At 59.8% G+C, this 56821-nt stretch carries 51 protein-coding genes, 2 tRNA genes and 2 riboswitches (1 of these 55 cut by a window edge); of the genes, 20 read left to right on the top strand and 33 right to left on the bottom strand.

Annotated features, from left to right (window positions below; genetic code table 11):
- The first annotated feature begins 308 nt into the window (after nt 1–308).
- Nucleotides 309–3080 carry a Helicase associated domain protein gene (locus tag J3351_RS04820; RefSeq protein WP_163397092.1) on the top strand — a complete coding sequence of 924 codons (2772 nt, stop codon included), beginning with the start codon at nt 309–311 and terminating at the stop codon, nt 3078–3080.
- 45 nt (nt 3081–3125) lie between these two features.
- On the opposite strand, the gene J3351_RS04825 is transcribed toward J3351_RS04820, so the two are convergent.
- On the bottom strand, nt 3126–4277 hold the full coding sequence (locus J3351_RS04825; RefSeq protein ID WP_207697222.1) for an aldo/keto reductase: 1152 nt from the start codon (nt 4275–4277) through the stop codon (nt 3126–3128).
- A 181-nt stretch (nt 4278–4458) separates the two neighbouring features.
- Between J3351_RS04825 and dusB the strand changes: the two genes are divergently transcribed.
- The 3 genes from dusB to J3351_RS04840 all read left to right on the top strand — a co-directional run bounded on the left by dusB (nt 4459) and on the right by J3351_RS04840 (nt 8140).
- A complete protein-coding gene (dusB, locus tag J3351_RS04830; protein WP_207697223.1) occupies nt 4459–5490 on the top strand; it encodes a tRNA dihydrouridine synthase DusB in 1032 nt (343 codons plus the stop codon).
- Between the two features lie 36 nt (nt 5491–5526).
- A complete protein-coding gene (locus tag J3351_RS04835) occupies nt 5527–7905 on the top strand; it encodes a YfhO family protein (protein WP_242699309.1) in 2379 nt (792 codons plus the stop codon).
- Between the two features lie 61 nt (nt 7906–7966).
- Nucleotides 7967–8140 carry a chorismate--pyruvate lyase gene (locus tag J3351_RS04840; RefSeq protein ID WP_097770869.1) on the top strand — a complete coding sequence of 58 codons (174 nt, stop codon included), beginning with the start codon at nt 7967–7969 and terminating at the stop codon, nt 8138–8140.
- 37 nt (nt 8141–8177) lie between these two features.
- Here the strand turns inward: J3351_RS04840 and J3351_RS04845 are convergent, their stop codons facing one another.
- Together J3351_RS04845 and J3351_RS04850 are read right to left on the bottom strand one after the other, a co-directional pair.
- Nucleotides 8178–9497: an MATE family efflux transporter gene (locus J3351_RS04845; protein ID WP_143405742.1), complete on the bottom strand. Its 1320-nt coding sequence runs from the start codon at nt 9495–9497 to the stop codon at nt 8178–8180.
- Between the two features lie 76 nt (nt 9498–9573).
- A tRNA-Gln gene (locus J3351_RS04850) sits at nt 9574–9644 on the bottom strand.
- Nucleotides 9645–10242: 598 nt separating this feature from the next.
- Here J3351_RS04850 and J3351_RS04855 point away from each other — a divergent pair.
- From J3351_RS04855 to J3351_RS04875, 5 genes are read left to right on the top strand one after another with little or no spacing between them, the layout of a single operon-like run.
- Nucleotides 10243–11709: an aminotransferase class I/II-fold pyridoxal phosphate-dependent enzyme gene (locus J3351_RS04855; RefSeq protein ID WP_005932972.1), complete on the top strand. Its 1467-nt coding sequence runs from the start codon at nt 10243–10245 to the stop codon at nt 11707–11709.
- Between the two features lie 13 nt (nt 11710–11722).
- Entirely contained in the window at nt 11723–12580 is an 858-nt protein-coding gene (speE, locus tag J3351_RS04860; RefSeq protein ID WP_117476268.1) for a polyamine aminopropyltransferase, read from the top strand.
- Nucleotides 12580–13458 (top strand): agmatinase, encoded by an 879-nt coding sequence (gene speB / locus J3351_RS04865; RefSeq protein WP_005932969.1) that lies wholly within the window; start codon nt 12580–12582, stop codon nt 13456–13458. The genes speE and speB overlap by 1 nt, the downstream gene beginning before the upstream one ends.
- A 46-nt stretch (nt 13459–13504) precedes the next feature.
- Entirely contained in the window at nt 13505–14764 is a 1260-nt protein-coding gene (locus J3351_RS04870; RefSeq protein ID WP_207697224.1) for a saccharopine dehydrogenase family protein, read from the top strand.
- Complete coding sequence (locus J3351_RS04875; RefSeq protein ID WP_117534983.1) at nt 14764–15978, top strand: carboxynorspermidine decarboxylase; 1215 nt, start codon at nt 14764–14766, stop codon at nt 15976–15978. Before J3351_RS04870 ends, J3351_RS04875 begins: the two co-directional genes overlap by 1 nt.
- A gap of 75 nt (nt 15979–16053) precedes the next feature.
- Here the strand turns inward: J3351_RS04875 and gnpA are convergent, their stop codons facing one another.
- The 6 genes from gnpA to J3351_RS04905 all read right to left on the bottom strand — a co-directional run bounded on the left by gnpA (nt 16054) and on the right by J3351_RS04905 (nt 21922).
- Nucleotides 16054–18213 (bottom strand): 1,3-beta-galactosyl-N-acetylhexosamine phosphorylase, encoded by a 2160-nt coding sequence (gene gnpA / locus J3351_RS04880; RefSeq protein WP_207697225.1) that lies wholly within the window; start codon nt 18211–18213, stop codon nt 16054–16056.
- Nucleotides 18214–18240: 27 nt separating this feature from the next.
- Nucleotides 18241–18432: a hypothetical protein gene (locus J3351_RS04885; protein ID WP_117505757.1), complete on the bottom strand. Its 192-nt coding sequence runs from the start codon at nt 18430–18432 to the stop codon at nt 18241–18243.
- An 11-nt stretch (nt 18433–18443) separates the two neighbouring features.
- Nucleotides 18444–19340, bottom strand: a complete 897-nt coding sequence (locus J3351_RS04890; protein WP_005932964.1) for a carbohydrate ABC transporter permease — start codon at nt 19338–19340, stop codon at nt 18444–18446.
- Nucleotides 19341–19352: 12 nt separating this feature from the next.
- Nucleotides 19353–20237: a carbohydrate ABC transporter permease gene (locus tag J3351_RS04895; RefSeq protein WP_156066010.1), complete on the bottom strand. Its 885-nt coding sequence runs from the start codon at nt 20235–20237 to the stop codon at nt 19353–19355.
- Between the two features lie 83 nt (nt 20238–20320).
- Nucleotides 20321–21691 (bottom strand): carbohydrate ABC transporter substrate-binding protein, encoded by a 1371-nt coding sequence (locus tag J3351_RS04900; protein ID WP_156066012.1) that lies wholly within the window; start codon nt 21689–21691, stop codon nt 20321–20323.
- A 27-nt stretch (nt 21692–21718) separates the two neighbouring features.
- The gene (locus J3351_RS04905; RefSeq protein WP_207697226.1) at nt 21719–21922 is read right to left on the bottom strand and encodes a hypothetical protein; all 204 of its coding nucleotides are present in this window, start codon (nt 21920–21922) and stop codon (nt 21719–21721) included.
- 182 nt (nt 21923–22104) lie between these two features.
- On the opposite strand from J3351_RS04905, the gene J3351_RS04910 reads away from it, so the two are divergent.
- The gene (locus J3351_RS04910) at nt 22105–22971 is read left to right on the top strand and encodes an AraC family transcriptional regulator (protein WP_097770858.1); all 867 of its coding nucleotides are present in this window, start codon (nt 22105–22107) and stop codon (nt 22969–22971) included.
- A gap of 17 nt (nt 22972–22988) precedes the next feature.
- Nucleotides 22989–24086, top strand: a complete 1098-nt coding sequence (locus tag J3351_RS04915; protein ID WP_156066014.1) for a phosphotransferase enzyme family protein — start codon at nt 22989–22991, stop codon at nt 24084–24086.
- A 160-nt stretch (nt 24087–24246) separates the two neighbouring features.
- On the opposite strand, the gene J3351_RS04920 is transcribed toward J3351_RS04915, so the two are convergent.
- From J3351_RS04920 to J3351_RS04960, 9 genes are all read right to left on the bottom strand, one after another.
- A tRNA-Ala gene (locus tag J3351_RS04920) sits at nt 24247–24322 on the bottom strand.
- Between the two features lie 192 nt (nt 24323–24514).
- Nucleotides 24515–25174 carry a glycerol-3-phosphate 1-O-acyltransferase PlsY gene (gene plsY / locus J3351_RS04925; protein ID WP_097772644.1) on the bottom strand — a complete coding sequence of 220 codons (660 nt, stop codon included), beginning with the start codon at nt 25172–25174 and terminating at the stop codon, nt 24515–24517.
- Nucleotides 25175–25192: 18 nt separating this feature from the next.
- Entirely contained in the window at nt 25193–26536 is a 1344-nt protein-coding gene (gene der / locus J3351_RS04930) for a ribosome biogenesis GTPase Der (RefSeq protein WP_117476275.1), read from the bottom strand.
- A gap of 18 nt (nt 26537–26554) precedes the next feature.
- Nucleotides 26555–27886 carry a DUF512 domain-containing protein gene (locus J3351_RS04935; protein ID WP_097772645.1) on the bottom strand — a complete coding sequence of 444 codons (1332 nt, stop codon included), beginning with the start codon at nt 27884–27886 and terminating at the stop codon, nt 26555–26557.
- A gap of 91 nt (nt 27887–27977) precedes the next feature.
- On the bottom strand, nt 27978–28157 hold the full coding sequence (gene rpmF / locus J3351_RS04940; protein ID WP_005920250.1) for a 50S ribosomal protein L32: 180 nt from the start codon (nt 28155–28157) through the stop codon (nt 27978–27980).
- Between the two features lie 26 nt (nt 28158–28183).
- A complete protein-coding gene (locus J3351_RS04945; protein WP_097770854.1) occupies nt 28184–28684 on the bottom strand; it encodes a DUF177 domain-containing protein in 501 nt (166 codons plus the stop codon).
- Between the two features lie 134 nt (nt 28685–28818).
- Nucleotides 28819–29223, bottom strand: coding sequence for a hypothetical protein (locus tag J3351_RS04950; protein WP_035394124.1), 405 nt, complete (start codon nt 29221–29223; stop codon nt 28819–28821).
- 59 nt (nt 29224–29282) lie between these two features.
- The gene (locus J3351_RS04955; protein WP_154276542.1) at nt 29283–30614 is read right to left on the bottom strand and encodes a glucose-6-phosphate isomerase; all 1332 of its coding nucleotides are present in this window, start codon (nt 30612–30614) and stop codon (nt 29283–29285) included.
- Between the two features lie 220 nt (nt 30615–30834).
- Nucleotides 30835–32073, bottom strand: coding sequence for a D-alanyl-D-alanine carboxypeptidase family protein (locus J3351_RS04960; protein WP_207697227.1), 1239 nt, complete (start codon nt 32071–32073; stop codon nt 30835–30837).
- A 280-nt stretch (nt 32074–32353) separates the two neighbouring features.
- On the opposite strand from J3351_RS04960, the gene mtaB reads away from it, so the two are divergent.
- From mtaB to J3351_RS04975, 3 genes are all read left to right on the top strand, one after another.
- Complete coding sequence (mtaB, locus tag J3351_RS04965; RefSeq protein ID WP_207697228.1) at nt 32354–33649, top strand: tRNA (N(6)-L-threonylcarbamoyladenosine(37)-C(2))-methylthiotransferase MtaB; 1296 nt, start codon at nt 32354–32356, stop codon at nt 33647–33649.
- A gap of 229 nt (nt 33650–33878) precedes the next feature.
- A complete protein-coding gene (locus J3351_RS04970) occupies nt 33879–35432 on the top strand; it encodes a 4Fe-4S dicluster domain-containing protein (protein WP_207697229.1) in 1554 nt (517 codons plus the stop codon).
- Between the two features lie 266 nt (nt 35433–35698).
- Complete coding sequence (locus J3351_RS04975) at nt 35699–36175, top strand: pilin (protein WP_117505748.1); 477 nt, start codon at nt 35699–35701, stop codon at nt 36173–36175.
- A gap of 49 nt (nt 36176–36224) precedes the next feature.
- On the opposite strand, the gene J3351_RS04980 is transcribed toward J3351_RS04975, so the two are convergent.
- Nucleotides 36225–36437 (bottom strand): hypothetical protein, encoded by a 213-nt coding sequence (locus J3351_RS04980; RefSeq protein ID WP_207697230.1) that lies wholly within the window; start codon nt 36435–36437, stop codon nt 36225–36227.
- A 165-nt stretch (nt 36438–36602) separates the two neighbouring features.
- Between J3351_RS04980 and J3351_RS04985 the strand changes: the two genes are divergently transcribed.
- The 4 genes from J3351_RS04985 to J3351_RS05000 all read left to right on the top strand — a co-directional run bounded on the left by J3351_RS04985 (nt 36603) and on the right by J3351_RS05000 (nt 39584).
- On the top strand, nt 36603–37439 hold the full coding sequence (locus tag J3351_RS04985; RefSeq protein WP_227611539.1) for a bifunctional hydroxymethylpyrimidine kinase/phosphomethylpyrimidine kinase: 837 nt from the start codon (nt 36603–36605) through the stop codon (nt 37437–37439).
- Between the two features lie 10 nt (nt 37440–37449).
- A complete protein-coding gene (locus tag J3351_RS04990; RefSeq protein WP_035394116.1) occupies nt 37450–37956 on the top strand; it encodes a tRNA (cytidine(34)-2'-O)-methyltransferase in 507 nt (168 codons plus the stop codon).
- Nucleotides 37947–38834 carry a DegV family protein gene (locus J3351_RS04995; RefSeq protein WP_097772649.1) on the top strand — a complete coding sequence of 296 codons (888 nt, stop codon included), beginning with the start codon at nt 37947–37949 and terminating at the stop codon, nt 38832–38834. Before J3351_RS04990 ends, J3351_RS04995 begins: the two co-directional genes overlap by 10 nt.
- 114 nt (nt 38835–38948) lie before the next feature.
- A riboswitch (PreQ1-III riboswitch) is annotated at nt 38949–39049 on the top strand.
- A 7-nt stretch (nt 39050–39056) separates the two neighbouring features.
- Complete coding sequence (locus J3351_RS05000) at nt 39057–39584, top strand: QueT transporter family protein (RefSeq protein WP_207697231.1); 528 nt, start codon at nt 39057–39059, stop codon at nt 39582–39584.
- A 122-nt stretch (nt 39585–39706) separates the two neighbouring features.
- Here the strand turns inward: J3351_RS05000 and J3351_RS05005 are convergent, their stop codons facing one another.
- From J3351_RS05005 to J3351_RS05040, 8 genes are all read right to left on the bottom strand, one after another.
- Complete coding sequence (locus tag J3351_RS05005; RefSeq protein ID WP_207697232.1) at nt 39707–40927, bottom strand: M20 family metallopeptidase; 1221 nt, start codon at nt 40925–40927, stop codon at nt 39707–39709.
- A gap of 28 nt (nt 40928–40955) precedes the next feature.
- Nucleotides 40956–41294, bottom strand: a complete 339-nt coding sequence (locus J3351_RS05010) for a type II toxin-antitoxin system HicB family antitoxin (protein WP_207697233.1) — start codon at nt 41292–41294, stop codon at nt 40956–40958.
- On the bottom strand, nt 41291–41545 hold the full coding sequence (locus J3351_RS05015) for a type II toxin-antitoxin system HicA family toxin (protein ID WP_097770846.1): 255 nt from the start codon (nt 41543–41545) through the stop codon (nt 41291–41293). The genes J3351_RS05010 and J3351_RS05015 overlap by 4 nt, the downstream gene beginning before the upstream one ends.
- A gap of 63 nt (nt 41546–41608) precedes the next feature.
- A complete protein-coding gene (secA, locus tag J3351_RS05020; RefSeq protein ID WP_207697234.1) occupies nt 41609–44449 on the bottom strand; it encodes a preprotein translocase subunit SecA in 2841 nt (946 codons plus the stop codon).
- Nucleotides 44450–44650: 201 nt separating this feature from the next.
- A complete protein-coding gene (locus J3351_RS05025; RefSeq protein WP_207697235.1) occupies nt 44651–45544 on the bottom strand; it encodes a CinA family protein in 894 nt (297 codons plus the stop codon).
- A 19-nt stretch (nt 45545–45563) separates the two neighbouring features.
- Entirely contained in the window at nt 45564–46883 is a 1320-nt protein-coding gene (locus J3351_RS05030; RefSeq protein ID WP_207697236.1) for a competence/damage-inducible protein A, read from the bottom strand.
- A gap of 5 nt (nt 46884–46888) precedes the next feature.
- Complete coding sequence (gene thiI, locus J3351_RS05035) at nt 46889–48088, bottom strand: tRNA uracil 4-sulfurtransferase ThiI (protein ID WP_005932913.1); 1200 nt, start codon at nt 48086–48088, stop codon at nt 46889–46891.
- Nucleotides 48089–48263: 175 nt separating this feature from the next.
- Nucleotides 48264–49415, bottom strand: coding sequence for a cysteine desulfurase family protein (locus J3351_RS05040; RefSeq protein WP_156064986.1), 1152 nt, complete (start codon nt 49413–49415; stop codon nt 48264–48266).
- 182 nt (nt 49416–49597) lie between these two features.
- Here J3351_RS05040 and J3351_RS05045 point away from each other — a divergent pair, with 182 nt between their 5' ends.
- A complete protein-coding gene (locus tag J3351_RS05045; protein ID WP_156068723.1) occupies nt 49598–50500 on the top strand; it encodes a GDSL-type esterase/lipase family protein in 903 nt (300 codons plus the stop codon).
- Between the two features lie 479 nt (nt 50501–50979).
- Here J3351_RS05045 and J3351_RS05050 read toward each other — a convergent pair whose 3' ends face one another.
- Both J3351_RS05050 and J3351_RS05055 read right to left on the bottom strand, forming a co-directional pair.
- The gene (locus J3351_RS05050; RefSeq protein WP_035394109.1) at nt 50980–51564 is read right to left on the bottom strand and encodes a hypothetical protein; all 585 of its coding nucleotides are present in this window, start codon (nt 51562–51564) and stop codon (nt 50980–50982) included.
- A 90-nt stretch (nt 51565–51654) separates the two neighbouring features.
- On the bottom strand, nt 51655–53316 hold the full coding sequence (locus J3351_RS05055; RefSeq protein ID WP_197036298.1) for a formate--tetrahydrofolate ligase: 1662 nt from the start codon (nt 53314–53316) through the stop codon (nt 51655–51657).
- Between the two features lie 51 nt (nt 53317–53367).
- Nucleotides 53368–53455: riboswitch (ZMP/ZTP riboswitch) on the bottom strand.
- Nucleotides 53456–53605: 150 nt separating this feature from the next.
- Between J3351_RS05055 and J3351_RS05060 the strand changes: the two genes are divergently transcribed.
- Nucleotides 53606–53893, top strand: a complete 288-nt coding sequence (locus tag J3351_RS05060) for a hypothetical protein (protein ID WP_005932907.1) — start codon at nt 53606–53608, stop codon at nt 53891–53893.
- A 54-nt stretch (nt 53894–53947) separates the two neighbouring features.
- Here the strand turns inward: J3351_RS05060 and J3351_RS05065 are convergent, their stop codons facing one another.
- The 4 genes from J3351_RS05065 to J3351_RS05080 all read right to left on the bottom strand — a co-directional run.
- The gene (locus J3351_RS05065) at nt 53948–54520 is read right to left on the bottom strand and encodes a CD1247 N-terminal domain-containing protein (protein ID WP_207697237.1); all 573 of its coding nucleotides are present in this window, start codon (nt 54518–54520) and stop codon (nt 53948–53950) included.
- Between the two features lie 162 nt (nt 54521–54682).
- Nucleotides 54683–55240, bottom strand: coding sequence for an elongation factor P (gene efp, locus J3351_RS05070; protein WP_005932902.1), 558 nt, complete (start codon nt 55238–55240; stop codon nt 54683–54685).
- A 207-nt stretch (nt 55241–55447) separates the two neighbouring features.
- The gene (locus tag J3351_RS05075; RefSeq protein WP_156069165.1) at nt 55448–56368 is read right to left on the bottom strand and encodes a TIM barrel protein; all 921 of its coding nucleotides are present in this window, start codon (nt 56366–56368) and stop codon (nt 55448–55450) included.
- Nucleotides 56365–56821, bottom strand: the 3' portion of a protein-coding gene (locus J3351_RS05080) for a YqeG family HAD IIIA-type phosphatase (protein WP_156061865.1). 47 nt of this gene lie beyond the right edge of the window; only the last 457 of its 504 coding nucleotides appear in the window; its start codon lies off the right edge, out of view — the gene reads right to left on this strand; it ends in the stop codon at nt 56365–56367. Before J3351_RS05080 ends, J3351_RS05075 begins: the two co-directional genes overlap by 4 nt.

Raw genomic sequence — 56821 nt, forward strand, 5'->3', positions numbered from 1 at the left:
CTTCTTGGATGCCCCGCAGCAGCCCTCCCGCCCAAATCTCCCCGGTGCGGCCCGGGCAGCTCTGCCGGGGCAAAAGAAGCCTTCTTCCTGCCATAGGTCATACTTTCTCTCCGCTCCGGGACGCATTTCCACTTTCAGTATCCCCGTTGCTGCGCACAAAGTTCGCAGTTTCTGCCACAGATTCCACACTATTTTTATTCTTTTCCCAAGTTTTGCTCTAAATTCTCTTCAAAGGGCTTGACAGAAAAATGTTTTTTGCGATAAACTAATTCTATGAAATATTTTCGTTGTATCCAACGATGTCAAACATGCAACTCGGAGAGGACACTACCACCATGTCGATGACCCTGAATCCCGTCAACAAAGCCGCTTTTCAGAAAGCTGTACAGTCTCTGGAGACCCTGAACCGGGCCGCCGTGTTCCACCCCACCGGCACCGGCAAAAGCTGTATTGCCTGGAAGGTGGTGGAGGCTCACCCCCAGACCACCTTTTTCTGGCTGGTGGCCGGTGCACAGCGTCTGGCCCTGCGGCAGGCAGAACTGACACGCTACAACGGCGGTACCCTGCCCGGCAATGTCCGCTTCTGTGATTGCGAAAAACTGGCCGCCGCCACCCCGGAGCAGTGGGTGCGGCTGGGGGAGCAGAAACCCGGCTGCATCGTGCTGGACTGTTACCATGAGCTGAGCGCCGTGTGTTGGGCACAGTCGGTGCAGAAGCTGCTGCGGATGTGCCCCCAGGCAAAGGTGCTGGGGCTGGGTGTGCCCAACGGTGCCCCCGTCTGCGCCGCCGCGCAGGAGCTGTTTGCCGACTGCATCGTCTCCCACATGACTGTGGCCGAGGCCATGGCCGCCGGGACCATGCCGGTGCCCTCAGCCTATGCAGCCCTGCTCTGGCCTCAGGAGGAGGAGCTGGCCACCCTGCGCGCCCGGATCAAAAATCTGTGTATGCCCAAGGGCGACACCTCCCTGCGCGTTCAATATGAAGAGCTGAGCTGGTCTCTGCGTCAGGTGGAAAACCTGACCGTTCTGCTGCCCCGCCTGCTCAGCGATACCAGCGGCCATTATCTGGTCCTGTTTGAATCCGCCGCCTATCAGGAAAAGCTGGGCGCGGAGCTGGAACAGCTGCTGCGCGCTGTGGACCCTGCCGTCCGCTTTTACGCTGCAGATCACGCCTGCTTTGCGGATTCTGCTGCTGTGGAGACTTTCCTCTCCGATACAGCCCCCGGCCCCAAGGTCCTGCTCTGCGTCAACGCGCCGGGAGTCCAGCAGCCGCTGGAGGGGCTGGCCGGGGTCATTCTGGTGCGCCAGTCCAGCCTGATGTCCACCTTCAAGCAGATGCTCTGCCGCGCTTTGGTGGCTGCAGGCAGCCGCAGCGTGCCGGTGTTCGACCTTGTGGCGCAGTTCGAGGGGCTGGGCAACGGCCGTACCCTGCAGCGTGACTGCACCGAGGCCATGACCAGGGCCGGCAGCAAAACGCCGGGCTTCCGGCAGGAGCGCCCCATGCAGCAGACCTACCGCCTGTACGGCAAGCTGCGCCGGGAGATGGAAGCCCGCTGGGAGGTGCTGTGCCAGGCCGCCGCCGATGCCGCCGCCAAAGAGGGCACCTTGGAGCTGCCCCGGAGCTATACCATCCACAGCGGCGTGCCCGTGGGCAAGTGGCTCGAGCTCCAGCGGCAGGTACAGGCCGGGCAGCGCCCGGGCCGCCTGACGGCTGAACAGGCCGCCAAGCTGGAAAAACTGGGCATCCGCTGGAACCACCGGCTGGAAGCTGCCTGGGAAAAGGGCTTTGCCTCCGCGCAGAAATACCGCACCGAGCACGGCGACCTGCTGGTGCCGGTGCGCTACCGCGATAAAAATGATTTTGCACTGGGCGAATGGATCGTCTACAACCGCCAGCGCTATCTGGGCGGCAACCTGACCCAGAACCGCATCGAGCGGCTGGAAGCCATCGGCATGGTGTGGAGCACCTCCAACGACCTGTGGGAGCAGAACTATGCCGCCGCCACCCAGTATTATCTGGAGCACGGTGATCTGGAAGTGCCCATCAAGTACGAAACGCCCTCCGGCTTCGGTCTGGGGGTCTGGCTGGGGGCCCAGCGCGCCGCTCACAAGGCAGGCGAGCTGCCTCAGGAACAGGTGGAGCGGCTGGACGCTCTGGGCATGGACTGGACCAACCGCAACGACCGCAAGTGGATGTCCCTGTATGATGTTGCCGCCGCCTACTACCATGAGCACGGCAACCTGAACGTTCCCTCGGAGTATGTCACGCCGGACGGAGTGCTGCTGGGCAAGTGGGTGGCACGCCAGCGCTATGCCTACCTGAACCCGGACCGCTCCAGCGCCCGGGTCACCCCTGAGCGCAAGGCCCTGCTGGACAAGCTGGGCATGGTGTGGGAAAAGTATGATCCCTGGCAGGAGCGCTATGATCTGGCTCTGGCCTACAAGACAGAGCACGGTGATCTGGAGATCCCCTCTGTCTACAAGACCGCCGACGGCGTTTGGCTGGGCAGCTGGGTCAGCCGCCAGCGGCAGGCCCTGAACTCCGGCAGCAGCGCCCTGAGCAGTGAGCGCCGCAAGCTGCTGCGCATCCTGTTCAAGGGCGAGCGCCGCCCCAGTGATCCCGCCGCTGACCACGGCACCGTGCGCGAGGCCAACTGGGAGCGGAACTTCCGCAGTGCCGCCCGCTACGCCCGCAAATACAAACACCTGCTGGTCCCCGCCAGCTATGTGGACAGCGATGGTGTCCGGCTGGGCGTGTGGATCTCCAACCTGCGTGCAGCCCGCAAGAACCGCCCGGATTCCTATCAGGTCACGCCCGCCCACATCAAAAAGCTGAACAGCATCGGCATGGTGTGGGATGCCCGGGATGCCAAGTGGGGAACCGCCTATCAGCAGGCCAAAGCCTACTACAAGGCCCACGGCAACCTCCACGCCGCCGCCAACTACAAATCCGACGAAACCGGCTTCTGCCTGGGCGACTGGCTCCGCCGGATGCGGGAGTGGGATACCGCCCACGACCCCAAGCTCACCCCTGAGCGCCGCGCAATGCTGGATAAAATCGGGATGGAGTGGAGCGAATAAGAGAAAAGAGCCACCGGTTTTTGCCGGTGGCTTTTCTGATGCAGATTACAGCTGATCCAGCTCCTGCTGCAGCTGGGCCAGCGCATTGCGGATGGGCAGATGCTGGGGGCAGGCCGCCTCGCACTTGCCGCAGCGGACGCAATGGCTGGCCTTTTCGGCATCGGGGAAGTGGGCTTCCCACTGGTGCTTGATGGCCTCGGGCTGGCCGAACATCCCCAGCTTGTTCCAGATGCTGAAGTTGTCCGGGATGTCCACCCCCATGGGGCAGGGCATACAGTACCGGCAGCCGGTGCAGCCGATCTTGATGCGGCTGTGCAGGAAGGCGGCGGTCTGCTCCACCGCGGCGGTCTCTGCAGCGGTCAGCGGCTCAAAGCGGGCAAAGGTGGCCAGGTTATCCGTGAGCTGATCCTCGGCACTCATGCCCGAGAGGATGACATGGACGTTCCGGTGGCTGCCCACCCAGCGCAGGGCCCAGGAGGCATCCGTGGCTTCGGGCCGCAGGGCCTTGAGGGGCGCTTCGGCCTCCGGGGGCAGGTTGGCCAGTGTGCCGCCCTTGATGGGCTCCATAATGATGAGGGGGATGTTCAGCTCCTCGGTCAACTGATAGCCGCGGTCACCCGAGATCTCCTCGGCACGGTCATCGGTATCCAGATAGTTATACTGCAGCTGGCAGAAATCCCAGGGCTGATCCCGCAGGATGTGCTCAAGACCCGCCGCGTTGTCGTGGCAGGAGAAGCCGAAGCTGCGGATGCGGCCCAGCTTTTTCTGCTCCCACAGCCAGTCCACGATGCCCATTTCCTTGGCCCGGTCGTATCGGGCGGCGTACAGGGAGTGCAGCAGGTAGAAGTCGATGTACTCCACGCCCAGCCGCCGGAGCTGCTCTTCAAAGATATGCTGGGCCTCCTCCAGGCTCCCGCACTGCCACAGCGGCATCTTGGTGGCCAGATAAAAGCTCTCCCGGGGCCACTTTGCAATGACCTTGCCCACAAAGGGCTCGCTCTGGCCGCCGTGGTAGGGGTAAGCGGTGTCAAAATAGTTCACGCCTGCATCCCGCGCGGCGTTCAGCAGCGCTTCGGCCCGGGGCTCGTCAATGGCTCCCTCCGGTGTGGTGGGGAACCGCATACAGCCGTAGCCCAGCAGGGAGGTGCGGATGCTCTCCCCTGCGCCGTTCTGCTTTTTCCATGCTCTGTATTCCATCTCTTTTGTGCAGCTGGCTGCCGTGTTCCAGCCGCTCCTCCTTTTGTCCCCAGTATACCGGAAAAATCCCGCGCTGACAAGAAAGATGTTCCGCTTCTTGTTCTGCCGCCGGAAATATGGTATACTTATAATCCAAATTTTATCATGTTATCAACTAAATCAGATAGCGCTAAGGAGTATCATGGAACCTTTCAACACCCCTTTGAAGATCAGGGAGATCTCCCTGCCCCACCGGGCAGTGTTCGGCCCCATGGCGGGCTTTACCGATGCCCCGGCCCGGCGGCTGATGGCCCAGCACGGAGCCGGTTTTACCGTCAGTGAGATGGTGTCCAGCCGGGCGCTGGTATACGGCGACCACAAAACCGTCAGCCTGCTCAAGGCCGAGCCCAACGGTGCCCCCTACGGCGTGCAGATCTTTGGCGAAGTGCCCGAGATCATGGGGCAGGCCGCTGCCGCCGTGGAGCAGTACGCGTTCGATTTTCTGGACATCAACATGGGCTGCCCGGCCCCCAAGATCGTCTCGGGCGGGGCAGGCAGCAAGCTGATGCTTGACCCCGACCGCTGCGGCCGCATTGTGGAGGAAGTGTTCAGAAACACCTCCCGCCCCGTCACCGTGAAGATGCGCAAGGGCTGGGACGCGGAGCACGTCACGGCCGTAGAATGCGCCAAGGCCTGTGAGCAGGCGGGCGCGGTGCTCATCGCCGTCCACGCCCGCACCCGGGAACAGATGTACACCCCGGGCATCGACCCGTCCATCATCGCGGCAGTGAAGGATGCTGTCCACGTTCCCGTGCTGGGCAATGGCGATATCCGCACCGCCGAGGATGCTGTGCGGATGGTGGAGGAAACCGGCTGCGACGGCGTGATGATCGCCCGGGCCGCTCTGGGCGACCCCTGGCTCTTTGAGCGGGTGAACGCCGCGCTGGAGGGCCTGCCCGCCCCCAAGGAGCCGAACCTGCAGGCCCGGATGAACGCCCTGCGCCGGCAGGTGGAGGAGATGGTGGAGCAGAAGGGCGAGTTCGTTGCCATGCCCCAGGCCCGGGCCCAGACCATGCACTACATGAAGGGCCTGAAGGGAGCCGCCAGCCTGCGGCGCTACTGCTGTGAGCTGAGCCGCCTTTCTGACCTCGACACCCTCATCGACGCGGTGTTCGAGCAGCAGCGCAGGGCCGCGCAGGACCCCGATGACACCCGCGAGGTGCCGTTCCCGTAAGCGGGAAATTTCCGATACTGAAAAGAGGACTGACGCATGACTGCATTTCATTCTTCGCCCCGGATGCTGGGGCAGAAGCAGGACAAGTTCTGGCTCACCGTGGGGCTCTGCGCCCTGACAGCCGCCCTCATCTTCCTGCCGTTCTATCTGCTGGACGGCGGCTTTTTCCACTATGCAGGCGATTTCAACAGCCAGCAGATCAGCTTTTACCGCTACATGAACGGCTTTCTCAAGGGGGCAGGCTACCCCGCCGGATACGGAGGCGTGAAGAACACCTTTTCCTGGGCAACTGACCTGGGCAGCGGAGCCATGAACGCCTATTCGTTCTACCTGTACGGCTCCCCTTTCTTCTGGTTTTCCCTGCTCTTCCCGCAGAACTGGCTTCCCTACCTCATGGTGCCGCTGCTGGTGCTCAAGTTCGCGGTGGCGGGCGGCGGCGCGTATCTGTACCTGCGCCGCTACGTCAAAGACCCGAACTATGCGGTGCTGGGCGCGGCCCTCTACGCCTTTTCGGGCTGGGGGCTGTACAACATCTTCTTCAACCACTTCATTGATGTGCTGGCCCTCTTCCCCTGGATGCTCTGGGCACTGGATGAGACCATTTACGAGCACCGCCACGGTTGGTTTGCCTTCTGGGTGGCGGTGAACCTGCTCAACAACTACTTCTTCTTTGTGGGGCAGGTGCTCTTCCTTGTCATCTACTTCGTCTGCAAGCTCTCCGCCGGGGAGTTTCGGCTCACGCCCCGCCTCTTCGGTCAGCTGGCCTTTGAGAGCCTGCTGGGCGTGGCACTGGGCTTTGTGGTGCTCTGGCCCACTGTCCTCAGCGTGCTGCAGAACCCGCGCACCATCGATCTTTCCTCCGGCTGGGGTTTTCTGACCTATTCCAAACCCCAGCAGTATCTGGCCATCCTGCTGAGCTGGGTGCTGCCCCCGGATTCCCCCTATATGACCTCCATCTGGTCTGAGGGTATCATCAAATGGACCAGCATGACAGCCTATCTGCCCCTGTGCAGTCTGGCCGGTGTGGTGGCCTACTGGCGTGCCCGGCAGGGCGACAGCAAAAAGCGGATCATTGCCGTCTGCACGGTATTTGCGCTGGTGCCCATCCTGAACAGCGCGTTCTATGCCCTCAATTCCAGCTACTATGCCCGGTGGTTCTATATGCCGGTGCTCATCCTTGCGGCCATGACGGTGAGCGCATGGGAGGACCCCAGCCTCGACCTCGCCCGCCCCGCCCGGAGCATTGCCTTTGTGATGATCGCCACGCTGGCCTTTGCACTGGTGCCCGTGCAGGATGCCTCCACCAAGGAGTGGAGCCTGGGCGTGCTGCAGAATCCGGGCCAGTACTGCGCCGTGCTTGCCTTTGGTCTGGGCGGGCTGGCCGTCTACCATTGCATCTGCAGGCGCTGGCAGCAGCGCAGGGTCTTTGCCCGCCGCCTGCTGGCCGGTGTGCTGGCGTTCAGCTGCCTGTTCGGCATCGTCCACATCGGCATTGGCAAGTTCGGCCAGTGGAACACCGACAGTGACCTTGTGGAGCAGTATATCAACGCGCTGGCCCTGAAAGAAGATCTGCCCGAGGGGGACTGGCGCATTGACACCTACAAGACCCACGACAATCTGGGCCTGTGGCTGGACAAGAGCTGCCTGCAGTATTTCGGCAGCACCGCTGCCCCCAGCATCCTCAGCTTCTATCCGGCACTGGGGGTCAAGCGGGATGTGCGCAGTCAGCCCGAGCTCTCCAACTACGCCCTGCGCGGCCTGCTCAGCGTCAGATACCTGCTGACCACGCTCGCGCATCAGGAGCAGTTCCGCGCCGAGGCCGATGAGGGCTGGACGTATTACGACACCCTGGACGGCTATGTTCTCTACGAGAACCAGAACTACGTTCCCATGGGCTTCACCTACGATTACTACCTCACCGAGGCCCAGTACGAGGATACCGTGACTCCCACCCGCTCCAACCTGCTCATGCGGGCACTGGTGCTCACTGAGGAGGATGCGGTGGCCTACGGGCAGTACCTCACGCCCCTGCCCACGGCAGAGCTCAACGACCTGACCTACACCCGCTACACCCAGGATTGTGCCGACCGCCGGGCCTCTGCCTGCACCGCCTTTGAGATGACCAGCGCAGGCTTCCACGCTGAAGCCACGCTGGACAGGGCCAACCTGATGTTCTTCTCCGTGCCCTACGATGACGGCTTTACGGCCTATGTGGACGGGCAGGAGACCGAGATCCTGCGGGTGGACGAGGGCCTGATGGCCGTCCTCTGCCCCGCCGGAACAGTCACCATCGACTTTGTCTATCAGCCGGACGGCATCCGCCTGAGCCGGACTGTCACCCTTGCCGCCCTGCCCGTGTTCCTGCTCTACGCCGGGCACTTTGCCTGGGACGAAAAGAAAAAACGGAAGCATTAAAAAAGCCGCCGCTCCAGGAAGCGACAGCTCAAAGAAAAGCTCAAATGAAAGAAGGTATCCTATGGGCCCCTGGTATTACGAGGTCGTCAGCTTTGACGGCGATTATGTCAACCTGCGCCGCACCGACATTGAGAGCGACGAGCTGAATCCCGTTGCGCTGGCCCTGCTGCCGCCCGAGATCGAGGTGGGCAGCAAGGTCAAGTGCGAGTATTTTCAGTATGAGGTGATCGGCTGAGCCTCTCCGTCATCCCTGCGGGATGCCACCTCTTCTATTAGGGAAGCTGGTGCGAAGCACCTGAGAGGTTCGCCAGCACCGCTGCCAGCAGCATTCCGATGGGTGCGCTGATCCAGCTGGACATCCAGAAGCCTGCAAAACCAATGCGGGGTACAAGGATCACACAGGCCAGCAGGTTCAGGGCGATCTGCCCCAGGTTGGAGGCCAGATACAGTCCCATCTTCTGGGCACCGCGCAGACGGGCCTCGAACAGATGCTTCTGTGCCACAAACAGGCAGGTCACCGATTCAAAAGCCAGCATGGTGCAGCCATAGCTGGCTGCTGCCGGGTCGGTGGTAAAGAGCCGGAGCAGCGGCCCCCGCAGACCGATGCAGACCGCCACCACTCCAAGCGAATACACCAACAAGATCCGCCGCCCTTCCCGCAGGCCCTCTTTTACACGGCCCGGCTGGAGGGCGGCTGTGTTTTGCGCAATAAAGAACACTGTGGACTGCACAAAGCCGAACACCGGCATCATCAACAGGCTGGACAGCTTGCCTGCGCAGGAGAAACCTGCAATGGCTTCCACACCCAGACCGCCCAGCAGCCCCTGCTTGACCGTGGTGATGATGGTGCCGCTGGCCTGCTGAATACTGTTGGGGGCCGACAGCCGGAAAATATCCCTGGCATAGCGCGCCTTGAGCATCCGGAACGAGAAAGCCGCGTCCATCTGGGTGCGACGCAGAAACGCTACCATGTAGACCGCGCCCGCCACCTGCGCCGCCGCTGTGGCAGCCGCTGCACCGGCTACCCCGAAGGGCCCCACCAGAACAAGGTCAAGCACAATGTTCATCGCACTGGTAGCCACAATGACCTTGAGCGGCGTTTTGGAATCGCCGCAGCCCATGACACACTCCTTGCTCAGATCGTAGGGCATCAGAAATGGCAGCCCCATCAGATAGATGCGCCCGTAGAGCACAGCAGTATCCAGGATCTCCGCAGGCGTATTGATCAGCCGTAGCAGAGCCGGCAGGGTCACAAAGCCCACTGCCGTGGTCAACAGGGCGATGACCTCATCCACGAACAGCAGGTTGTACAGCAGCTCTGTCATCTCACGCTTTGTGGCAGTGGGCTTGCCTGCCGCCACCAGCAGACCACCGCCCAGCTCCATGCCGCCGGAGATAAACAGAAAGATCATCAGCACCGTGGAAGCGTTGGACACTGCCGCCAGCGCATCGGCATCCAGCCGCAGGCCGATGATCATGGTATCGGCCACGGCGTAAAACTGTGTTGCCACCATGCTCAGGATAATGGGCAGCGCGTACCGCAGCAGCGCAGGCCGCACCGCCCCGGTCAATAGAGAATTCTCTTCGTTCACACAAACAACCTCCTTTTCACAAAAAGAAAACCCGCAGGGAACCTGTCGCCCAGGCCCCCTGCGGGTTCTTTTTCAGTTGCGCCAGCAGGAGTCGAACCTACGATGGGGGAGTCAAAGTCCCCTGCCTTACCGCTTGGCGATGGCGCACCGGTAAGAATCAGTATAGTAGAATTTCTTTCATTTGTCAAGCAAAAGCGTTTTGCCGTGTCTGTGCAAAGTGTTTTGCCACACTTTTACCATGTCTTTACAGTGTCCTTGTCATCATGCGATTCGCTTGCTCATTTTCCGCTTTATTTTCCCAAAAAGTATTGACACCACCCTCATAGCATGATAAGATATCATCGATTTTGAGAGACAAAGCGTGTCAGAGTCTTTTCAAAGCAAATTACCTGGGACCGCCCATCGGGGCTAAGGCCATACGGACAGCCGGGTCCACTGCCGACCGGCGGCGCAAGCTGCCATTATTGATTGAGTTGAAAGCTCAAATTTTATAAGTTGGTTCCTTTACAGCCATGAAATTGCGCAGAACGTGCGCAGACTTGTGAAACGGTCAATAAGAGTAGTAAAAGTGTAATTGCTATATAGACTCTCGTCATCCCGTCTTTTTGAACCATGCGGAGGTTTTCCCCAGTGTCACCGGGGGCTTTGTCTGCATGTTCAGAACGCTTTTTCAAGCGCAGGTCTGCACCAGTGTGGTGGGCCTGCGCTTTTTTGCTGCGCCGGAACCAGGGACGGAGGAGAAAAGATGAGTGAGAACCGTACACGGTTCCGGCTGGATCAGCGCCGCGCGCCCATTTATGAGGCGCTGGAGCAGTTCCGGCAGATGCGTGTGGTACCTTTTGATGTGCCCGGCCACAAGCGGGGCCGCGGCAACCCGGAGCTGACGGCCTTTCTGGGCCAGCAGTGCGTGGGTGTGGACGTGAACAGCATGAAGCCGCTGGATAATCTCTGCCACCCGGTATCGGTCATCCGGGAAGCCGAGGAGCTGGCCGCCGATGCCTTTGGCGCGGCCCATGCCTTTTTAATGGTGGGCGGCACCACCAGCTCTGTGCAGAGCATGGTGCTGACAGCCTGCAAGCGGGGCGATGAGATCATCCTGCCCCGCAATGTGCACCGCAGTGTGCTGAACGCGCTGGTGCTCTGCGGCGCGGTCCCGGTCTATGTGAATCCCGAGGTAGACAAGCGGCTGGGCATCTCGCTGGGCATGAAGCGGGAGCAGGTGGCCAAGGCCATCAAGGAGCACCCCAACGCCGTGGCCGTTCTGGTGAACAACCCCACCTACTACGGCATCTGTTCCGACCTGCGCGCCATCGTGAAGATGGCCCACGAGGCCGGGATGCTCTGCCTGGCCGACGAGGCCCACGGCACTCACTTTTACTTTGGCAACGGCCTGCCCGTTTCCGCTATGGCAGCGGGGGCCGATATGGCCTCGGTCTCCATGCACAAGAGCGGCGGCAGCCTGACCCAAAGCAGTCTGCTGCTCATCGGGCCCAATGTGCATCAGGGCTATGTGCGGCAGATCATCAACCTGACCCAGACCACCTCCGGCAGCTATCTGCTCATGTCCAGTCTGGACATCTCCCGCCGCAACCTTGCCCTGCGGGGGCGGCAGGTGTTCCATCAGGTGGCGGATATGGCCGAGTACGCCCGGGAAGAGATCAACGCCGTGGGCGGCTACTACGCCTTTGGCAAGGAACTGTGCAACGGCAACTCTGTCTTTGACTTTGACACCACCAAGCTCAGCGTCCACACGCTGGACATCGGCCTTGCCGGCATCGAGGTCTACGACATCCTGCGGGACGAGTACGACATCCAGATCGAGTTCGGCGATATCGGCAACATCCTGGCCTACCTCTCCATCGGCGACCGCCCCCAGGAGATCGAGCGGCTGGTCAGCGCTCTGGCCGAGATCAAGCGCCGCTACCACACCGACGGCACCGGCCTGCTGAGCCAGGAATACATCGACCCCGTGGTGGCTGCCAGCCCGCAGGAGGCCTTCTATGCCCCCAAAAAGAGCCTGCCCCTGCGGGAGACCGAGGGCATGGTCTGCAGCGAGTTCGTCATGTGCTACCCGCCGGGCATCCCCATTCTGGCCCCCGGCGAGCGCATCACCAAAGAGATCCTGAACTATATCGAGTACGCCAAGGCCAAGGGCTGCAGCATGACCGGCCCCGAGGACCCTGATATTTTGCACCTGAACGTTCTGGCATAAGGAGGGAAAACAGATGGAGTTTTGGTTTTCGGAATTTCACACCCCCGATGTGAAGCACAGCATCCGGGTGAACAAGCAGCTCTACTCCAAGCAGAGCGATTACCAGCGCATTGATATTTTTGAAACGCCCGAGTTTGGCCGGGTGCTCACACTGGACGGCAATGTGATGCTGACCGAGCGGGACGAGTTCATCTACGACGAGATGATCGTCCATGTGCCCATGGCCGTGCACCGGGAGGCAAAGGATATCCTTGTCATCGGCGCAGGCGACGGCGGCGTGGTGCGGGAGCTGACCCGCTACGACCGGGTGGAGCGCATCGACCTGGTGGAGATGGACCCTCAGGTGGTGGAGGCCTGCCGCGCCTACCTGCCCGGCAACGCCTGCCGGATGGATGACCGCCGGGTGCACATCTATTTTGAGAACGCCCTCAAGTTCATCCGCCAGTGCGAGGAGGAATACGACCTCATCATCGTGGACTCCTCCGATCCCTTCGGCCCCAGCGAGGGCCTGTTCACCCGTGAGTTCTACGGCAGCTGCTTCAACGCCCTGAAAGAGGACGGCATCATGGTCAACCAGCAGGGCAGCCCCTTCTACGCCGAGGATGCCAGCGCCATGCAGCGCAGCCACAAGCGCATCGCTTCCACCTTCCCCATCAGCCGGGTGTATCAGGCCCACATCCCCACCTTTGCGGCGGGCTACTGGCTGTTCGGCTTTGCCAGCAAGAAGTACCACCCCATCGATGATCTGGACGCAACTGCCTGGAAGGCCCTGAACATGCGCACCCGGTACTACACCACCAAACTGCATATCGGAGCATTCTACCTGCCAGCTTTTCTGGAGGAGATGCTGCGGGAAGTGGAGGAACACTGATGCTTTACCCCAACGTTGAGACCTTTATCGGCTGCGACAGCAGCTACCGTGCCGCCAGCATCGTGCTGTACGGTGCCCCTTACGATTCCACCACCAGCTACCGCCCGGGGGCCCGGTTCGGCCCGGCAGCCATCCGGCACGAGAGCTACGGTCTGGAGACCTACAGCCCCTACCAGAACGCCGACCTGACCGATTTTGACATCTTCGACAGCGGCGACCTGGAGCTCTGCTTCGGCTCCAGCGAGAGCGCACTGGCCGACATCCAGAGCCGCGCGGCAGAGATCCTGCACGACGGCAAGTTCCCGCTCCTGCTGGGCGGCGAGCATCTGGTCACGCTGGGTGCCGTGCGGGCCATGGTGGAAAAGTACCCTGACCTCCACATCGTCCACTTTGATGCCCACGCCGACCTGCGGGACGACTATCTGGGTGCAAAGCTCAGCCACGCCTGTGTCCTGCGCCGCTGCCATGACCTCATCGGTGACGGGCGCATCCACCAGTTCTGCATCCGCAGCGGTGACCGCACCGAATTCGAGTTCGCGGCTGCCCACACCGAGATGCACAAGTTCGATTTCACGGGCCTTGCCCAGCTCACCGAGCAGCTCTGTGCCAGCAAGGTGCCCGTTTACCTGACCATTGACCTCGACTGCCTGGACCCCTCCTGCTTCCCCGGCACCGGCACCCCGGAGGCCGGCGGCGTGAGCTTTTTGCAGCTGCTGGAAGCCATCCGCACCGTGACCAAGGCCAACATCGTGGGTGCGGACCTCAACGAACTGGCCCCCACGCTGGATACCACCGGCGTTTCCACGGCCACAGCCTGCAAGGTCCTGCGGGAGCTGCTGATTGCGCTGGACAAGGGCTGGCCGGGCTTTCAGGTATAAGGACAGACCGTAAAAAGACAACTTTACAGATAAAGGAGTAACCGATATGAGCAAAGTTCTGATCATCGGCTGCGGCGGCGTGGCCTCCGTTGCCATCCACAAGTGCTGCCAGGTCCCCGAGGTGTTCACCGAGATCTGCATCGCCAGCCGCACCAAGGCAAAGTGCGACAAACTGGCCGCCGAGCTGGCCCCCAAGACCACCACCAAGATCACCACCGCACAGGTGGATGCCGACCATGTGGAGGAGGTCATCGCCCTCATCAAGAGCTACCAGCCCGATCTGGTGATGAACATCGCCCTGCCCTATCAGGATCTGACCATCATGGATGCCTGCCTGGCCTGCGGCGTGAACTACATGGACACCGCCAACTACGAGCCGGAGAACACCGATGACCCGGAGTGGCGTGCCATCTACGAGAAGCGCTGCAAGGAGGCCGGTTTCTCCGCCTACTTTGATTACAGCTGGCAGTGGGCCTACGCCAAGAAGTTTGAGGAGGCCGGCCTGACTGCCCTGCTGGGCAGCGGCTTTGACCCGGGCGTGACCCAGGCTTACTGCGCCTACGCCAAGAAGCACGAGTTCGACACCATCGACACCATCGACATTCTGGACTGCAACGGCGGCGACCACGGCTATGCCTTTGCCACCAACTTCAACCCTGAGATCAACCTGCGCGAGGTCTCTGCCCCCGGCAGCTACTGGGAGAACGGCCACTGGGTCGAGATCCCGGCCATGAGCATCAAGCGGGAGTACAACTTTGATCAGGTGGGCCAGAAGGATATGTACCTGCTCCACCACGAGGAGATCGAGTCTCTGGCCAAGAACATCCCCGAGGCAAAGCGCATCCGCTTCTTTATGACCTTTGGCCAGAGCTACCTCGACCACATGCGCTGTCTGGAGGACGTGGGGATGCTGTCCACCACCCCGGTCAACTTCAACGGTCAGGAGATCGTGCCCATCCAGTTCCTTAAGGCCCTGTTGCCCGACCCCGCCAGCCTCGGCCCCCGCACCAAGGGCAAGACCAACATCGGCTGCATCTTCACCGGCAAGAAGGACGGCAAGGAAAAGACCTACTACATCTACAACGTCTGCGACCATCAGGAGTGCTACAAGGAGGTCGGCTCTCAGGCCATCAGCTACACCACCGGTGTGCCTGCCATGTGCGGCGCACTGATGCTGCTGACCGGTAAGTGGACCACCAAGGGCGTGCACACCGTGGAAGAGTTTGATCCGGACCCGTATCTGGACGCTCTGGACAAGTACGGCCTGCCCCGCTCCGAGAGCCACGCCCCGGCTCTGGTGGACTGATGCGGCTGGCCGACACCCGCCCGCCCTTTGCGGGGCTGGCGAACCTTTCTGAGGCTGCACTGGCTGCCCTGCCCACCCCCTGCTACCTGCTGGATGAAGCCCGGCTGCGCCGCAACGGCGAGATCCTGCTGGGTGTGCAGCAGCGGACGGGCTGCAAGATCCTGCTGGCCCAGAAGGCCTTTTCCAACTACGACCTCTACCCGGTGCTGGCTCCCTATCTGGCAGGCACCGAGGCCAGCGGCCTGTACGAGAGCCGTCTGGGCCGGGAGGAGCTGCCGGAGAAGGAGAACCATGTGTTCTGCGCCGCCTACCGGGCCGACCAGTTCGAGGAGCTGCTGCAATACGCTGACCACATCGTGTTCAACTCGCCCCACCAGCTGGCAAAGTTCGGCCCGGCCGCAAAGGCGGCGGGCAAGAGCGTGGGCCTGCGGGTGAACCCCGAGCACTCCACCCAGGAGGGGCACGAGATCTATGACCCCTGCGCCCCGGGCAGCCGTCTGGGCACCACCCGCGCCCAGTGGGATGCCGCTGCGGCGCAGCACCCTGACCTGCCCGACCTGCTGGACGGCCTGCACTTCCACACCCTGTGCGAGCAGGATTCCGACGCGCTGGCGGCCACCCTGCCCGCACTGGAGGCAAAATTCGGTGACCTGCTGCCCCGGATGAAGTGGCTCAACTTTGGCGGCGGGCACCACATCACCCGCCCGGATTACGACCTTGCCACGCTGGAAAAATGCATCACCGGGACGCAGGAAAAGTACGGCGTGCAGGTGTATCTGGAACCGGGCGAGGCCTGGGCGCTGAATGCAGGCTACCTCGTCACTACGGTGCTGGACACCCTGCAGAACGGCGAGACACATCTTGCCATTCTGGACATGTCCGCAGCCTGCCACACGCCGGATGTCATCGAGATGCCCTACCGCCCGCCCCTGCTGGACGCGGGCGAGCCGGGGGAAAAGCCCTGCACCTTCCGGCTGGGCGGCCCCACCTGCCTTGCCGGGGACGTGGTGGGCGATTACAGCTTTGCCGCCCCCCTCACCGAGGGTGACCGGCTCATCTTCGGCGACATGGCCATCTATTCCACCTGCAAGAACAACACCTTCAACGGGATGCCCCTGCCGGATATCTGGGTACTGCATGAAAACGGCACCACCCAGCCGCTGGCCCGCTTCGGCTACCACGATTTCAAATACCGTCTGGGCTCGCCCCGCTGAGCCGCCCGGATACACAAACACCCCTCTGCGCTCCTTTCGGAATGCAGAGGGGTGTTTGCTTATAAAACGGAGAACTCAGATCTCATACCACTTGATCTCGTTGGCTTCCAGATGCAGGTCGAAATGGTTTCCATCGGTGGTGTAGACCGTGGTGTCCTGCGGCTCGTAGGTGTTGTTCACCACGCAGTACTTGCCATTTTTCACGTAGGCGTGCACTTCCACGTTGTAGTTGGAGCTGAACCAGGTGTGCAGCTCCTCCTCGCTGTGGGCGCTCCACAGGATGGCACGGTACAGGGTGCGGCTGTTGGCAAAGCTGTAAGGCACACCGCTGATGTAGACTGCACGGCCCTTACCAAAGTCGTGTGCCGCCATCTGCACTTCCCGGTTCCGCTGCACCAGCACCTCCGTACCCTCGAGGGCGTAGATGTTCTTCTTGCCCTCGCCAAAGTCGATGGGCTGGTCGGCATCCTGCAGGATGAAGTGGTCCGGGTGCTCTTCCCAGTTGTACTTGTCGTAGTTGAGGGTGAAGCCGTTTTCTTCCTCCACGCCCAGCACGCTGGCAAGCTGGAGGATGTGGCCCTGATAGGCATGACCGGAGGGCTCACCCACGCCGATGAGGCCGCCGCCGTTCCAGACGAATTTCCGGATGGCGGAGGAGATCTCCGGGTCCTCCCACCAGATGCCGCCGGTGTGGGCGGTGTCGGCATCGCCCACATTGATGATGACATCGAGGCTGTCCAGCAGGGCGGGGTCCTTCTTGATGTCCTCAAAGCTGATGAACTTCACGTCAAAGGGCGCGCCGGACAGCATTTCGATGACACCGGAGTAGCTGTAGTTCTGCTTGTAGTAGAGGGCGTGGTGCACCATGTGGCAGCCCCAGGCCCGCATCTTGCCCCAGCAGTTCAGCACGGCCACCCGCTTGACGCAGTAGGGCGTGGTGCCCTTGATGTTCTCATACAGCTCACGGAACTCGCTGCAGACGCTCTCCACATAGTCCACGAACTCCGGGAACTGCAGCGCCAGCTTCAGGTAGCCGCCGTAGCCAATGCGGTCAATGGGCTTGCGCAGGATGGCGCGGCGGGCTGTGACCCAGTTCTCCTTGGCCTCCCGCACCGGGTCGCCGCCCTCGTGGAAGGTGTCCGGGAAGAAGTAGGGCAAAAAGCGCCCCTCGGTGTACTTCACGCCCTCAATGTCCGAGATCAGGCGCAGGGTGGAACCGTTGCCCACGCTGCCCACCACAGCATCCAGACCGATGGTCTTGAACTCCGGCATGAACGGCTCGGTGCCGATCCAGTGGTCGCCCAGGAACATCATGGCCTCGCACCCGCACTCGTGGGTGATGTCCACCATCTCCTTGGCAAGCTTTGCCACCTCCCGGCGCTGGAATGCCTGAAAATCGCGGAATTCCTTGCTGGGCACCCGGTACTGGTTGTTGTAGTAGCCCTGATCGATGATGTACTCCGGGCGGAACTTATAGCCCACCTCCTGCTCGAACTGATTCAGGATATAGGGGCTGACCGAGGCGGAATAGCCGTACCAGTCCACAAACTTCTCCCGCTTCAGCTCATCGAAGATGAGGGTGAACTGGTGGAAGAAGGTGGTGTAGCGGATCACGTTGACATAGGGGTGCTCCGCAATGAACTTGCGCAGGCGCTCCATGGAATACTTGTGGGTCTTGGGCTGGCGCACGTCAAAGGTGATCTGGTGCTCGAAGTTGGTCCAGCCGTTGGTGGTGGCATTGTACATGTGCACCGGGTCCCAGATCAGGTAGGCCAGGAAGCTGACCGTATACTCATGGAACGGCACGGCCTGCACCGTCACGCTGCCGTCAGCATAGCTCCACAGCTCCGGGGGCACCGGCTGACCGGTGGTTCGGTCCATGACCTCCCACCAGCGGGTGATGTCGTCGTTGGTGTTCACCTGCATCAACTCCGGGCTGATGCCCTTCATCAGCGGAATGGTCACGGTGTCACCGGGGGCGGTGTAGAAGCCGGTCATAATGTAGCACTGCTGCACCTCGTCCGGGTTCGCTTTGGCCCACGCGTTGTCCTTGCGGGTGGTGTAATAGGTGGAGTAGATCTTTGCGTCGGCATCCTTCAGCTCCTGCGGAAAGTCGGTGCCGTCGCAGTCGCGGATGGCATCCGCGCCCCACTTTTTCAGGATCTCCAGCGTTTCGGGCACCACGTCCAGATCGGTCGGGATCGTTACGCGCCCGGTCATTCTATTTTCTTCCATGGGAATTCTCCTTTACCTCTCTTCTCCTCAATCCTGATAGGGGGCGTTATAAACCGCCAGCACGGCCAGCAGCAGCGCCACCCCCAAAAGCATGATGCCAAGACCAGCCAGCTGCCCGGTCATTTTCCAGCCTGCTGTCACCAGCGCGATGGACAGCACAAACAGCACCAGCATCAGCAAAATGCGCAGGGCGGGATGATTTTTCCAGAATGCTTTCATCGTTTGTCACCTTACCCTTTCAGACCGCCCACGGTCATACCCTGTGTCAGCTGCTTCTGCACGCAGATGTACAGGATCAGGGTGGGCAGCATCACCAGCACCAGACCGGCATACATGGTGCCGTACTGGGCCGCGCTCTGCTGGGCCTGCATCAGATTCAAAAGGCCCACCGGCAGGGTTCGGGGCGCGCTGGTGGAGCTCATCAGCGTCATGGAAATGATGTACTCGTTCCAGAAGGACAGGAAGTTGAACAGGATGATGGTGATGATGGAGGGCTTTGCCATGGGGAAGATGATACGGGTCATGGTGGAGAAGTAACTTGCACCGTCGATGTAGGCAGCCTCTTCAAAATCATGGGGCAGGGTGGCAAAATAGCCCGAAAGCAGATAGATGGTAAAAGGCAGGGCTGTGGCTGCATACACCACCGCCAGCACCACCAGATTGTTCAGCAGGAAGCTGCTGCCAAAGTGGCTCTTCAGCCAGACATCGCCGTCCCGCAGCATCAGGAAGATGGGCACCACGATGTAGTTGACATTGATGAACAGGCCCGCCATGAACAGGGTGTTCAGCAGTTTACGGCCCTTGAACCGGAAGCGGGACAGGCAGTAGGCGGCAGGCAGCGCAATGACCAGCAGCAGCACCAGCGCCAATGCGGTCACGATGACCGAGTTGAGCATATACTCGCCCATCTTGGCTCCGTTCCACGCATTGACAAAGTTCTGCCAGTAGAACCCGGCAGGCAGCGCCCACGGGTTGCCGTAAAACTCCGCGTTCTGCTTGATGGAGGCCATGAATACCCATGCCACCGGCACGATGATGATCACCGCCAGCAGGACCAGCACAAAATAGATAAAGAACTTGTAGAGACCTTCCGCCGAGCGGGAAGATCTTTCGGTGGTATTCTGCATCTTCTTCCCTCCTTAGAATTCCAGCGGATCGCGGTCGGTGGCCTTGTTGACACAGGCGGACAGTGCAAACGAGAACAGGAAAATGACCACGCCAATGGCCATGCTGTAGCCATACAGGCCCGCGTCCTTCTGGCTGTACATATAGCTCAGCGCCACATCCGAAGCGCCGTTGGGCCCGCCGCTGGTCATTGCCTTGACAAAGAGGAAGGCCATGTTGATGGTGGAGATGATGAAGAAGGTCAGGGTGGTGCGGATGTTGGTCCAGATGAGGGGGATGGTGATCTGGAAGAACTGGGTCAGGCGGCCCGCACCGTCCAGATTGGCGCTCTCGTACAGGCTGGCGGGCACCGAGGACATGGAAGCCATATACATGACCATGTAATAGCCCACGGCCTGCCAGACCATGGCGATGATGATGGAGGGGATGACCAGCTTTTCGCCCTTCCAGAGGATGGGGTCTGTCATATCCCGGAACAGGCCGATGATGCTGTTCAGCATACCGTTTTCCGGCTTATAGATGGCCGAGAAGATGCCGGAGATGACGACCACCGACAGGATGTTGGGGATGTAGAAGATGACCCGGAAGAAATTCTGCCCCTTGATCTTTTCCCGGGTCAGGATGGCCGCAAACACCAGCGCAAAGGCAAAGGTGACGATGGTCACCACTACCACCAGCAGGATCATATTCTGCATGGAGCGGATGAACTGGGTGTCATTGAGCAGGTGCTGGAAATTCTTCAGGCCCACAAAGGTCTCGTTGGGCGAGTAGGCACCGCGCTCGTACAGGCTCATGCGGAACACGTTGAGGGTGGGCAGGATCATAAAGAGAAAGAACAGGATCGTGGCCGGTGCCACGCAGAGAAAGACGAACCGTCTGCGGCTTTTGTCAGATCTCATAGACAAACCGCTCCTTTCTGTCGGAACCCGAAAACCACAAAAAGCGGAGGCGGTCAAAACCGCCCCCGCTGGGCAGGGTTCAATTATTCGATGATATTGGCACGCATCTGGTCGCTGGCGGACTTGATGCCGTCGATCCACTGCTGCTCGGTCATGCTGCCGGACACCAGAGAGTTGACGGGGTCAAAGAACACGGTGCGGACCTCCACGCCGGGGATGGCGCTGAAGGAGGCAAAGTTGCCCATAGCGGCCTTTGCGCCGTTGTCGTAGATGGAGTAGAACATCTTGTTGTCGCCTTCCAGATCATCGGCGATGCCCAGCACAGGCTGGATGGCACCGCTCTCGGCAAACAGCTTGCAGGCCTCGTCGCTGTACAGGTAAGCCACGAACTGCTTGGCGGCATCCAGATGCTCGGCACCAGCCGGGATCCATGCCTGCTCGAACCAGGTGTAGCTGTACTGGTCGCCGCCGACCTTGACAGCGGGCAGGGCGGTCATGCCCCACTCAAAGCCATCCGCACGGGGAGCCTCGGCCATCTCGCCCACGATCCAGGTGCCGTTGGGCATGAACAGAGCCTTGTTATCCAGCACCAGCTGCTGGTTCTGGGTAAAGTCCTGATCGTTGGCCTGTGCGGGGGTAATGGGGTTGGTGTAGGAAGCCAGCTTGTTGACGATGTCAAAGCAGGTCTTTGCCTCCGGGGTATCCCAGATGCCTTCCTCATAGTGGGTGGCTTTGTTGAAGAACTCCGGGCCGCCGGCGGCATACATCAGTGCGTAGAAGAACGCATCAAAGTAGCCGGTGGTGGGGTAGGTGAACAGGTAGGTACCCTCAGCGGCAGCCTTGTCGCCCAGTTCCCACATCTCGTCCCAGGTGGTGGGCACGTCCCAGCCCTTTTCCTTCAGGAAACCGGCGTTGTAGAACAGGCCGCAGGGGCTGTAGAACATGGGAGCCAGATAGGTCTTGCCGTCGCCGTAGGGGTTGGTCAGGGAGGTGTCGGTAAAGCCGCCTGCGATCTTCTCGCTCACCTTCTTGCTCTCGCCGGGCACGGTCATGCTCAGCACATCGGTGATATCCGCGATCAAGTTGCCCTTGATGAACTGCTCGGTCAGGGCAGCCTCACGGCCGGTAGCCAGGTGGATCACGTCGGGGTAATCGCCGCCCTGCATGGAAGGTCCGATGACATCCTCCAGCTTCTTGTCGGTGGTCAGCTCCACCTTGATGCCGGTCTGGGCGGTAAAGGCCTCAGTGACCTTCTTCCACATATCAGCGCCATAGCCGGTCTCGATGGCGGCGACCTTGATGGTCACGTCCTCAGCAGCAGCGGCAGATGCAGCAGCGGAAGAAGCCGTGCTGGAAGCTGTGGAGCTGGAAGAACCGCCGCAGGCAGCCAGACCCAGTGCAGCGGCACCCACACCGGCCACTTTCAGGAAATTGCGACGAGAAATACGTTTCATAATGTGTCCTCCATCATAAAGTTCCATTCATGCACAGCCGGAGCAAACAGGTTTTGCCCGCGGGGCTGTGTTTTTTTCTGATCCCAATATAGAGGTTTTTACAGTTTTCAACAAGGTCTTTGTTGTTTCATTTTTTAGAAATATTGTTCTTTTATCATTTTCTTCAGCAAAAGCACTAAATTTTGCAGCATTGTTTTGGTACATTTTCCCTGCTTGTAACCAATTTGACACATTTCCGTCTTTCTGTGCAGAGGAAAATATTTACCATACCTAAAAACAGGACTTGCTTTTTTTCTTATTTGCCCCTATAATGGGAAAAAATGCACGAAGCAGTGCGGCGTTTTTCGCATTTTATTTTTAGTATCTTGCTTTTATTTTTATATTTTTTGTGCCTGCTTCAAAAGGAGCCTTTTATGAGTACCGAGCGCTTTGATATCCGCCACGCTCCCGCTCCACGGGAATCCTTCCGGCTGCTGTACATCAGCAAGAGCAGATTTGGCGGCGACTGGAACAGCACGGTCCACACCCATTCCTGCACGGAGCTGTTCTACTGCCTCAGCGGCGAGGGGCAGTTTCTGCTCAGCGGGCAGCTGTTCCCGGTCAAACCGGACGATATGGTCATCGTCAACCCGCAGGTGGAGCATACCGAACTGAGCCTGAATGCCTCGCCTCTGGAATACATCGTGCTGGGTGTTTCGGGCATCGAGATCCTGTTCGGCAAAGCCGATTCCACCTACGCCATCTTCAACTGCCGGGAGAACCGGGAGCGGATGGTAACGCTGCTGCACATGCTGCTGGCTGAGGCAGACCGTAGCCTGGACGGCTGCGAGACCGTCTGCCAGGACCTGCTGGAAGTCCTGCTCATCTGGCTGGTGCGGTGCACCACCCTCTCTTTGCAGGTGGAGGAATCCCCCCGCTCTGACAACCGGGAATGCGTGGAGATCAAGCGGTATCTGGACAACAACTACCGGGAGGACATCTCCCTTGATACCCTTGCTGAGGTCGCCCACATCAACAAGTATTATCTGGCCCACACCTTCCAGAAGGCGTACGGCATTTCTCCCATCACCTACCTGAACCGCCGCCGCATTGAGGAGAGCAAATATATGCTGGGCAACACCGGCTACAGTCTGGCGCAGATCAGCGAGCTGATGGGATTTTCCTCCCCCAGCTACTTTTCGCAGTGCTTCCGCAAGGCGGAAGGCCTGACCCCCAACGAATACCGCCGTCAGGTGCGGCAGGGACAACGCCCTGCACCTGCCAAACGGCATGAAGGATAAGAAATGAGGAACCCAAAATGAAACCTGTTACCGAATCCATTCTCCGCGCCGCCGCAAATGCCTTTGATTTTGGCGGGCCGGTGGTCTACGATGCCCGTCACTACGGCGAAGGCCACATCAACGATACCTTCGTGGTCTGGCGGGCGGATCACTCCAAGCGCTTTATCCTGCAGCGCATCAACACCGACACCTTTACCGACCCGGTTGGCCTGATGGAGAATATCTGCGGCGTGACCCGGCATCTGCGGGAGAAGATCCTTGCCGCAGGCGGCGACCCGGCACGGGAGACCCTGAACGTGATCCCCACCCTGTCCGGTGCGACCTGCCATCTGGATGCCGAGGGCGGCGCGTGGCGTGCCTACGACTTTGTAGAGGACACCATCTGCCTGCAGCAGGTGGGCAGCGAGGCCGACTTCCGCACCGTTGCCGAGACCCTGGGCAAATTCCAGAACCAGCTGGCAGATTATCCGGCCTCCACCCTCCACGAAACCATTGCACGCTTCCACGACACGCCCAACCGCTATGCAAACTTTGAAAAAGCCCTTGCCGCCGATGCGCTGGGCCGGGCCAAGGACATTGCACCGGAGGTCGCCTTCATCCACGCGCGGGAAAAAGATTGCCATGTCCTGCTGGATCTGCTGGCGGCTGGTGAGATCCCGCTGCGTGTTACCCACAACGACACCAAGATCAACAACGTCCTGATCGATGCTGCCACCGGAAAAGGCATCTGTGTCATTGACCTTGACACTGTGATGCCGGGCCTGTCGGCCTACGATTTCGGCGACTCCATCCGCACCGGTGCCAACGACTGCGCCGAGGACGAGCCCGACCAGAGCAAGGTCCACTTTGACCTGCACCTGTACGAGGTGTTCGCCAAGGGGTATCTCTCCACCGCCGGGGCTTCCATGAGCCCTGCGGAGAAAAAGAGCCTTGCCTGGGGTGCCAAGCTGATGACGCTGGAGTGCGGCATCCGCTTTCTGACCGACTATCTGGAGGGCGATCACTATTTCCACACCGCCCGCCCCGACCACAACCTTGACCGCGCCCGCACCCAGTTCACACTGGTGCGCCAGATGGAAGAGGTGTTCGATCAGATGCTGGAAATCGTCAGCTGAACCGGCATCCTCTGACCTGCCGAAGCACCAATGACTCGGGGGCTGCACTGAACCGCCTGCAAAACATCTGAAAACGATGCAGACAAGGCAGTGCAGCCCCCATTTTTTGCGGCTGAGAAAAAGAAAAGCACCATACTTCCTACGAAGTACAGTGCTTTTTTGGTGGAGAATAGCGGGATCGAACCGCTGACCTCTTGCATGCCATGCAAGCGCTCTCCCAGCTGAGCTAATCCCCCACATATTCAGTTTGTGTCCTGCGACGTGTGTTATTATACCAGCTGCACCGCCCTTTGTCAACCTTTTTTGCAAAGTTTTTTCAGTAAACTGGACCGTGCAGGCACATCGACCGGGCACAGCCCCCTCCACGCAAAACAGCGCATCCCGCAGGCAGGCTCTGCCCGAAGGATGCGCTGTTATTTTTGTTCCGGTTACTGCTTGTGCTTGGAACCAAAGCGGTACTCTTTGCCCTCACGGATGCGCTGGATATTGGCCCGGTGCATCCAGATGACCATGCCGCCCATGATGGCAGCTCCCACCACGCAGACGATGAGGTCGTCAGCGGCGAAGCCCTTGAGCAGGCCGTAGATGAGGGTCAGCACCGGATAGGATGCCGCCATTGCAATGCTGCCCAGCGACACCATGCCGGTGGGAACAAGGCAGAGCAGAAAAACGACGGTCAGCACCGGCAGGAGGATGGGCTGGATCGCCAGGATGGCCCCTCCCGCCACCAGCACGCCCTTGCCGCCCTTGAAGCCGAAATAGATGGGCTTGGTGTGGCCCACCACGGCCAGAATGGCGGTCAGATACACGCCCAGATAGGGCGAAACGGCGGCATCTGCGGGCAGGAACCCGAAGAGCCAGCGGCCGATGCAGACAGCTGCAACGCCTTTCAGCACGTCGCCTGCGGCGGTGAGCGCCGCTGCCTTTTTGCCAAAGGTGCGCAGCATGTTGGTCATACCGGCCGCACCGCTGCCGTGATTGCGGACATCATCGTGGTACAGGTACTTGCTGACCAGGATGCCGGTGTCCACGCTGCCCAGCAGGTAAGCCTGCGCAGCGGCAGCCAGAACGATGAAGAAGGTCATCATCAACAGCCGCCTCCCCTGTTACACATCTTTTGCGCCGACACTGCCGGTGCCGCGCTCACGGATCACCAGGCGGATGGGCGTGTGTTCCAGACCAAAGTTCTCCCGGATCTGGTTGATCAGATACCGCTGATAGCTGAAATGGAACAGCTGTTTGGAGTTGACGAAGGCCACGAACGTCGGGGGACGGGTGGAAGCCTGGGTCAGGTAGAAGATCTTCAGGCGGCGGCCCTTGTCACTGGGCGGCTGCATCCGGGCGGTAGCGCGGGCCAGCATCTCATTCAGGACACCGGTGGGCACGCGGGCACCGTTCTGGGCATCCACGTCACGGATCAGCTGCATCAGCTTGTTCACATTATAGCCGGTCTGGGCCGAAATAAAGATGATGGGCGCATATCCCATGAAGCTGAAGCAATCGGCGTAATCCCGGCGCTGATGCTCCATGGTGTTGGTCTCCTTGCCCTCCACAGCATCCCACTTGTTGACAACGATGATGCAGGCCTTGCCCTGCTCGTGGGCATAACCGGCCACCTTGCTGTCCTGCTCGGTGAAGCCGACGGTGGCATCCACCAGGATCAGGGCCACGCGGCTGCGTTCCACAGCGGCCAGTGCGCGCACGACCATATAGCGTTCAAGGCCGTCAGAAATGTTGCTGCGCTTGCGCAGACCGGCGGTATCGGTAAAGATGAACTTGCCGTAGGCGTTGTCCACGGGGGTGTCAATGGCATCACGGGTGGTACCAGCCTCGTTGGCAACGATCATCCGGTTCTCGCCCAGAATGCGGTTGGTCAGGCTGGATTTGCCCACATTGGGGCGGCCGATGATGGCAACGGGGATGCGGTCCTCCTCCACCACGGTCTCGCTGAAATCGAGGTGGGCGCAGACAGCGTCCAGCAGGTCGCCGGTGCCGTGACCGTGCACGGACGAGATGGGCATCACCTCGTCAAAGCCCAGGTTATAGAACTCGTATAGCTCCATGGGGGCCTCGCCGGTCTTATCGCACTTGTTGACAGCCAGGATGATGGGCTTGTGGCTGCGGCGCAGCATGTGGGCCACTTCCTCGTCGGCGGCGGTCAGGCCGTCGCGAACATCCACCACCATGATGATGCAGTCAGCGGTGTCAATGGCGATCTCTGCCTGCTCACGCATGTGGGCCAGAATACCCTCGGTCGCCTTGGGCTCGATGCCGCCGGTGTCCACCAGCATGAACTCGTGGCCGCTCCACTCGCAGTTTGCAAAAATGCGGTCGCGGGTGATGCCCGGGGTATCCTCCACGATGGCCAGACGCTGGCCGCAGAGCTTATTGAACAGGGTGGACTTGCCCACATTGGGGCGGCCGACCACTGCTACGATGGGTTTGCTCATAGGGGGTTCCTCCTTTCGTTATGCTCTTCTTCTTCTCGAAATATGCAGGCCGGTGCGGAGCAGGGCTTTTGCCTCATCGCCGCCGCCCACCGGCAGCACCTCGACCTTGACCCCCAGCCGTTCGCCCAGCTGGGCAATGGTCATATCATCGAGGAACGTATCTTTTTCTTCCCGCAGCATGACAGCGGGGATGCCCAGGGTGCCGCTTTCCAGCTTTCCCTCACACTGGGCAATGATATCGGTGGCGGTGACAAGCCCCGCCACGCCCACGTTGCCGCCAAAGAAATTATTCTTGACAACGTGAACTTTTACACCGATCATGGGGTACTGGCGGTGGAGCTCGTCCATCAGCTCAGTGATAAGGGGGCCTGCCATGGTGCCGGTGACCACATCGATCTGCTTGGTGCCGTAGATGCGGTGGGGCCTGTCCAGCTCTGCCCGGAATTCATCCTCGAACAGGCGCATCATGCCCACGCCGTTTTCCAGCTGGTCAAAGTCCTCATAGAACTCCGCCGGGGGGATGGGCCGCCCCGCCTTGAGATACCACTCATCGCTGGGGTAGATGATGCGCTTGCCGTGGCGGCGCTTGCACTCATCGCCAAACTCCTCCATAATGTCGATGACAGCGGCGCTGGTCTCGGCATCATAGGGGGTCTGCTTGAACAGATTCTGGCGGTAATCCGTCACACCGCAGGGCACAGCGGCAATGCTCTGCACCATGGGGGTCAGTTCCAGCAGGTCGCCCAGGGTGCGGCGAAGCTCTTCACCATCGTTGATGCCCCGGCAGAGCACCAGCTGACAGTTGACGGCGATGCCGCCCTCCACCAGACGGGGCAGGTACTTGAGCACCTCGCCGCCCCGCTTGTTGGCCAGCATCCGGACACGGAGCTGGGGGTTGGTGGTGTGCACCGAAATGTTGATGGGCGAGATGTGCATCTTGATGATGCGGTCGATCTCGTGATCCTGCATATTGGTCATGGTGATGTAGTTGCCGAACAGAAAGCTCAGCCGCTCGTCATCATCCTTGAAATACAGGCTCTCGCGCATACCGGGGGGCAGCTGGTCGATGAAGCAGAACATGCAGTGGTTGGAGCAGGAATGCTTCTGGTCGCCCAGATAGGTGGAGAAATCGCAGCCAAAGGGGCCGCGCTCCGCGCGCCGGACATCCCACTCCCGGATGCCGTCGGCAACCTTTGCCTTCAGGTGAAAGCTGCTGCTGTCGGTATAAAAATCATAGTCCAGCGTATCGTTCAGCTCATTTTCATCCACGCTCAGCAGCTCATCGCCGGGCTGCAGGCCCAGCGCCTCGGCTTCACTGCCCGCATCGATGCGGTCGATCTTGATCGCCATTGCATTTCACCTCCAGACAAAGAAAGAAGGGGAAGGCATTGCGCCATCCCCTTCTCAACATAACACCAATGTGCCACCAATTTTGCGCAAATTAGGCCTTCTTGATGACTTCCTCGCCCTTGTAGTAACCGCAGTTGCCACATGCCTGGTGGGGGAGCTTCAGAGAGCCGCAGTTGCTGCACTTGACCAGTGCGGGGGCCTCCAGCTTCCAAACATTGCTGCGACGCTTGTCGCGGCGGGCCTTGGAAAGATGTCTCTTAGGTACTGCCATATTTTTGCACCTCCTTGATGGGTTTCTCAGTTCAGCAGTGATTTGAGGATCGCGAGCCTTGCGTCAACAGGAGCGGCTTTGTCTTCCTCCGGCGGGCAGGTACAATCTGCCCTCTTCTTGCCGCACCGGGGGCATAACCCCGGGCAGTCGGCGCTGCAAAGCAACACCGTGGGGATCTGGAACATAAACTCCTGGGCAAGCCATTCATCCACATCCAGATGTCCTTTTTCGTCCAGCGGAAGCTCGAAATCCGGGTCATCCAGATCCCGCTCCTTTGCTGTCCACTCCGCTTCAACTGTCTCTTCCCGCTCAACCGGGTCCAGACAGCGGGCGCACTCTCCGTGCACCAATGCTTTTGCCCGCAGTGTCATCCGGACCTCGTCGCCGTCCGGCTCAGCGGTAAAGCTGGCGGTCACAGGCTGTTCGATCCTTGCACCGGCAAAGTCCCGTGCAGACAAATCACAGGGAAACTCTGCATGGTAAGGCTGTGTGCCGGTTGCGATAAACTTTCTCAGGTCAAATTGCATAGTACACCTCATAAAAGGCTGCTTTGTTAGTATAGCGCCAAAGCCAACCTTTGTCAACACCAAAACAGGCAGAAAACCGAAAAAATTTTGATTTTCCGGTTTCCTGCCCGTTGGAATGCGCTCAGTTCAGAAAATTACAGGTACTTTTTCACGTCGTGGGGCAGAGCAGCCTCGTCAGCACTGACAGTAACAGTGACCTTGACGGAATCGCCTGCAATGGCGGCCATCTCGTCCAGCACAGCGCCCAGACGGTTGATATCGTGATCCAGCACCTTCAGGATGCCGTCGATGTACAGGTCGGTGATATCGTAGTTGCTTGCCATCAGGCCGGCAACAAAGCCGTACAGCATCTCGCCGCCGGCGATCTTATACTCATCCAGATCGATCAGACGTGCAGCGGGGGCAATGTCGTAAGTCAGCTTCATGCCTTTTTCCACGACGACGACGTTGCCCTTGGAGGTCTTGACCGCGTCATTGATCTGGTCGATCATTGCCTTGGTCTTGCCGGAGCCCTTGGTACCAACAATCAGTTTAATCATAGTTCTGTCCTCCTGTATTTTCCACGCCTTGCGGCGGGAGATCATTTTTTGTTTCCTGCTTACTTCAACTTTGCTTCCAGCTCGGCGGTCAGGTTCTCGTAACCCGGCTTGCCCAGCAGAGCGAACATGTTCTTCTTGTAGCTCTCGACACCCGGCTGGTTGAAGGGGTTCACGCTCAGCAGGTAGCCGCTGCATGCACAGGCACGCCAGAAGAAGTAGATGAGGTAGCCCACATTATAAGCAGTCAGGTCGTCCACCTCGATCAGTACCTCAGGCACGCCGCCGTCGGTGTGGGCAAGGATGGTGCCCTCCATGGCCTTGCGGTTGACCACGCTCATATTCTGGTCCGCCAGGAAGTTCAGGCCGTCGAAGTTGCCTTTCAGCTCTTCGATGAACAGATCCTGCGCAGGCTTTTTGACATCCACGATGGTCTCGAACATGATGCGGGAGCCTTCCTGGATGAACTGACCCATGGAGTGCAGGTCGGTGGAGAAGATGCAGCTTGCGGGGAACAGGCCCTTGTTGTCCTTGCCCTCGCTCTCGCCGAACAGCTGCTTATACCACTCGTTCATCAGGGTGAAGTTGGGCTCGTAGCACTCCAGGATCTCAACAGCCTTGCCCTTGCGGTACAGGATGTTGCGGATGGCGGCATACTTGTAAGCATCGTTGTCCGGGCTCAGCACGGAGAAGCGCTCCATGGCATCGGCTGCGCCCTTCATCAGCTCGTCGATGCTGATCCCGGCGGCAGCGATGGGCAGCAGGCCCACAGCGGAGAGAACGGAGTAGCGGCCGCCCACATCGTCAGGAACCACGAAGGTAGGCCAGCCCTGCGCGTCAGCCAGCTGCTTCAGGGTGCCCTTGGCACGGTCAGTGGTGGCATAGATGCGCTTGTTGGCTTCCTCAACACCCATCTCATCCTCCAGCAGCTTGCGCAGAACGCGGAACGCCAGGCTGGTCTCGGTGGTGGTACCGGACTTGGAGATGACATTGATGGAGAACTTCTTGCCCTTGCACAGAGCAATGATATCATTCAGATAGCTGGGGCTGATGCTGTTGCCGCAGAAGTAGATCTTGGGGCCATCCTCCAGCTCGTTGTGGTACAGGCCCTTGACGGCCTCGATCACAGCGCGGGCACCCAGATAGCTGCCGCCGATGCCGGCAACCACCAGCACCTCGGAGTCCTCACGGATCTTCTTGGCAGCTTCCTTGATGCGGGCAAACTCTTCCTTGTCGTAATCGCGGGGCAGGTACATCCAGCCCAGGAAATCATTGCCGGGGCCATTCTTGGCTTCCAGCTGGTTGTGAGCCGCTTCCACCTGAGGATAAATGGCCTTATATTCCTCTTCGTTGATAAAACTGGAGAGGTGCTTTGTATTCAGAACGACGCTCATTCTATCAGAACCTCCAAACGTTTTTACGGGACGTGCTCCCTGAGGGTTTTGTTAGTATAAGTGTACCGTTCCAATCGTGCAAAGTCAAGGCCAAAATCCCCGGATTTCATACAATTTTAATAGTGTTCTTTTGGCTGTCCTGACATCTTTTGTTCAGGCCCGCCAACGCCGCTTTGTTTCTGCTAACCGCTTTTATTCGGTGATGTGTTTCTTTTGCCCGCTATGCTCCCAGCAGGCACTGCCACAGCAGCTCCAGCGCGCCGCCAAAGGTCAGCAGCGGGGCATCCGCGGCCGCTTTTACTTCGTATTCATTCAATAAGGTATCATCCTGAAAAATGCTCACCTTTCCCACCGTCCGCCCCTTTTCTATGGGGGCTTCCAGCGCCTCGGGCAGGGTCAGCTCAGCCCGCAGGGCAGAGGCCGTTCCCTTCTCTATCAGGATCGTCTCGGGCAGGGCGGCGTAATCCAGCGGCACGCTGTCCTCGGCGCTGCCCTTTACGGCCAACGCCAGCGGGCGCTCCGGCAGGGTGGGCAGCGGGGCGGCGGCATAGTTGGCAAAACCGTAGTCCAGCAGGGTGGTGGCGGAGTGGAACCGGTCAGCGCTGGAGGGTGACCCCAGCACCACGGCGATCAGGGTCAGGCCGTCCCGGGTGGCGCTGGCGCTGATGCAGACCCCCGCCCCGCTGGTGGTGCCGGTCTTGAGCCCGGTGATGCCGCTGTACCGGCGCAGGAGCTTGTTGGTGTTCACCAGCTGGGTCTGGCCGTTCCGCAGGCTGTCCGTCCAGATGCCGGTATAGTGCAGCAGCTCCGGGCAGGTATTGAGAAGGTACCGGCTCAGAACGGCAACATCCCGCGCCGTGGAGAGATGGCCCTCGGTGTCCAGCCCACAGGCGTTCCGGAAGGTGGTGTTGGTCATCCCCAGCTCCGCCGCCCGGGCGTTCATCTGTTCCACGAACACCGGCTCGCTGCCGCCCACCAGCTCGGCCACCGCCACAGCGGCATCGTTGGCCGAGGAAACGCAGATGGCCCGCAGCATCTCGTCCAGCGTGAACTGCTCTCCGGGCTCCAGCCAGATCTGACTGCCGCCCATGTGGTAGGCGTGTTCGCTCACCGGCACGGGGGTATCGAGGGTCAGTTTTCCACCGCGGATAGCCTCAAAGGTCAGCAGCAGGGTCATCAGCTTGGTGATGGAAGCAATGGGCATCCGCTCATCCGGTGCTTTCTCGTAGAGCACCCGGCCCGTTTCCGGCTCCATGAGGATTGCCGCCCGGCATTCCAGCTGCAGCCCGCTGTTGGCCGGAGCCGCCGCCAGCACCACCGGGGCATCCGCCTGCACTGCCGGTCCCGTTTCCCCAATGGCCACCCGCAGCCCGGCCCCCTGTGCCGTACCCACAGCCAGCGCAAACAGCCAGAAGCAGAGCACCCCCGCGCAGAGCAGGGCCAAATTTCTCCGTTCCATTCCTCGTACCTCCCCGCGTAAAGTCTCTGGTTGCATTCTATGCAAAAAAAGAGGGGTCAATGCCCTTTTCTACGGGATGAAAATCTGCTATAATTAGATAGTTTATAAAAATTTACCCTCTCCGTCATTGCTGCACAATGCCACCTCTCCCGAAAGGGAGAGGCAACGCATCACAGAGGACAGATGCCGCTAAATCTGGGATAGCCATTGGCTCCCCCTTTGGGGGAGCTGGCGAGCGATAGCGAGACTGAGAGGGTGAGCAACTTTGAAAGGATCTCTCATGCGAGTTTGTTTTTATACCCTTGGCTGCAAGGTCAACCTGAACGAGACCGGCGCGCTGGAGCAGATGTTCCGGGGCGCTGGCTTCACCATCGTGCCGGAGGGCGAAGAAGCGGATGTTTTTGTGGTGAACAGCTGCACCGTGACCAACTTCGGCGACCAGAAGAGCCGCAAGTGGCTGCGCCGCGCCAAGCGCGAAAATCCCGGTGCCGTGACCGTGCTCACCGGCTGCTATCCTCAGGCTTTCCCCGAGGAAGCTGCCCAGTTCATGGAGGCCGACCTCGTCTGCGGCAACGGAGACCGCAAGGCCATCCTGGACAATGTGCTCAAGCTGCTGGACGGCCACGAGCGCATCGTTGCCGTTACACCCCACCAGCGGGGCGAGCTGTTTGAGGAGCTGCCCGTGGAGCGGTTCGAGACCCACACCCGTGCGTTTATCAAGGTGGAGGACGGCTGCAACCGCCAGTGTGCCTACTGCGTCATCCCCCGCGCCCGCGGCCCGGTGCGCAGCCGCGCCGAGGACAGCATCCTGAAGGAGCTGCGCCAGCTGGCCGCCTCCGGCTACCGCGAGGTCGTGCTCAGCGCCATTTCCCTGCCCAGCTACGGTCTGGACACCGGGACCAATCTGGTGGAGCTGGTGGAAAAATGCGCTCAGGTGGAGGGCATCGAGCGGATCCGTCTGGGCAGCCTGGACCCCGACATGCTGACCCCGGAGTTCATCACCCGGCTGGCAGCGGTAAAAAAGCTCTGTCCCCAGTTCCACCTCAGCCTGCAGAGCGGCTGCACCTCCACCCTGCGCCGGATGCGCCGGGTCTACACCGCGGAGCAGTACGCCCAGGTGGTGGACCAGATCCGCGCCGCCTATGGGGAGCGCCCTGTCAGCTTTACCACCGACTGCATCTGCGGCTTCCCCGGTGAGACCCAGGCCGACTTTGAGGAAAGCTGTGCCTTCCTCAAGAAGATTGGCTTCCTGAAAGTCCATGTGTTCCCCTACTCCCGCCGCAGCGGCACACCCGCTTATGATTTTCCGGCGCAGGTGCACGAGCGGGAGAAGCAGGCCCGCAGCCGCGAGATGAACGCACTGGCCGAGGAGATCCGCCGGGAGGTACTGGCCGCTCATGTCGGCACCGAGGACGAGGTCCTGCTGGAAACGCCCCTCTCCGAGACGCTGTTCACAGGCTACACCCGGCTGTACATCCCGGTGGTGGTCTCTGCCCCCGGCCACAAGAGCGGCGAGATCGTTCACGTCAGGCTGGGCGAGTACGATGGCGAGCGCGTCCGTGCAGCACTCTGCTAAAAAACTTCGTTAAATCTTGTGCGTCCTGTACTATTTGCTAATTCTTTAACATATTTGAAGTTTTCTCTTTTCACGCAGGCCCGTTTATGTTAAAATAAAACTGGATATCTGGGTCGGAGCGCCGGTTGCAGTGGTGCGGTACCAGCCGGCCCGGAGCAAAGCAAATTCCGCCTGCCGCAGTCCAGTGTGGGACGGGATGTTTTCTGTTTCTGAACAAGGAGAGATTGGAATGAGTTTTAGAGGAATCAATACCACCGTCATTCAGATCCGCCGTCAGGTGTTTACCGAGGTTGCCCGCATGGCTTACGCCAACGTCAAGGGCGAGCAGGCCAACCACCTGATGCGCAAGATCCCCTACACCATCATCCCCGGTGAGGAAGGCAAGCTGCGCAAGGACATCTTCCTGGAGCGCGCCATCGTCGAGGAGCGTGTCCGTCTGGCCATGGGCCTGCCCACCCGCCGCATGGATGAGCACAACAGTGTTGTCTCCGGCCTGGAGGATGCTTCCATTGCCGATAAGTACTATGATCCCCCGCTGGTGAATGTGATCAAGTTCGCCTGCAACCGCTGCCCCGAGAAGCTGGTCAAGGTCTCTGACCTGTGCCAGGGCTGTCTGGCCCACCCTTGTATGGAAGTCTGCCCCAAGAAGGCCATCACCTGGGAGAGCGGCCGTTCCACCATCGATCAGGAAAAGTGCATCAAGTGCGGCCGCTGTGCCACTGTCTGCCCCTACAACGCCATCGTCAAGACCGAGCGTCCCTGCGCCGCTGCCTGCGGCATGGGTGCTATCCACTCTGACGAGCTGGGCCGTGCCGAGATCGATTACAGCAAGTGCGTATCCTGCGGTCAGTGTCTGGTGAACTGCCCCTTCGGTGCTATTGCCGACAAGGGCCAGATTTATCAGCTGATCCAGGGCTTCAACCGCGGCGACCGCATCTATGCACTGGTCGCTCCCGCCTTTATCAACCAGTTCCCCTCTCTGGCTTCCACCGGCAAGCTGAAGGCTGCCCTGAAGGCCATCGGCTTCTACGATGTCGTGGAGGTCGCCATCGGTGCTGACCTGTGCACCGTGGACGAGGCCCACGACTTCCTGGAGGAAGTTCCCGGGAAGCTGGACTTCATGGCCACCTCCTGCTGCCCGGCATGGAGCATGATGGCAAAGACCGCCTTCCCCGCTCTGGCCAAGAACATCTCCATGACCATGACCCCCATGGTGTTCACCGCCCGCATGATGAAGCAGAAAGACCCCACCGCCCGCATGTGCTTCATCGGCCCCTGCGCCGCCAAGAAGCTGGAAGCTTCCCGCCGCACCGTCCGCTCTGACGTGGACTTTGTGCTGACCTTTGAGGAGCTGGCCGGTATCATCGAGGGCAAGGATCTGGACATCGATCTGCTGGAAGTGGATGAGAACGAGGCAGCACTCTGCTCCGCCTCTGCTGCAGGCCGCGGCTTTGCACAGTCCGGCGGCGTTGCCAATGCCGTTGCCAACAAGATCAAGGAATGGCATCCCGACATGGAGGTGAAGATCGCCTCTGCACAGGGTCTGGCCGAGTGCAAGAAGCTGCTGATGCTGGCCAAGGCCGGCAAGTACAACGGCTACCTGCTGGAGGGCATGGGCTGCCCCGGCGGCTGCATCGGCGGCGCAGGCACCATTGCCGACCCCGCACGCACCGCCATCCAGCTGAACAAGTATATGAAGGAAGCTCCCTTCACTGACCCTGAGCAGAGCCCCTATATGAGCGAGATCCACGTTCTGAAGGACGACCCCAATTTTGAGCTGTAATCTCTCCGTCACCTGCGGCTTGCCTCCCCTATTACGGGATCTGGTGCAAAGCGCCTGAGAGGTTTTACAATATCCGCTTCCCGCACAGGGGAGCGGATATTTTTTCTAGTTTTAATTTCATAAGTGAAACTTTTTTGTGAAAAGCTCACGAAGCAGATTGACATATTATCGCTGGCGTGATATTTTAGCGTTGACAAACCCTGTGTTCTGCCCCAACAGGACACCAGAGCAGGCCGCACACGCGCGGCCAGGAAAGGTTGATCTTTATGAAAAATACATTCAAACGCTCCGGCGCAGCGCTGATCTCGCTGGTGCTGCTGTTGGTGCTGGCCGTCAGTGCCGGTGCCGCCAGCAGCCAGAATGTCGGTGTGAAATTCTGGAAGGAACGCTCCGATAAGGAATCCATGGCCAACAGCGGCATCGATTCCAACCGCACCGCCACCCTCACCCGGCAGGCCAACGGCACTTACACCCTGACCCTGCCGGTCATGCAGGTATCCAAGCTGGGTGTCACCGGCTATCTGTCCGGCCTGACCATCGGCGATGTGACCTACGACGGCACCCTGACCGGTGATTTCAACAAGGCCACGGCGGTGCTCACCATCAAGAACCTGCCCGCCTCGGTGCTCACCGGCAGCGATGTAAACAAATCCGTCCTTGTGACCTGCAACATTCAGATGGACCTGCAGGTCCTGGGCGAGATCAACACCAGTGCCCGGATGTGTATCTGGAACCAGAAGTAAATGGCAAACAAAAAGGCAGAGCCCGCGGGCCCTGCCTTTTTGTTTTTCCTCACAGATCCATCCTGCGCTCCACGAGATCCGTGACCATGGTGTCCAGCTGGCTTATGGCGCGTTCCGCGCCCTTGGCCAGTTTGCGTGCGGTGCGCTTGACCTGCCGCTGGTTCTGTGCCATTGCCATGGTGCCCACGGCCCCCAGGGCCGCGCCTGCCGCCATGCCCAGCAGAACACTGCCGGAGGAAGGCTGACGATTTGTGTTTTTCATGTGGCTCTCTCCTTTCCACTGTGTGATTTTTTGCCGCTGTGGCTAGTATTTCCTGTAAAGAATCCGGTATGCGCTTTTTTTGTCCCGCAAAATGTGGTATACTGTATCATACGCTGAGAAACTGGGCCCTGTGCGGCCCGTGGATGGCGCAAAGGAGGATCCTTTTTGTTGAAACCGACTGAACCGAAAAAAATTCTCTGCATTCACGACCTCTCCGGCATGGGCCGGTGCAGCCTGGCGGTCATCCTGCCGGTGCTGTCCGTTATGGGCTGCCAGCCTGTGGCCCTGCCCACTGTGGTGCTCTCCACCCACACGGGCGGTCTGGGCACACCGGCACGGCTGGACGGTGCCGCCTACGGGCTGGCCGCTCTGAAGCACTACCGGGAGCTGGGTGTGGAGTTTGACTGTATCTACACCGGCTACTTAGGCGGCGAGGAGCAGGTGGCGCTGGCCGAAAAGGCGTTCGATCTCTGGCCTGCTGCCCGCAAGGTGGTGGACCCTGTGATGGGGGACAACGGCAAGGCCTACTCCACAGTGACCCCGGCTCTCATCGACCGGATGCGCGGGCTCTGCCGCCGGGCAGACCTGATCCTGCCCAACGCCACCGAGGCCGCCCTGCTGCTGGAGCGGGAGCCCCAGACCGACGCGTTCGATGACGCTTCCGCTCAGGCGCTGGCCGACGAGCTGCTGACGCTGGCCCCCAGCGCAGTGGTCACCGGCCTCGCACTGGGCAAGTACATCGGCTGCGCAGGCTCCGGCCGCGAGCGCTTCGTCATCAAAAAACTGCACATCAGCCGCAGCTTCCCGGGCACGGGCGATCTGTACGGTGCCGTGCTCATTGGCTCGCTGATCCAGGGCAACGCCCTGAGCGCCGCTGCCGACAACGCCGCCGAGTTCGTCTCGCTGGCCATTCAGCAGACCCCCGCCGATCAGGATACCCGGTACGGTGTCTGGTTCGAGCCCCTGCTGCCCCGGCTCTGCCCGGTGAGCTGGAATGACTGAGGAGGCCGCCATGAGCGAAAAACCGACCCTGAACATCGTTCTGGTAGAGCCGCGTATCCCCCAGAACACCGGCAACGTGGCCCGCACCTGTGCCTGCACGGCCTGCCGCCTGCATCTGGTGGGGCCCATGGGCTTTGCCATCGATGACAAAAAGCTCAAGCATGCCGGGCTGGACTACTGGCACTACCTCGACATCAATTACTATGATGGGCTGGAGGATTTCTTTGCCCGGAACAAAGGCCCGTTCTACTACTTTACCACCAAAGCGCCCCAGCGCTACACCGACATCCAGTACCCGGACGGGGCCTACCTTGTGTTCGGGCGGGAGGATGCCGGCCTGCCTGAGGCATTGCTGGCGGCCAATCAGGAGCACTGCATCCGGATGCCCATGCGGGATACCTGCCGCAGCCTGAACCTTTCCAACAGCGTGGCTGTGGGTGTGTATGAGGTCCTGCGCCAGTGGGATTTCCCGGAGCTGCTGGACCATGGCCGCCTGCGAGAATACGAATGGAAATGAGGGACATTATGAGCAAGATCGCGATCCTGACCGATTCCTCCTGCGATATCCCGCAGGAGCTGGCCGAGAAGTACGGCATTGATATTATGAGCTTTCACATCCTGCTGGATGATGTAGACTATATCGAGCGTGAGAGCTGCACCAATGAGGAGTTCTACGAAAAGATGCGCGCCGCCAAGGGCATTCCCTCCACGGCTGCCATCACCCCTATCCAGTTCTGCGAAAAGTACTGCCAGTATGTGGACGAGGGCTACACCGATGTGATCCATGTGCCCATCAACCGCAGCGGCTCCTCCACCTACAACAACGCCGTGATGGCCCAGGGGATGCTGCGGGAGGAGCGCCCGGAGCACCACCTGCGGATCCACCTGCTGGACCCGCACACCTACTCCATGCCCTTTGGCTGGTATGTCTGTGAGATGGCGCGCAAGCTGCAGAATGGTGCGGAGATCAGCCACGTCATTCAGGAGTTCGAGACCCAGATGGACAAGATGGAGATCGTTCTCGGACCTTACAGCCTGAAGCAGATGAAGAAAAGCGGCCGCATCTCTGCCGCCGCCGCCGTCATGGGCGAGCTGATGGGCATCCGCCCCATCATCACCCTGATCGACGGAAAGACCAAAGTGGAGGCCAAGGTGCGCGGCGATGACAAGGTCGTGCCCGCCATGGTGGAGCTGGCCAAAAAGCGCAGCGAGGGTGTGGAGGACTTTGATTATATGATCGGCCACACCAACATCCCCCAGAAGGATGATCTGATCAAAGCCTGCCGCAAGGCGTTCGGCAAAGACCCGCTCATCACCTTCCCGCTGGGCGGCGTTGTTTCCGCCAACACCGGCCCCGATACCATTGCCTTGGTCTATGTTGGCCACGCACGCTGAGTTTTTTCTGAGAACTGCCCGCTGCGGCAGTTCTTTTTTGTTTGCAGGCCGTTGCATTTTGCGGCAATTTATGCTATACTCCCTTTTGCTGTGCTTTTGCGCGGCAACCTGAAAGAGCAACTTAGGATTTTAGGCTCCCCGGCGTGTCTCGAACCGTGCCGGGCCAAACCCATAGGGCTGGCGGTCCCTGTGCGGTCAAAATTCATCCGCCGGAGTATTGTTATGAATCAGAATTTCACTGTCCGCAAACTGGCCCGCTGCGCTGTGGTCGCAGCTCTCTATGTGGTGCTCTGCATGGCGCTGCAGCCGTTCTCCTACGGTGCGGTGCAGGTGCGTGTTGCCGAGGCCCTCTGCCTGCTGCCCGTGTTCGGTGCCGAGTACATCGTGGGCGTGGTGCTGGGCTGCTTCCTGGCAAACCTGCTGGGCTCCACCATCGTGGATGTTATCTTTGGCACCCTGGCCACCCTGCTGGCCTGTGTTGTGACTTACAAACTGCGGAACGTCCGCTTCAAGGGTCTGGCCATCGTGCCTTCCCTGCCGCCTGTGATCTTCAACGCTGTCATCATCGGCATTGAGATCGCCGTCATGTTCCCCGATCCCTCTTCCTCCGCTCCGCTGTGGCTGGCCTGCATCACCAACGGCATCTCCGTCGGTATCGGTGAACTCATCAGCTGCACCGTGCTGGGCGTGCTGCTGGTGAAGATCGTGGAGACAAACACCTCCCTGCGCAAAGTGTTCCTGGAAGCCTGATCGAGCAGGCAGACAAGACAGATTCATAAGGCAAAGGCTTTTCCGTTGCTCGGCCTTTTTGCCCAAAATATAGAAAGACCTCCTCTGGCCGTTTTCCAGAGGAGGTCTTTGTTTTTATCCGATCACTTGTGCTCCTGCAGCCAGCGCAGGGCCATATAGGCATAGGCCGCGCTGCCCTCAAAGAGGACGCTGTCATCAAACTTCACCTTGGGGTGATGCTGGCCGTAGGTGTAGCCCTCGTTGGCGTTGCCCGCCGTCAGGAACATGCTCACGGTGGGCACCTCATGGCTGACGAACGCGAAATCCTCGCTGCCGCCGCCGGGCTTGCCGCCGGTCATCGGGGTCATATCCATTGCACCCTTGCCCAGCAGCTCACCCATATAGGTCAGGGCGTTGCCGGCAAGCTCCTTGTCCACCACCATGCAGGGGCAGTAATCACTGAAGGTGATCTCGGCGGTGCAGCGGTAGGCCGTGGCCACCCCCTGCACGATCTCGGTCATCCGCTTGTGCAGCAGCTTCGTCACTGCGCCCTCGGGGTCGGTGGTGCGGATGGTGCCCCACATCTCCGCGCTGTCCGGGATGACATTGGAGGCCGCGCCTGCCTGGAAGCGGCCGGTGGTGAACACGCCAAAGCTGTGGGCATCCAGCTCCCGGCTGTTGATCTCCTGCAGGGCAATGTGGATGTGCGCCGCCGCCGTGATGGGGTCGATGCACTTTTCCGGCATGGAGCCGTGGCCGCCCTTGCCGCGGACGATGATGTGATACTGCTCACAGCTTGCCATGGTGATGCCGCCGCAGGCAGGCACCAGCACCACACCGGCGGGGATGGGCATTCCGCCCAGCACATGGAACATGACTGCCGCATCCACCCTGGGGTTTTCCAGCAGGCCGTTGGCGATCATATCGGGCGAGCCCTGGAAGATCTCCTCGGCGGGCTGGAACTCCAGCTTGACGGTGCCCTCGATCTCATCCTCGTGCTCCTTGAGCAGCTGGGCAGCACCCAGCATCATTGCCGTGTGCATATCGTGGCCGCAGCCGTGCATCTTGCCCGGCACCTCGGAAGCGTAATCCACGCCGGATTCCTCCTGAATGGGCAGGGCATCCATATCGCCCCGCAGCAGGATGGTCTTGCCGGGCTTTTTGCCGCCTGCCAGCGCAATGACACCGGCCTTGCCGCAATCCTTGGGCTCGTAGCCCATCTCGGTCAGGGCCTTTTTCACCAGTGCCTTGGTCTGGGTCAGATCAAAGCCCACCTCCGGGTGACGGTGCAGGGTGCGCCGCCACTCCACCAGCTGGGGTTCCAGCGCCTGGGCACGGCCCAGCAGTTCTTTTGCAGTCAACATTTCAGTCAGCTCCCGTTCTGTTTGATTTTCAGCCTGCATGGACAGCCTGTTCAATGGAATTTTCCACCAGACTGTTCAGACTCATATTGTGGGCCATTGCAAAAATGACCGCCTGCTTGTGCAATTCCGGGGAAATGCGGACATTGAAGCTCCCCTTATAGGCACGTTCCGGTTCGGTGTGGTTTTCCTCGCACAATGCCAGATAATCATCCACTGCACCGTGGAAATCATTTACCAGCTCTGTAGCGGTGCTGCCCTCGTAAGAGATCAGCGCCCGGATTCCCATGACCTTGCCATAAAACAGGCCATCTTCCTCCGAGAACTCCACACTGCCAACATAGCCCTTGTACTCCATCGTGTTATTCACAGAAGTCCCTCCTGTTCCAGAATTTGAATCAATTGCTTGACCTGATATTCCAGCAGTTCTTTTCGGGGATGGGGTTTATGCATCAAGATCGGTGGATACTGTTCCGATACGAACACAATGCGGGAACCGCTGGTACGGCCCTTGTTGGAGCGCTCATACCCAAAATATCGCAGCAGGCTTTCGGCATCATCAAAGGTAAAAGTCTTTGGCTTGGCTTTCAGCCGCTCGATCAGCTTTTCTTTCTGCCCCATATCCTCATCCTACTTCCAGTATAGCACGTTTTTCTCTATTTGCAACTATTTCTAGTTACCAACTCAGTTTTCCCCGCCGTTGCTTCCTTCGGGGTGATACTGGGCGCAGGTGCACTTTTTCCACTTGAGGCCGCTGCCGCAGGGGCAGGGGTCATTGCGGCCGATCTTGATGACCCGGACAGGCTGGCCCTTGGGGGCACCCTTGACACCGGGCGCGCCGTTGCCGGGCACAAAGCCCTCGCCGGTGGGCTTGGCCACCTGCTCCCGTTTGGGGGCTGCACCGGCCTGCCGCACCTCGATGGTCAGCAGCATCTTGATGCTGGACTCACGGATGGAATCCACCATCTGGTCGAACATGTCAAAGCCCTCGATGCGGTACTCCACCACGGGGTCCTTCTGGCCGTAGCCGCGGAGGGCGATGCCCTGACGCAGCTGGTCCATGTTGTCGATGTGATCCATCCACATCCGGTCCACGCACTTGAGCAGGCAGATGCGCTCCAGCTCACGCATGACCGGTGCGCCGTACCGCACCTCTTTGGCCTGCAGGATCTGCATTCCGCGGTCGTAGAGCAGATCGGCGATGCCCTTCTGGGAGAGGCTGTCGTAATCGGCCACAGTGTAGTGGAAGTCGGCATCGGTGGTCAGCCAGCCCTGATAGTGGCGGCGCAGGGCACCAAAGTCCCACTCGTCCTTCACATCTCCGGCCAGGAACTGCTTGCAGCTGGAATCAATGTTTTCCCGCAGCATGTTGTGCATCTCGGTGCTGATATCCTCACCGTCCAGCACCTTGCGGCGCTGGCCATAGATGATCTCGCGTTGCTGATTCATCACGTCGTCGTACTTCAGCACGTTCTTACGGATCTCAAAGTTGCGGCCCTCCAGCTTTTTCTGGGCGCTCTCCAGCGTGCTGGTGATCATCCGGTTCTCAATGGGGGTATCCTCGTCCAGCTTGAGGGTATCCATCAGGTTGGAAACGCGGTCACCGCCGAACAGGCGCATCAGGTCATCTTCCAGGCTCAGGTAGAAGCGGGACGCGCCGGGGTCGCCCTGACGGCCTGCACGGCCGCGCAGCTGGTTATCAATGCGGCGGCTCTCGTGCCGCTCCGTGCCGATGATGAACAGACCACCGGCCTTGCGCACTTCCTCTGCCTCGGCGCTGATGGCCGGCTTATACTGGGCATACAGCTCCTCAAACCGTTTCCGCACCGCCAGGATCTTTTCATCGTTGGTGTCGCCGTGGCCGTCGGCCTCGGTCAGCAGGAGCTCCACCGCATTCGGGTCGGCATCCTGCGGCTTTTCGGGGTCGAGCAGGTTCTCACAGAAGTGTTCCCTGCGCATCTGGGCCTTGGCCATGAACTCGGCGTTGCCGCCCAGCATGATATCGGTACCACGGCCTGCCATGTTGGTGGCAATGGTAATGGCACCCTTTTTGCCGGCCTGCGCCACGATCTCAGCCTCGCGCTCATGGTTCTTGGCGTTCAGGACATTGAAATCGCGGGTGTACTTCTGCAGCATTTTGGCCAGCGTCTCGCTCTTTTCCACGCTGACGGTACCCACCAGAACCGGCTGGCCGTTCTTGTGGCATTCCAGCACCTGCTCGATGACAGCCTTGTACTTGCCGTTGACGGTCTTGTAGACCGCGTCCGGGTAATCCTTGCGGATGTTGGGGCGGTTGGTGGGCACGGTGACGATGTTCAGGCCGTAGATCTCGGTGAACTCGGTGGCTTCCGTCTTGGCGGTACCGGTCATACCGGACAGCTTCTTGTACATACGGAAGTAGTTCTGGAAGGTGATGGTCGCCAGCGTCTTGCTCTCGGCGGCGATCTTCACGCCCTCCTTGGCCTCAATGGCCTGATGCAGGCCCTCGTTGTAGCGGCGGCCGATCATCAGGCGGCCGGTGAACTCGTCCACAATGATGACCTCGCCGTTCTTCACGACATAGTCGATATCCTTCTGCATCACGCCGTAAGCCTTGATGGCCTGATCGATGTGGTGGGCCAGGGTCATGTTCTCTGCGGCGGCCAGATTCTCGACCTTGAAGTATTCCTCGGCCTTCTGGATGCCCTTGGCGGTCAGGGTGCAGGTCTTGTGCTTTTCATCCACGACATAATCGCCGTCGGTCTGCTCATCGGCCTCCACCTTATCTTCCAGCTCGACCACCACGCTCTTGTGCAGGGTGCGGACGAAGCGATCCACCTGAGTGTACAGGCTGGAGGAATCCTCGCCCTTGCCGGAGATGATCAGAGGGGTGCGGGCCTCATCGATCAGGATGGAGTCCACCTCATCGACGATGGCAAAGGCGTGGCCGCGCTGCACCATGTTGTCCTTATAGGTCACCATGTTGTCGCGCAGGTAGTCGAAGCCGTACTCATTGTTGGTACCGTAGGTGATATCGGCGTTGTAGGCGCGGCGGCGGGCATCGCCATCGATGCCCTGCACGATCAGGCCGACATTCAGGCCCAGCCAGCGGTAGAGCTTGCCCATCCACTCGCTGTCGCGCTTGGCCAGGTAATCGTTGACGGTGACGATGTGCACGCCCTCGCCGGTCAGGGCGTTCAGGTAGGCGGGCAGGGTGGCCACCAGGGTCTTGCCTTCACCGGTCTGCATCTCGGCAATGGAGCCGCGGTGCAGGGCAATGCCGCCCATGATCTGCACAGGGAAGTGCTTCATGCCCAGCACACGCCAGGCAGCTTCGCGGCAGACAGCAAAGGCATCGGGCAGGATATCATCCAGCGTCTCGCCGTTTGCCAGCCGCTCTTTCAGGGCCGGGGTCTGCGCCTGCAGCTCGGCATCGGACATCGGCTGATACTTTGTTTCCAGTGCCAGCACCTTTTTGGTAATGGGATTGATCTTTTTCAGCTCCCGGTCAGAGAAGCTGCCAAAGAGTTTTTCAGCAAGGGACATTGTTACACCTCATCTATCAAAAATCGGGGCGGCAGGCCGCCCAACAGCGGAAAAACCACATACTGTTTATATGATACACCAAAGCTGAAAACCCGTCAAACCCGATGGATAGATTTTATCCGTTTTTTGGGTGAACTTTCTGTTAATTTAGAAAAAAAGACCCTCTCCGGCATTGCGCAGCAATGACGGAGAGGGTCGGTCCTATACCAATGTCGCCCCCGGGCGGGGAACGTGCTCCGTCAGCAGGGTGTGCAGCTGTTCCGGCAGAGCGTAGAAATTGCCGTTGGTATATTTCCACGCCCCCACCGCGGCGAGAGCCGCCAGCAGAGCCAGCACCAGCAGCGTCATGCACACCCGGCGCAGGGGATGCCGCCTGGGCTGGGGGCCGGGCGAAACGTCCTTCTTTGCAGCCCTGCGGGCAGGCAGGAAGCCTGTCCCCTCAGCCTGAGGCTTGTTTGCCGCCGTGCGCCGGATGATATCCAGCAGCCAGAGGGCGGGGTTCTCCCCCGCCGGGACGGTGCGCAGAAAGCAGCCCTTCCTGCAGCTGAGCACCAGCACACAGTCACTTTCCCGCTCGGCACAGGCGGCGGAGAGATCCGCCCCCACCACGCGGCGGGCAGCCTGGGCCCGGGCCAGCGCCTGCCGGAGCGGGTCAGTGCAGTCTTTGGGCAGGCGGGCACGCTTTTCGATCAACGGGCCGGTCTTGGGGTTGGCATAGCTCACCGCACCAAAATCAAAGACCTTCTCGGCCCCGGGCAGGTTCTCGAGCCGGGCTTCCAGCAGGGCACCGGCGGCAGCATCCGCGCAGATGAGCAGCTTATCGTGCCGTTCCAGCGCCTCCACCACGGCGGCAGGCAGAGTGGTCTCCCCTGCCCCGTACAGGTCTGCCGAAAACGCCTGCCGCAGGGCCTGCGCGGCCTTTTTCAGCCCGGAAGAGCTCTGCGCCTGCAGGGCCACCAGCGTTTCCGCACCCCGGCTCTTCCACTGGGCTGCGGCCCGCCACTGGGGCGGAAAGTTTTCCACCGTTTTGCCCACCGCTGTGGACTGCGCACCGAACAACCGCAGCACACACCCGGTCTCCTGTTGCTGTGTCACCCTGCATTCCCCCTGCCTTTTAGTGGCCCAGGAACACCTCGTTCAGCTTGTCCAGCGCTTCGGCGCTGTGCTGTGCGTCCCGGGCAAGGGGCTCTGTGCCTGCGGGAACTTTTCCCTGTGCCAGCCGCAAGGCCAACTCCAGGGCAGCCTGCGCGGCGCGGGCACGCACCAATGCACGGTCGGGCCGGGAGACGGACAGCTTTTTTACATACACCGTCTCGCCCCGGGCCGCGCCCAGATACACCGTGCCCACCGGGCGGAGGGCATCTCCACCGGTCGGCCCGGCCACGCCGGTCACGCTGATGCCGATCTCAGCACCAGCGGCCTGGGCGGCCCCCAGCGCCATCTGGGCGGCCACGGGGGCCGACACCACATTGTACTTTGCAATGACATCCGGTTCCACGCCCACCAGCCTGGCCTTAGCAGCCTCCCAATAGGTCACAAAGCCGTAGCCGAACACTTCACTGGAGCCCGGCACCGAGGTGATACGCTGTGCGATCAGCCCGCCGGTGCAGCTCTCGGCGGTGGAGAGGGTGAGCCCCTTTTCCTTTAAGGTGCGCACCAGTGTCTCCTCCAGCCCGGCCACATCCTCATCATACACCGCATCACCCAGCAGATCATAGAACTTTTTGGCATATTCCCGGCACATTTTTTCGCCTTCCGCATCGGAAGCAGCCCGGGCGGTGATGCGGATCTCGCACTCACCGGTCTTACAGTAGATGGCAGCAGTCGGGTTGGCGTTTTCCAGCAGATCACGCACCTGATATTCCAGGCTGCTCTCGCCGCCCAGCACCCGCAGGGTGACAGAGTGCAGGGTGCAGTTCTGACGCTTCATCAGCAGGGGGCGGACGCTCTCGTTCCACATGGCCTTCATCTCGCTGGGCACGCCCGGCATCAGGACAGCACAGCGGCCCTCCTGCTCAAACCATGCACCGGGGGCGGTGCCGTGGTGGTTGATGATCTTATGCCCCTTTACAGGCACCATGGCCTGCTTGCGGTTGTTGGGCGTGGTCACCCGGCCGGAGCGGGCAAAATAATCGGTGATCTTCTCCCACTCGCTCTCGTCAAAGACCAGCGTATCGTCATAGCAGGCGGCAACGGTCTCCTTGGTCAGGTCGTCTGCCGTGGGGCCCAGACCGCCGGTGAATACCAGCAGGTCACAGCGGTTCTTTGCCTCGTTGACAAAGTCCGCCAGCCGCCCCTGATTGTCGCCGATGGTGCTCTCCCGCTGGACCGTAATGCCCAGCTCAGCAAGCTCCCGGCTCAGGTACTGGGCGTTGGTGTTGAGGATGTTGCCGAGCAGCAGCTCGGTGCCCACACTGATGATCTCCGCTGTCATGCCGCTCACCCCTCAAACTCGATCTCGTCCGTAATGCGGATGCGGATCCGCTCGGTGTTCTCAGCAGCTTCGGCCTCCAGCTCTGCCAGACCGGGCATGGCGGCTTCGGCCTCCAGGATCTCTGCCAGCTCGGGGCGGATCTTCGGGTGCGGCGGGGTGAAGATGGTGCAGCAGTCCTCATAGGGCAGGATGCTGGTCTCGTAGGTGCCAATGTGGCGGGAAGTCTCGATGATCTCGGTCTTGTCCATGCCGATCAGCGGGCGCAGGATGGGCAGATCCTGGGCGGCATCGGTGCACTGCAGGGCCTTGACGGTCTGGCTTGCCACCTGAGCCAGACTCTCGCCGGTGATGAGGGCCTCGCAGCCCTGTCTGGTGGCAATACGATTGGCAATGCGCATCATGCTGCGGCGCATCAGCACCGTGAACAGCACATCGGGGGCATTGTCCCGGATATACTCCTGCGGCTTGGTGTAGGGCACCACAAACAGGTTGGAGCTGCCGGTATAGGGGGTGATCTTCTGGGCCAGAGCTTTAACTTTCAGTTTTGCGCGCTCAGAAGTATACGGAGGGGACGCAAAATGGATGTGATCCAGGGCCAGACCGCGCTTTGCCATCCGGTAAGCGGCCACCGGGCTGTCGATGCCGCCGGAGAGCATATTCAGGGCACGGCCGGAGGTACCCACGGGCAGGCCACCCTCTCCGGGTATTTTCGGGCCGTGAATATACGCGCCGTAATCGCGAATCTCCACAATGACCTTAAACTGGGGGTTCTTCACATCCACCCGCAGGTAGTTGTGCAGCCCCAGCAGGTAAGCGCCCAGCTCCCGCATCAACTCAGGGCTGGTCATGGGGTAGGTCTTATCCGAACGGCGGGCCTCCACCTTGAAGGTCTTGATGCCGTGCAGGCTGTCGCCCAGATACTCCTCCGCAGTCCGGCAGATGGTATCAAAGTCCTTTTCGCAGACCACGGCACGGCTCAGCGCCGCCAGACCGAACACGGTGCGCACCCGGTCAAAGGCCAGATCCATGTCCACGTCCTCTTCCTCGGGCTCCATATAAAAGGTAGACTGGGTGCAGTACACCTTGAACTTGCCCACGGTCTTGAGCCGGTAGCGCAGGATCTTCATCATAGCCGACTCAAACTGGTTGCGGTTCAGGCCCTTCAGGGACATCTCGCCCTGATAGCCCATAATAATTTCACGCATAGAGTTCTCCTTAATTATCGCTGGCTCACCCTCTCCGTCAGCGCTGACGCGCTGCCACCTCCCCCAAAGTGGGAGGCCTTGGCATTCCACGCAAAGTTTCCGGTTTTGTCAAGAGCTCCCCCTTTGGGGGAGCTGGACGCGGAGCGACCTGAGAGGGTGAGGATGCTTTCCTCTTTTACTTTTTGATTCTCTGCAAATGCTTCATTCCGTCCTCGAAGGCGTTGAGGAACGCGTCCACATCCTCGGGGGTGTTGTCCGCACAGAAGGACACGCGGATGGCCGTATCAATGGCCAGCGGGTCCCTGCCCATGGCGGCAAGGGTATGGCTGGGCTGCCCCCGGCCGCAGGCACTGGCCGAGGAGACATAGACCTGCTGCTGTGCCAGATGGGCCAGCATGGTCTCGCTCTTGATGCAGTTCTCGCTGAAGTTCAGCACCTCGGGCACCGCATTGTCCGGACTGTTGATGACCACTTCCGGAAAGGCTTTCAGCCCCTCCCGCAGGCGCTGGTTCAGGGCGCGCACAGCAGCATCCCGGCTCTTCATGGTCTTGTTCAGGCGGGTGGCCGCGGCAGCAAGGCCCAGCGCATAGGGCAGGTTCTCGGTGCCGGGGCGCTTCTCCCGCTCCTGCTCACCGCCCAGATAGGGAGCCTGGAACGCCTGATACAGGCTGTCGCTCAGGTAGAGCGCACCAATGCCCTTGGGTGCGTGGATCTTGTGGCCGCTGACAGCCAGCGTGTCGATGTTCGCCAGCTTGATGGGCACCCGCATCCAGGCCTGCACGGCATCCACATGGACGATGGTGCGGCTGTTGCGGCGCTTGACCTCGGCGGCCAGACGCTCCACATCGTTCCGGGTGCCGACCTCATTGTTGACCATCATGCAGGCCACAAGGATGGTGTTTTTGTCCACATGGTCCAGCATCCGGTCGATGTCCAACGTGCCGTCCGGGCCGGGGTCCACCACGGTCACATCATAGCCCATGGCGGCCAGACGCTCCAGCGGCTTCTGCACACTGGGGTGCTCAAAGCCGGACACCACGATGCCCTTGCCGAACCTGCGGGTCAGGGCCGCGCCCAGCAGGGCCATGTTGTTGCTCTCGCTGCCGCAGGAGGTAAAATAGAGCTCCCGGCTCTTGCAGCCCAGGGTGCGGGCCACGGCGGCGCGGGCGGCATTCAGGGCTTCCTCGCTCCGGGCACCGGGGGCATACAGGCTGGACGGGTTGGCCCAGTGCTCCCGCATGGCCTTGTTGATGACATCCGCCACTTCCGGGGCCACGATGGTGGTAGCGGCGTTGTCCAGATAATGCAATTCAGGGTTTTGCAGCATAAATTTTGATTCCTGCTTTCTCAGTTACGCCAGCGGCACCCGCCGCCGACAGGATTTCATACTAAACCATGATGATTATACCACAAAGCATCTGCCGCCGTAAAGTAGCACGGCCCACTTGCACGGCCCCGCCGGGTGCTGTATAATGAGGGTAACAAACACAAAGAAAGCCGGGTGTTTTTATGGCCGATTATCAGGAATACCGCCGCCGCATCCTGCGCAAGCGCTGGCGCAGGAATTTTGCCGTTGCCGGGCTGCTGGTGCTGCTCATCCTGCTCAGCGCCGTGGGCCTGCTGTGGAAGCGCCTCCACCGGGAGCAGAGCCCTGCCGCCGTGCAGGGCCCGACCATCTTCCAGCAGGAGCTGCAGAGCAGCGAGTGGAACACCATCAGCTACACGCCCGCGCGGCGGCTGACCGTGCAGACCACCTCTGCCGGGTCCACCGCCATGGATTTCCGGCTGGCCGCGCTGGACCGCACCACCGCCGTGGACCGCAGTTATTTTGCCAACGTCTGTTTTCTGGGCGACAGCCTGACGCAGGGGATGCAGATCTATTCCAGCGGCCTGCCGGAGGCCTCTTTCTGCGCCTACCGGGGCGCAAACCCCAGCGTCGTGGTCAATGGCACCACCTGCAAGCGCTCCGATGGCGGCACCGAGGTCCCCATGGAGGTGCTGACAGCCCGGCAGCCCCCCGTGCTGTATATCCTGCTGGGCACCAACGTGCTCAACCGGGACGGGGATTATTCCAGCTTTCTCACCTACTACCGGCTCATGCTGGATATGATCTCCCAGGCCTTGCCCAACACGCAGATCTACGTGCAGTCCATTACGCCTGTCCGGCCCGAGGTGCGCAGCAGCCATCCCGGCCTGTACAAAGAGCGGCTGTGCGAGATCAACAATGAGCTGGCTGCCATTGCGCTGGAAAAGAACTGCGCTTTTCTGAACCTGTGGGAAGCCCTTGCCGACGACAATGGTGACCTGAAAGCCGAATACGCCCAACCCGACGGCATCCACATCAAGCCCGAGGGCTACCCCGCCTGGGTGGAATATCTCGCCACCCACACCGTGGGCCAACAGACGGCTTAAGCTGAATATTCGTATAGAAAAACCGCCCTTCCGGTATCAAACCGGAAGGGCGGTTTTGTCATACAAACAGGAACGGGGAACGGCATCTAAACCGTTCCCCATCGATTGGTATTTGGCAGGCGTGGCGTTCTCCTGCATCTCTCAGAGCCTAAGCCCTTGTCGTTACCATCGGCGTGTGGCTGCCACGAAATTGACCACCTCAAATACCTTTCTTATCCTATGTTTAGGATACCACATTTATCCCTTTTTGTAAAGTATCTCACTCTGACGCAAAAGACGACGGAAGCGTTTCTGGCTGATGCTCCACATCGTGATAATAGAGTTTTTGTATTCTTCCGGATCACTGGAAACTTTCAGCCTCAGAATAATTTCTGCATAACATCTTATAGTTGATTTGTATATAGAAAAGGGAGAGTGGCCTAACACAGGGATTTCATAGAATGGTATTTTGATTTGCCAAACAATAAAACTAAATGTTTTCATTGTTTGACCCGGCCAAGGCAATCAAGTAAGATTTCCGTTATATCTTTTGTTGCTATCGCCGGTTTGTCACTCATAATTTCCCAAACAGGGTTATTGCTACATTCTCCAGAAAAATATTTTCGGGCGCATTCTACTACACCCTTTATATTTTTTGTGTTCAACATAACATCAAAAGCTTCATCGAAAAGAAGCATATCATATTTTGTAGGTTTCTCTTCTTCAAGGTCAACCTCAAAAAGTCGAATTTGCGTTCTCTCTTCTTCCGATTTCTGAGCCCAGCCAGCTTCATATAACACTTTATAATATTCAATATTGTCGAAATAGTAGCTGCAATTTAAACGGCTTGGAAGAAAAGAAAATTCGGTTTCTCTTACAAATTCAAAGATTCCTTCAACACACCATTTTACATATTCACGCCATTCATCACCTTGCAATTTCATCGACGCAATCGTTGTTTCGAGACACTGTTCAGATTGTTCTAATGTGCTGATAACCTCTCTACAACGAATTTCATTTCTCTTGTATCCAGCTTTTAATTTATCCCCAACTTGCAGTGTCTGACTCATGTGGTAAGCTTTCATCTTTTTCTCCACCGCTTCCGATTTGTTGAGCTAAAAAGTCCCATACCCAGCACCTTAACGGTGCGGACATGGGACTTCATATTTTTTCAATCAGAACAGCCCCGTGATCTTTCCCTCAGCATCCACGTCGATATTGACGGCGGCGGGCTTCTTGGGCAGGCCGGGCATGGTCATAATGTTGCCGCAGATGACCACCACGAAACCGGCACCGGCGGCAAGGCGGACTTCCCGCACCTCCATGGTAAAGCCGGTGGGCGCACCCGTCAGCTTGGCGTTATCGCTGAAACTGTACTGGGTCTTGGCGATACAGACCGGCAGGTCGCCGTAGCCCAGTTCTGTCAGTTCGGCCAGTGTCTTGGAAGCGGCGGCGCTGAAATTCACACCATCGGCACGGTAGATTTTTTTGGCGATGGCTTCCACCTTCTGCTTCAGGGGCATCTCCAGCGGGTAGACGTACTGGATGGGACGATCCTCCATGACCTCCAGCACCTTCTCGGCCAGAGCCTTGCCGCCCTCGCCGCCCTTGGCGAACACCTCGCTCAGGACGCAGGGCACGCCCTGCTCGGCGCAGACCTGTTCAACGTATGCCTGCTCCTCCGGGGTGTCAGTGGGGAAGGCATTGATGGCCACCACCACAGGCAGGCCAAAGCCGTTCTTCAGGTTGTCGATGTGGCGCACAAGGTTGGAGGCACCAGCCTTGACAGCCTCGAGATTCGGCTGGTTCAGGTCAGCCTTGGCAACGCCGCCGTGGCTCTTGAGGGCACGGACAGTGGCCACCAGCACGCAGGCGCTGGGGGCGATGCCGGCATAGCGGCACTTGATATCCAGGAACTTCTCGGCACCCAGATCTGCACCGAAGCCTGCCTCCGTGATGACGTAATCGGCCAGCGAGAGGCTGAGCTTAGTGGCCATGACGCTGTTGCAGCCGTGGGCAATGTTGGCAAAGGGGCCGCCGTGGATGATGGCGGGGTTGTTTTCCAGCGTCTGAACGAGGTTCGGGTCAAGGGCATCCTTGAGCAGCGCGGTCATGGCACCGGCGGCACCGATGTCGCCAGCCGTGACGGGCTTGCCCTCGTAGGTGTAGGCGCAAACGATCTTCGACAGCCGCTCCTTCAGGTCGGAGATGCTGGTGGCCAGGCAGAAGATCGCCATGACCTCGCTGGCAACGGTGATATCAAAGCCGTCCTCACGGGGGGTACCGTTGACCTTGCCGCCCAGACCATCCACGATGAAGCGGAGCTGGCGGTCGTTCATATCCATGCAGCGCTTCCAGGTGATGCGGCGGGGATCGATGTTCAGGGGATTGCCCTGCTGGATGCTGTTGTCGATCATGGCAGCCAGCAGGTTGTTTGCGGTGCCGATGGCATGCAGGTCACCGGTAAAGTGGAGGTTGATATCCTCCATGGGCACCACCTGGGCATAACCGCCGCCGGCCGCGCCGCCCTTGACACCGAACACGGGGCCAAGGCTGGGCTCACGCAGGCAGAGCATGGTCTTTTTGCCCAGAGCGTTCATGGCATCGGCCAGGCCCACGCTGGTGGTGGTTTTGCCCTCGCCTGCCGGGGTGGGGCTGATGGCCGTGACCAGGACCATCTTGCCCTGCCTGGATGCCTTGTGGATGAGGCGGTGGTTGATCTTGGCCTTGTAGCGGCCATAGGGGATCACATCCTCATCGGCAAGGCCCAGCGAGGCAGCGATCTCGGTGATGGGCTTCATTTTGGCTTCCTGTGCGATCTCGATATCAGACTTCATGCTCAAATCCTCCCTGAAATGCAAAAAGGGCAGCTTTGCGCACCAATAGCGCAAGGCTGCCCAGACGGTCGGCGTAACAAAACCCGGTTTTGTCTGCACTGTGGTGCTCCACAACGTTCCGTCAGCAGGCAAACCCGTTCTTCTGGGTCAAAGATATCACATCTGCCCGTGGTTTGTCAAGCAGAAACTGTCCGCAAAGAAAAATCTGCCTGTACGGCCCCTGCGGCTTGCATCCATCCTGCCAGATGTGTTATACTAAAGTGTATCAAACGATAGGGAGGCTTTCACGATGCCATTTACACCGAAACTGACTTATAAAGGCAAGCCCCTCGTCCGTAAGGACAACGAGCTGTATTACGGCCGTATGACCGACCCCTATGTGCTGCGGATGCAGATCCTGAGCACCAAATCCGTGGGCGGCATGGATGTGGCCGATAAGGTACACATTCAGGTCTTTTCCACCAACGACAGCCTGGCCCCTGAGGCCCGCGTGTTCCGCCAGACCACCAAGAATGGCCTGTACAACGCACTGGACATTGGCAGCATCTGGCTGCAGAAGGCAAACGAGACCCGCTGAACGGCATAAAAAAGGACCGTCTCCCGCTGAGGAGACGGTCCTTTTTGTTGTGCTTTACTCTTCGGTCACTTCAAAGTCCAGGGGCTTGCCGCAGCCGGGGCACTTGGGTGCGCCATCCAGCAGGTCGTCCTCCTCAAACACAGTGGTCTGACCACAGGCGGGGCAGGTCACCTCGTACTGCACGGGGCCTTCCTCCTGCTCCTCGTCCTCATCCTCCAGCGCGACCTCAAAGGTCACGCCGCAGTGGGCGCAGTTTGCTTCGCCCGCGTCCAGGTCGTCCTCGCTGACGTAAACGGTCTCGCCGCAGTTGGGGCAGGTCACCTCATAGAACGGCTCACTGGCGATATCATCGTCATTGTCGTCCTCTTCGGTATCCTCTTCCTCTTCTTCGGGCTCCTCGTCATCCTCATCGTCCTCATAGAGGTCGGCTTCCAGATCCTCCAGCTCCTCGCTCAGGTCGTTGATCTGGTCGTAGGCGCGGGTCACATCTTCATCGATGCCGTCCACAGCCTCTGCCAGTTCGCCCAGCAGCTCGCTCATGGCCTTGATGACCTTGCCCTCTTTGGTGGTCTCGTCGATGCCCAGGCCCTCGATCAGGCCCCGCAGGTATGCAGCCTTTTCCTTCATAAGAATGACCTCCTATTTAAAATAACCTCTCAGGCCGCTCCGCGGCCAGCTCCCCTAATAGGGGAGCCCTTGGCATAGCGGAAAACTTTCCGCCGCACGGTGGTTCAGCCTGTGAAGCAAAAACCGGGCACACGGTTGCCCGCTGCCCGGTCTGTCGGTAAATTAGACGCGCTCCATATACTCGCCGGTGCGGGTATCGATGCGGATGTGGTCGCCCTCGTTGATGAACAGAGGAACGCGGATCTCAGCACCGGTCTCGACAGTAGCGGGCTTCAGGGTGTTGGTGGCGGTGTTGCCCTTGACACCCGGCTCGGTCTGGGTGACTTCCAGCTCGATAAAGTTGGGGATCTCAACGCTGAAGACCTTGCCCTTATAGCTCAGCAGCTTGCAGGGCTCATTCTCCTTGCAGAACTTGAAGTTATCGGGCACATCGGAAGCGTTGACGGGAATATCGTCGTAGGTCTCGTTGTCCATGAAGTGGTACAGATCGCCATCCTCATAGCTGTAAGTCACGTCCTTGCGCTCGATGAAAGCCTGAGGGAACTTTGCGGTCGGGTTGTAGCTGGTCTCAACCACAGAGCCGGTGATCACGTTCTTGGTCTTGGTGCGGACAAAGGCAGCGCCCTTGCCGGGCTTCACGTGCTGGAACTCAACGACCTGAAGAACCTGGCCGTCCTGCTCAAAGGTCACGCCGTTGCGAAACTCGCCTGCAGAAATCATAGGAATTCCTCCATTAGTAAAATCTCATTGATGCTTAACGCATATCTCTATTTATTTTACTCAATCCCGCATGGTTTGGCAAGGGGTTTGAGCAAAAAAGACGATAAAATCAGAAAAAAAAAACACGGACCAAACCTCTCCGTCATCCCTTCGGGATGCCACCTCCCCTAGTAGGGGAGGCCTTGGCAGCCGGGTGAAGCTTTCTCTTTATGCCAAAGGCTCCCCTACAAGGGGAGCTGGCGGGCGCAAGCCCGACTGAGAGGTTGTACAAAGACAAGCCTCAAAAAATCGCTTCATTGTTTTCGCATCCTCCGCCTGCGTACCGGCGCTCTCACAGATGATGACAGGTGCAAGCCCGCGCTCGGCCAGCAGCTCCATCAGGGGCTGGGGTTCGGGGCCGAACTGGGTCTCGGCAAAGGTCCAGTGCCGCTTTTCACCGCCCTTGGAATACTCGATGCGGGAAAAGTGGACATGGAACTGCCGGGCCCGCGCATCCCCCAGCGCCTCCCCGATGCGGTCAAGGATAGCGGCATAATCCGCCTTGGAGCGGATGCCGCCCAGCGTCCGGGCGTTGAGGTGGCCGAAGTCGATGCAGGGGGTGATGCGTCTGTCCACCCCGCAGAGGGCCAGCACTTCTTCCAGCGTGCCCAGCTGGCCGATCTTTCCCATCGTCTCAGGGCAGAGGATGATCTCGGCAAAGCCCGCTTCATCCAGCGCGTCCTGCGCCCGTTTCAGGGTGTCCAGCGCTTTTTCCAGAGCAGCTTCCCGGCTCTGCCTGCCGCAGCTGCCGGAGTGGAAGATGACCCGCCTGCCGCCCAGCGCCCTGCAGAGCGCCGCGCTCTGGAGCAGATAGTTTACGCTGTTCAGCCGCTTTTCCTCATCCAGGCTGGAGGCACTGATATAGTAAGGCGCGTGAACGCTGAACAGAATCCCCCGGGCGGCGGCATCGTCAGCCATCTGCCGGGCCTTGTCCAGCCCCAGCCGGACTCCATGGCCGCACTGGTATTCAAAGGCATCCAGCCCCATTTTTTCGGTATAGGCCGGAATGTCCAGACTGTTCTTATACCCCATGGCCGTGAAACTGTCGCTGGTGCCTGCAGTGCCGAACCGGATCTTCCACTCACTCACAGGGTCTTACCTCCCCGGTCGTAGTATTCCTGCCAGTGTTTTTTCTCCCACTTGCGCTTGAGCACCACCTGTGCCCCGAGATCCGGTCCGCGGGGGATGACCATCAGGCCCGGGATGCCATAGAGCGCCGCCGCCATCCGGTCGGCATAGAGCTGGTCGCCCACCATGGCCATTTCCCGGCGCTTCACCTGCATCCGGCGGCGGGCCACTCCCAGCGCAAAGGGCAGGGGCTTGGCGCTGCGGTAGAGGTAGGCAAGGCCCAGCTTTTCCGCAAAGGGGCGCACCCGCTTTTCGGCACCGTTGGAAACGATGGTCAGCTTTACGCCCGCCCTGCGCATGGTTTCCAGCCACCCGGCCACTTCTTCCGGCAGCTCCTGACTGCGGTCGGCGGTCAGGGTGTTGTCGATATCCAGCACCAGCGCCCGGATGCCCTTTTGGGCCAGCCACTCCGGC

The sequence above is a fragment of the Faecalibacterium sp. Marseille-Q0746 genome (genome assembly GCF_017377595.1).
GTDB lineage: Bacteria > Bacillota > Clostridia > Oscillospirales > Ruminococcaceae > Faecalibacterium > Faecalibacterium duncaniae.

Excerpts from the sequence above, each read along its gene's own strand:
- J3351_RS04820 (WP_163397092.1), top strand. The coding sequence starts at position 309 with ATGCAACTCGGAGAGGACACTACCACCATGTCGATGACCCTGAATCCC.
- J3351_RS04825 (WP_207697222.1), bottom strand. The coding sequence starts at position 4,277 with ATGGAATACAGAGCATGGAAAAAGCAGAACGGCGCAGGGGAGAGCATC.
- dusB (WP_207697223.1), top strand. The coding sequence starts at position 4,459 with ATGGAACCTTTCAACACCCCTTTGAAGATCAGGGAGATCTCCCTGCCC.
- J3351_RS04835 (WP_242699309.1), top strand. The coding sequence starts at position 5,527 with ATGACTGCATTTCATTCTTCGCCCCGGATGCTGGGGCAGAAGCAGGAC.
- J3351_RS04840 (WP_097770869.1), top strand. The coding sequence starts at position 7,967 with ATGGGCCCCTGGTATTACGAGGTCGTCAGCTTTGACGGCGATTATGTC.
- J3351_RS04855 (WP_005932972.1), top strand. The coding sequence starts at position 10,243 with ATGAGTGAGAACCGTACACGGTTCCGGCTGGATCAGCGCCGCGCGCCC.
- speE (WP_117476268.1), top strand. The coding sequence starts at position 11,723 with ATGGAGTTTTGGTTTTCGGAATTTCACACCCCCGATGTGAAGCACAGC.
- speB (WP_005932969.1), top strand. The coding sequence starts at position 12,580 with ATGCTTTACCCCAACGTTGAGACCTTTATCGGCTGCGACAGCAGCTAC.
- J3351_RS04870 (WP_207697224.1), top strand. The coding sequence starts at position 13,505 with ATGAGCAAAGTTCTGATCATCGGCTGCGGCGGCGTGGCCTCCGTTGCC.
- J3351_RS04875 (WP_117534983.1), top strand. The coding sequence starts at position 14,764 with ATGCGGCTGGCCGACACCCGCCCGCCCTTTGCGGGGCTGGCGAACCTT.
- gnpA (WP_207697225.1), bottom strand. The coding sequence starts at position 18,213 with ATGGAAGAAAATAGAATGACCGGGCGCGTAACGATCCCGACCGATCTG.
- J3351_RS04885 (WP_117505757.1), bottom strand. The coding sequence starts at position 18,432 with ATGAAAGCATTCTGGAAAAATCATCCCGCCCTGCGCATTTTGCTGATG.
- J3351_RS04890 (WP_005932964.1), bottom strand. The coding sequence starts at position 19,340 with ATGCAGAATACCACCGAAAGATCTTCCCGCTCGGCGGAAGGTCTCTAC.
- J3351_RS04895 (WP_156066010.1), bottom strand. The coding sequence starts at position 20,237 with ATGAGATCTGACAAAAGCCGCAGACGGTTCGTCTTTCTCTGCGTGGCA.
- J3351_RS04900 (WP_156066012.1), bottom strand. The coding sequence starts at position 21,691 with ATGAAACGTATTTCTCGTCGCAATTTCCTGAAAGTGGCCGGTGTGGGT.
- J3351_RS04910 (WP_097770858.1), top strand. The coding sequence starts at position 22,105 with ATGAGTACCGAGCGCTTTGATATCCGCCACGCTCCCGCTCCACGGGAA.
- J3351_RS04915 (WP_156066014.1), top strand. The coding sequence starts at position 22,989 with ATGAAACCTGTTACCGAATCCATTCTCCGCGCCGCCGCAAATGCCTTT.
- plsY (WP_097772644.1), bottom strand. The coding sequence starts at position 25,174 with ATGATGACCTTCTTCATCGTTCTGGCTGCCGCTGCGCAGGCTTACCTG.
- der (WP_117476275.1), bottom strand. The coding sequence starts at position 26,536 with ATGAGCAAACCCATCGTAGCAGTGGTCGGCCGCCCCAATGTGGGCAAG.
- J3351_RS04935 (WP_097772645.1), bottom strand. The coding sequence starts at position 27,886 with ATGGCGATCAAGATCGACCGCATCGATGCGGGCAGTGAAGCCGAGGCG.
- rpmF (WP_005920250.1), bottom strand. The coding sequence starts at position 28,157 with ATGGCAGTACCTAAGAGACATCTTTCCAAGGCCCGCCGCGACAAGCGT.
- J3351_RS04945 (WP_097770854.1), bottom strand. The coding sequence starts at position 28,684 with ATGCAATTTGACCTGAGAAAGTTTATCGCAACCGGCACACAGCCTTAC.
- J3351_RS04950 (WP_035394124.1), bottom strand. The coding sequence starts at position 29,223 with ATGATTAAACTGATTGTTGGTACCAAGGGCTCCGGCAAGACCAAGGCA.
- J3351_RS04955 (WP_154276542.1), bottom strand. The coding sequence starts at position 30,614 with ATGAGCGTCGTTCTGAATACAAAGCACCTCTCCAGTTTTATCAACGAA.
- J3351_RS04960 (WP_207697227.1), bottom strand. The coding sequence starts at position 32,073 with ATGGAACGGAGAAATTTGGCCCTGCTCTGCGCGGGGGTGCTCTGCTTC.
- mtaB (WP_207697228.1), top strand. The coding sequence starts at position 32,354 with ATGCGAGTTTGTTTTTATACCCTTGGCTGCAAGGTCAACCTGAACGAG.
- J3351_RS04970 (WP_207697229.1), top strand. The coding sequence starts at position 33,879 with ATGAGTTTTAGAGGAATCAATACCACCGTCATTCAGATCCGCCGTCAG.
- J3351_RS04975 (WP_117505748.1), top strand. The coding sequence starts at position 35,699 with ATGAAAAATACATTCAAACGCTCCGGCGCAGCGCTGATCTCGCTGGTG.
- J3351_RS04980 (WP_207697230.1), bottom strand. The coding sequence starts at position 36,437 with ATGAAAAACACAAATCGTCAGCCTTCCTCCGGCAGTGTTCTGCTGGGC.
- J3351_RS04990 (WP_035394116.1), top strand. The coding sequence starts at position 37,450 with ATGAGCGAAAAACCGACCCTGAACATCGTTCTGGTAGAGCCGCGTATC.
- J3351_RS04995 (WP_097772649.1), top strand. The coding sequence starts at position 37,947 with ATGGAAATGAGGGACATTATGAGCAAGATCGCGATCCTGACCGATTCC.
- J3351_RS05000 (WP_207697231.1), top strand. The coding sequence starts at position 39,057 with ATGAATCAGAATTTCACTGTCCGCAAACTGGCCCGCTGCGCTGTGGTC.
- J3351_RS05005 (WP_207697232.1), bottom strand. The coding sequence starts at position 40,927 with ATGTTGACTGCAAAAGAACTGCTGGGCCGTGCCCAGGCGCTGGAACCC.
- J3351_RS05015 (WP_097770846.1), bottom strand. The coding sequence starts at position 41,545 with ATGGGGCAGAAAGAAAAGCTGATCGAGCGGCTGAAAGCCAAGCCAAAG.
- secA (WP_207697234.1), bottom strand. The coding sequence starts at position 44,449 with ATGTCCCTTGCTGAAAAACTCTTTGGCAGCTTCTCTGACCGGGAGCTG.
- J3351_RS05030 (WP_207697236.1), bottom strand. The coding sequence starts at position 46,883 with ATGACAGCGGAGATCATCAGTGTGGGCACCGAGCTGCTGCTCGGCAAC.
- thiI (WP_005932913.1), bottom strand. The coding sequence starts at position 48,088 with ATGCGTGAAATTATTATGGGCTATCAGGGCGAGATGTCCCTGAAGGGC.
- J3351_RS05040 (WP_156064986.1), bottom strand. The coding sequence starts at position 49,415 with ATGCTGCAAAACCCTGAATTGCATTATCTGGACAACGCCGCTACCACC.
- J3351_RS05045 (WP_156068723.1), top strand. The coding sequence starts at position 49,598 with ATGGCCGATTATCAGGAATACCGCCGCCGCATCCTGCGCAAGCGCTGG.
- J3351_RS05050 (WP_035394109.1), bottom strand. The coding sequence starts at position 51,564 with ATGAAAGCTTACCACATGAGTCAGACACTGCAAGTTGGGGATAAATTA.
- J3351_RS05055 (WP_197036298.1), bottom strand. The coding sequence starts at position 53,316 with ATGAAGTCTGATATCGAGATCGCACAGGAAGCCAAAATGAAGCCCATC.
- J3351_RS05060 (WP_005932907.1), top strand. The coding sequence starts at position 53,606 with ATGCCATTTACACCGAAACTGACTTATAAAGGCAAGCCCCTCGTCCGT.
- J3351_RS05065 (WP_207697237.1), bottom strand. The coding sequence starts at position 54,520 with ATGAAGGAAAAGGCTGCATACCTGCGGGGCCTGATCGAGGGCCTGGGC.
- efp (WP_005932902.1), bottom strand. The coding sequence starts at position 55,240 with ATGATTTCTGCAGGCGAGTTTCGCAACGGCGTGACCTTTGAGCAGGAC.